The sequence below is a fragment of the Fuscovulum ytuae genome (genome assembly GCF_029953595.1).
In the GTDB taxonomy this organism is placed as follows: Bacteria; Pseudomonadota; Alphaproteobacteria; order Rhodobacterales; family Rhodobacteraceae; genus Paragemmobacter; species Paragemmobacter ytuae.
On the sequence record NZ_CP124536.1, the window covers coordinates 54,998 to 111,134 of the forward strand.

Here is a 56,137-nt window from a genome sequence, read left to right on the forward strand (position 1 = left end):
CACACCAGCTGGAGTATCGGGTGGCAATGCCGGGGACAGCGTCTGATCCCTCTCCCCTTCCCTCTTCCCGGCCAATCCCGCTTCCGCGAGGGGCGAAGTTGGCAGGTCAGGGAGTTGGTCCTCGATGTTCTCCGCTGGCAGCCCCGCCTCCGGCGCTCGCCGTTCGGCGAGAATGCGCGACTGCACCTCGCGCGACGAGCGCAACCGTGCCGCCGAGTTCTGCAAACCAGGCTCTTCCGCTGCCGGAGAGGGTGCGACACGTGCAGGAAGGCGGAAACGGCTCATGCAGGGATCACCTCGTCGATCCCCGTCAGGACGAGTTCCGCGACTTCAAGCTGGCGGGTGATGGCGTCCGCCAGCAACCGACCGCCGGGTGCCTTGGCGTTGGCGCGGGCTGCCGGTCCGAGGGGGCCGTGGTAGCCCAACTGTTCGAGGATCCGCGAATGCGGGACGATCACATCGAGATGGTCGAGACGCAGGATTTCCTGCAGCACGTCTTGGTCACGTTTCGGCAGTTGCGCCATTCCCCCTTCCCGGGTTGCGGCGTCGATGATCTTCGGCCCCGCGTCCATGACGAGGACCCGGACCGCCGGGAAGCGCTCACCTTCAGCAATCGAGGCACGGAGGTCGTCCATCCAGAGGACGGCACGATGGGTCATTTCCCATTCGGCATAGACGGGGCGCGCAGGGATCAGCACCAGGTCGGAGATCAGACAGAAGTCCTCAGTGTCGGTGTGGGTGCCCGGCCGGGTGTCGATCACGACGAGATCGACGCCACGCGATTCCTCAGCCTCGAGGAGCGACAGAAGCCCTTCGACGCTCTCGGGCGGTGACAGGATCGCGAGGCTCTCTGGCCAGTCGGGCTTCGGCGCCCCCTCCCAGGTGGCCAGTTCGAAACTGTCGCGCCAGCGGCCGAGTTGGGCATTCACGTCGCCATCGATCAGGGTGACGCGACGCCCGAGGTTCAGTGCTGCAGATGCGAGAAGCATGGCGGTCGTGGTCTTGCCCGAGCCACCCTTAGTCTGCACGATGGAAATGACTTGCATGAAATGACGCCTCCACAAACGGCACTCGCTACCCCTTGCACCGACGCCCGGCGCTCTTTCATGACGCTGCGGACGGCGATGCACCGCAAGCAGGGCAAGACCGCGCGAAGCCTTTGTAAAGGCGTCACTAATCTGACCGGCATCCGGTGCGCCGTTTAGGCATAAGGTTGCAGAAACGTCAAATCGCTTGTGCTGGAAGTTGTAACACACCGCCGAAGCCTTCATGTTTCTTAAGGATTCCCGCAGCCGTAATGCTGCGGCGCGGCGCCCGAGCAGTCCTGAGGCCTGCCCGTAATCGTGGCTATCTGCCTTCCGGCCCGTATGACGGTTTGCATGTCTGCATGCTTGCATAGATGACAGGCCGCATACCGACGTGGGAACCTGTCCGCACGGCTGATCCGAAGGCAAGGTGACATCAGGCCTCCGTCAGGGGACGATCCCGAATGTGACCCGCCAACCGGCTGCATGCCGGACAATCTGTCTGCTTTCCTGTCGGCCTGCTTGCTAGTTTGCCCAGTGACGAGTTGACGCTGCGCCGATCCAGCTTGTGGCATCATGCCCAAAGCCATTCATAGTCTGCCATTTTCCGTCATGGGCAGGCCTCGGAGCATCCGGAGACCCCTTCCCCCGCCCCTCTTCCCTTCCCTGGCAGCCCTTCCATCAGACTGTCGTGCCCGTCCCAACAATCCCTCGTGGAGGAACCGTACACTTCTGGAAAGCCCAAGCTTTCCAGGCGCTCCACCCGTTTGGTCTCGAGTGAAACGGAGGCCTGGCGGCCGGGGCGCAGGGATCCAGTCGGCGGTCCAGCCGCCGACCCCTGTCGCCATATTGAGTCCTCACCGGCTGTCCGGTTTCCGCAGGCGGGCTCCTCTTCGGAGGAGCGGAAACCGGCCGGTGAGGACGGTTGGCAGGAAAGGTGTTGTGTGGTACATGATGCGCAATGACTGCAAAACACATGTAATGATGCAATGCCACGCTCACGCCTGACCTCTGCCGAGACTACCGCCATCACGGCGCGGCTCCTCGCTGGCGAGAGCGTCGCGGCCGTGGCGAGGTCTATGGGCCGTTCCCGCCAGGCGCTGTCACGGATCAAGGGCAGCCTTGATCGGAAAGAGGTGCGGCGGCTTTCGGTGAAGCTCAACATCCGCATCACGGAAGACGAGCATGCAGCCTTTCAGGCGGTTGCCGAGGCAAGCGGTCTGACGGTCTCCGAGGCAGTCCGGCATCTGGTCAGACAGGCAAGCGATCGTCTGGCCATCCAGGCAGACGAGCTTGATGCCATCGCTGCAGCAAGGCGGGAGTTGTCGGCCGTCGGCAACAACCTCAACCAGATCGCTCGTCTGGGGGCGGTCGGTCGTCTGACCTGGAATGCCCGCGATGCCGCCCTGGTGCGCAAGGTCGGAGCGCGGGTCGATGACCTTGTAGAAGAGGTTGTCCATCTTCTCTCGTCGCTTCGGGCCAAGCAGGGACTTGGTGATCAAGTCTCTACTTTCGCTCCTGCTGCCGACACTTCTGCCGAGGCGCCGAAATGACCCGGTCACCTTCCGTCGAAGATCTGGTTCTCGGTCATGTTCTCGACGATCGGCGTCGGGGGCGCGGCGGTGGTGACGGTGCCGCGTCCCGTCTCGGCACGCGGAAGGAACGTCAGACCCGGGCACTTCTGCGAAACGCTGGTGGACCACGCGGTTGGCAGTCGGTCGTCAAACGTATTGCCGGCGGCAGCGCCCGAACGCCACAGGAGCTGAAGCGCCTTCTCGACTACGTGGCTCGGGAAGAGGGGGTGCAGATCACCTGGTGTAATCTGGCGGGCTACGAGCGCGACTTCGATCCTGAGCGAACGGGCCGCACGGCGGACATCTGGTCTTCGACCTGGACCGGTGCACCGCGCCGGGGACACGCCGATCACATCGTTCTTAGTTTCCCGCGCGGGGTGGACGCCGAGCGCGCCGAGGTCATCGCCCGGGAATGGGGGCAGGCCGTGTTCGGTTCTGGTGAGTATGGGGATGTCTGGCGCTACGTGGCTGCCCTGCACAAGGACACCGACCATCTGCATGCGCATTTCGTGGTCGACAAGCATGGCATCGAGGAAGGTCGCTTCCTGTCGATCTGTCGCCACGCCGCACTGAACTTCGATGTGATGCGCGAGCTTCACGCCGAGATCAGCCAGTCGCATGGGCTGAACATCCTCGCCTCATCGCGCCTGTCGCGTGGCATCATCGAGAACCCACCGCGCCAATCCGAGTTGCGTGCCTCGCGAGAGGGTGGGAAGGCCACACCCCCTCCGCCGCCGCCTCTGTCCGACGGGGAGCGGAGCCGACGGCTTGCAGCGCTACAGGGCTTTGCCCGCGAATATGAAACCCTCGGCGAGCTCGCCGGTCTCGCCGCTGAAACCGGCACCGAGGCGAGCGCTTCTTCCTACTTTTCCCGGCTGGCCCGGGCGCTTGGCGCGTCTGCCGCCGCACTCAGACAAGGAGTTCCTCTTATGCCCGATCACTCGCTTCATGCCGAAGGCGACCCCGCCGCGCGGGTTGAGGCTGCGCGCAGCGAGATGGTCGCTTCGGCCACCGAGGCTTGGGAGGCGATCCGTGCCATGGAACCCTCGGTCGAGCGGGTTGACCTTGAACGAAGCTTTGCCGAGCAGGCGCGCGCCTCCCTGAAGCTCGCGCCAGACAGCATCTTCTTGGCAGAGCATGCGCAACTCGCCGATCGGAACACCGATCCCTACCACAACCCGACCCTCGCCTCGCTTGCGCGGCTGGAGCAGGGTCAGACCGAGGGCGTTTCTCTCGATGAAGGTCTACGCGCGACCCTTGCTCATGTTCGGGAAGAGATCGGCGAACGGCTGACGGCGCTCTTCTCGATCCGGGAAGACGAGCTTCGCATAGCGGGCACGTCCGTCGAGGAAATGGTCGCCCGCTTCAGTTTGGCCGAGCGCAGTGAGGGCCAGCGGGCGAGCTGGATCACTGAGCAGCCGAATACGATGCAAAAGGTGTTCTGGATGGAAACGGAACGCGCGCTCGGTCAGGAGGTTCGGGCAGAAGTCGTCGCCTTCAACTTTGCACCGGAACTGACCGAGGCCTTCGCGCGCGACCAGTTGCTCACCGCCGATCGCAATATGAAGCTCTCGGAGGTGCCCGCGTTGGAAGCCATCGTTGATCGCCTGCACGACACCCTGAAACCCGAAGATCTCGACCGCGTTCGGTCCGGCGATCTCGCCCCGCTCAACGAGCAGGTCCGAGATCCAGCACTTCGGGCCGCCGTCGCGCATGAACTGAAGAACGAAGGTGACCTCGGTCAATCGGGTGAGGTCGGACCTTGGGCAGATCTGGCACGGGCGCAGCATCGTGCCGCCGAACTGGGGCAGCGCGATCGCACCGTCGAACGCGATACCGGTCACGAACTCTGAGGACAGATCCATGCTTTCGAACCTCGAGACCGCCTGGCGGTATCCGCTGGCGCTGCTCCTTGGCCTCCTGACCGGTCTCTACATCGGTGGCATGCTGGCGACGATCTACGTGATCACTGCCTTCCGGGAGAGCCTCGATACGCTTAGCCCGATGGGCCCCTGGTTCCTTCGCTACGCCTGGGCCGACCTCGCCGCGCGGCCTTCGGTCCTGCAGGGTGCACTGATCATCACCGGTGCCGTGACCGTCGCCTTGACGCTTGTCGGACTTGCCGGAGTGCATCGCGGGCGGCTGAACCAATATGACGATGCGCATTTCCAGTCGCGCCGCGAGTTGAAGAGCAACCGCATGGTCGGAACCCTCGATCAGAACGGCTTCATCTTTGGCAAGCTCGGCCTCCCGAAATCCGACGCGCCCTTCGTGATGGCACCGCCCGACCGCTTCCCGCATGCAATGATGATCGCGCCTACGGGCCGAGGGAAAGGCGTGGGCTTCGTCATCCCGAACCTCCTACACTTCTCGGGATCAGCGATCATCCTCGACGTGAAGGGCGAGAACTTCGCCAAGACCTCGATTCATCGCAAGCACGGGCTGAAGAACAGCATCTGGTACTTCTCGCCCTTCGATGAGGACCGTGGTTCGCACCGGTTCAACCCGCTTGCCCGGATCGCCGCCCTGCCCTCTGCCGGGCGTCAGTACACCGCGCTGAACTCGATGGCCGATCTCTTCCTCATCCCGGAAGGCGAAAGCGCCCAGAGCTTCTTCAATGCCGGCAAGCGGCTCTTCATCGCCTCGTGCCTCTACGCCATCGAACAGCGCCGCCCGACCTTGGGCTTTGCCGGTGAAATCATGGCCGGGGGTGGTGACAAGAAGAAGAGCTACACGGCCATCGCCGAGACCACGAACATCCCGATCGTCTCCCGCACCTTCCTCGAGATGGCCGACGTCCCGGAAAAGACCCTCGGGGCCTATGTGTCCGTCATCCAGGGATCCGGTCTGGAACTCTGGAATGACCCGGCCGTGGACCGGGTGACCTCTGCCAGCGACTTCGACTTCTCGACCTTCCGCCGCGATCCCCAAAGCCTCTACATCGTCGTCCAACCCGAGCACCTGAAAACCCTCGCCCCCCTCGTCCGTCTCCTTTTCGCGGATGCCATCGCGTCCCTCCAACGCCGCGAGCCTGGGCCGGACGAATCCCATGCGGTCATGTTCCTGATGGACGAGTTCGACCAGCTCGGCCGCCAGCCTTTGGTGCTCTCTTCCATCAAGACCATCCGCAGTTTCGGCGGCCGGTTCTTCATCATCTCCCAGACCATCCCTGGTCTCGATGACATCTATGGCGAAACTGGACGGAGGTCCCTGCAGGGCGGGGCTGGTGTGCAGATCTACATGACACCGCAGGATGACCGGACGGCCGAGGTGCTGTCGAATGCCTTGGGGCGCTCCACCATCACCGCCGTGACCGAAAGCCAGTCGCGGGTACGGGCGTTGGAGGACAGTGCCAATGTCAGCCGGTGTTCCGAGGAGCGGCCGCTGATCTCGGCGAACGAGGTGCTGCGGTTTCCGTTGGATGAGGTGCTAGTGCTGCCCGAGGGACAGTATCCGATCCGGGCGCGTCACATCCGTTACTACGAGGATCGGCATTTTGGGCCGATTGATCGGGCGCGGAAGGGGAAAGCGTTGCCGACAATACAAGGGGGCGGGGCGGATCGTAGGCTAGCGCCTGTCGGGAAGCTGTCAGGGTTGACTGCGTCCGCTGGACCTGCGGGCACCGAGGTCTTCGTAGAAGCGGCACGGGTGTTTCAGGAAATTGCGAAGAGCGCCAGGCGGACACGGAAAGTGCCGGCTCGGGTCTAACCGGTGCTTGGTCGCTGAACCTTACCGCATGCTCCAACGGGCAGATACGGCCCTTAGCTGCCGTTCACCTTGGTTGTGGTAATCCTTGGATGCTGCTGATTACGTCAGAGAAGACCCTCCTCCCCGAGCACCCTGGGCTCGGCTTTTTCAAAACGATCAAGCAAGAAATGGCCGGCCCATTCGGGGAGTGGGCAGCCATTCAACCAAGACGCCGCCAGCTCTCCGCTGGTGCAGGCGGCCATGGTGCCATGGCCAGAAAGTCCGCAAACCATGAAAGCGTCCGGCGCACCCATGGGACCGATGAGGGGCCAGTTGTCGGAGGTCTTCGTATAGAAGCCACCGTAATGGACCATCTGACGGGGCAATTTGCCGTAATAGACTTTCAACGCAGGATGCAGACGTGCAGCGCCGCGCAGGACGATTTCCGGAAACCGCGGGTCAAGGTTCAGCGACCGGCAAGCCGGCGCGGCGTACGAATTGTATGCCCAGCCCAATTTCACCCAATTGCCGTGATCGCCGCCTTCGGGCCTGCAATGGATGGCCCCTGGCATCCGCGATGCGAAACGTGCCGAGTCGGGATCTGACAACAGCAGATCCCGCTCTTCGTCCGTCCAGTCGATGTGCTGGGGGTCGATGTCGATCGTGAACGGAAGATCGCGGGGAATGGCCCCGGCAGGATCGGGGAACGCGACCTTTTGCTGCGGAACATTCGCAAGCGGCAGGCTGACCCCGACCAGTGACGCGATGTGGCTGGCGAAAGGACCGGCGGCGTTCAGGATCCTTTCCGCCCCGACCTTTATCGTCCCTTCGGCTGTCTCGACGGCGAGATCGTAATGTCGGCCGCTGTCTATTCCTTGGACAGTGCCCCGTTGGAACCGCACGCCTCTGGCCCGGCAATCCTCCAGCATGAACTGGCCCAGTTGCTGCCCCGAAACGTCACCCGCGCGACGTACATGGAGGACGGACCGGACCTCATGGGACAGGGAGGGGAAGTGCTGGCGGATCGCCTGCTGATCGGTCAGGAAGTCGAAGCCGTCGGGTGCGCTTTTCCAGTCGGGAAAGACGGGCGGTTGGTAGCCCGCGCTATCCGGTGTGGTGTGGACCCGGATTGCAGGCCCGCCAGCGGCACCGAAGACAGCCGTCAACTGGCCATGCTGGGCAGAGATGTCGGCGCTGCGCGAGGCCAGAAGATACCCCCTCCGTGTCAGCGCGATCCGGTTGTCGGTTTCCTTGGCGATCCGCTCCATCAGCGTGATCGAGCGGTTCATGAAGCCGACCATCGTCGGCTGCGGCCACCAGTTGCGATAGTTGTTGCCGGACTGCGCCGATGTGAGCGCAAGAGGATCGCCCGCGTCGATGAGGATGATCCGGCAAGAGGGCGTGCTTCGGGCAAGATAGAAGGCCGATGCAATTCCCAGCAGCCCCGCACCGATGATGGCGACATCGAATTTCTGGCTCATCACGAGATCCATATTGTATCCGTTAAAATAAATTCGTATACGAAAATGGCGAAACGGCAAGTGTGACTCAGGATCGGAGATCGCCATGGCAACGACACCCACGCTTCTCTTCATCGGGTGCGGCAATATGGGGGCGGCGATTGCGGCCGGCGCGCTGGATCAGATGCCCGGCGTGCGCGTCGTGGCGCTGGACCCCGATACAGAGCGGGCGCGCAGCCTGTTGCCGCCGGGCGCTGCGGTCGAACTTCATGCCGAGCCTTCGGGCCTTGCAGGGTTGCGTCCCGATCTGGTCATCCTCGGCGTGAAGCCGCAAACCTTGCCCGAGCTTTCTGCCGAAGTGCTCGCTCTTCTACGCGCCGCGCCGGTGGTTTCGATCATGGCGGGCATCGGTCTTGAGCGTCTGAGCGCCGCGCTTGCACCGTCCGCCGTCGTGCGCGTCATGCCCAACCTGCCTTCCATGATCGGTGAGGGGATGAGCCTGGGCTGCACCACCGTCGCGCTGGCAGACAGCGTAAGGTCGATGGTTGAGGCGCTGTTCAACGCCATCGGGCGTTTCGACTGGGTCGCCGACGAGGTCATGTTCGAGAAGGCCAACCCCGTCTTTGCCTGTGGCCCCGGGTTTGTCTTTGCCTTCGCCGAACAGATGATCCTTGCAGCTGTCGCTCAGGGGCTGCCCCGCGATCTGGCTGAACGTCTGGTGCATCAGACGATGCTCGGCTCGGCGCGGATGCTGTCCGAAGATCCGCGCGGGGCAGCGGGCCTGAAGCGCGCGGTCAGCAGTCCCGGCGGGACGACGCTTGCCGGCCTGTCGGTCCTCGAGGCCGAGGCGGGGCTGCCGAAGATTTTGCCGGGCACGCTGGCCGCTGCACATGGAAGGGCGCTTGAATTGGCCCGGATGGCTGGCTGAGGCTGGATCGGCGTAACTGGGGGCAGGGGGGCGGCACATGACGCAACCGGATTACATCATCGTCGGCGCTGGGGCGGCGGGCTGTGTGCTTGCGGCAAGGCTGACCGAGGACGCGGGAACGACCGTTCTTCTGCTCGAGGCAGGCGGGTCTGACCGCAAGCTGACAATCGCCATGCCTGCCGCGATCCCCTTTGTCTACCAGAAAAAATCGCTGGGGTGGAACGAGCAGGCGGGGCCGGAGCCCTACCTTGTAGGCCAGATGATCGACGAGAAGCGCGGCAAGGTGCTGGGTGGATCGACGTCGGTCAACGCCATGATCTTCAACCGCGGCAATCGGCTCGACTTCGATGGATGGGCCGCGCAGGGATTGAAGGGGTGGGGATGGCAGGATGTCCTGCCCTATTTCCGGCGGATGGAAAGCTTCTCCGAGGGGGCAAGCGCCACGCGGGGTGGTAACGGCCCGCTCAAGGTGACCCGCGCGAAGGCCGCGCATCCGCTGTTCGATGTCTACATGCGCTCGGGCGAACAGGCGGGCCATGCCCGCCCCGCCGATCACAATTCCGGCGATCAGGAAGGGATGCATATCGCGCAATGCACCATCGGAAACGGCCGCCGCTGGAACGCGGCGCAGGCTTTCCTGCGTCCCGCGCTGAACCGGCCGAACCTGACCCTGAAAAGCGGGCTGCAGGTCGTGCGGGTGCTGTTCGACGGTCTGCGTGTCTGCGGTGTCCAGCTTTCGGATGGCACGCGGATCGAGGCTGCAAAAGAGGTCATTCTGGCCGCCTCGAATGTGGGCGCGGCGAAGCTTCTGCTTCTGTCCGGTGTAGGTCCCGCTGACGATCTTCGCGCACTCGGCATCCCTGTCGTCCTCGATCAGCCGCATGTCGGGCAGAACCTTGAAAACCACCCGGGCGTGAACCTGCAATACGCGGCCAGACGCGAGGATACGCTGGTCTCGCAGTTGGGGCTGGCCGGTCAGGTGCGGCTCGGTCTTGAATGGTTGCTGTTCCGGCGCGGTCTCGGCGCGTCGAATTTCTTCGAGGCTGGTGCCTTCGTCAAAACCCATGACGGGGCGGATTACGCCAATCTCCAGCTTGAATTCCTGCCTCTGGCGCGGCGTGTGGTGAACGGGAAAGTGACGGTTTTCCCGGGCTTCCAGCTTTGGATGGACCTGTCGCGCCCGCAGTCACGCGGGCATATCCGGTTGCGTTCGGCCAACCCGTCCGACGCCCCCGAGATCGTCTTCAATCACCTGAAGGAACGCGAGGACCAGTTGGACATGATCCGCTCGGTCCGCCTTGCCCGTGACCTGTTCGCACAGCCGGCATGGGACGGCATCCGCGGCGCAGAGGTGAACCCGACAGCCGATATGAAGACCGACGACGACATCCTGACTTGGGTGAGATCGGCGGTCGGCACCAGCTATCACCCGTCGGGGGCGACCCGTATGGCGGTGCGTCCGCAGGATGGTGTCGTCGATGCAGAATGCCGCGTCCACGGCATTTCCGGCCTTCGCGTCGTCGGCCCAGGCGTCATGCCCCGCATTACTACCGGCAACCTGTCAGCCCCCACTTACATGATCGCCGAGAAGATCGCGGACGCGATCCGTGGCCGCAAATCTGTTTGAAGGAAGCCCAATGTCTGTTCCTCTCGTCCCTCTTCTGATCGATGGCGATTACTGCGCCGGATCGACCGGCGTGACGGTCCCCGTGGTCAATCCCGCGACGGAAGAGGTGATTGCCGATCTTGCCCATGCCTCTGTCACCGATCTTGATCGCGCCCTTGCGGCATCCGCCCGCGCCTTTGTCGACTGGCGCGAAACCACCGCAGCGCATCGCAATGCCATTCTGGTCAAGGCTGCCTACCTGATCCGTGAGCGGACCGAGGAGATTGCTGAGATCCTGACCGCGGAGAACGGCAAATCGCTGACCGAGGCGCGGGGCGAGGTGGGCTTTTGCGCCGACGCGACGGACTGGTATGCTGAGGAAGCCAAACGCGCCTATGGCCGCGTGATCCCCGCCCGTGCGTCTGATGTGCGCCAGATCACCCTGCGCGAGCCCGTGGGCGTTGCCCTGGGCTTTGCCGCATGGAACTTCCCCGCTGGTAACGTGGCCTTGAAAATGGCGGCGGCCCTTGCTGCCGGATGCACCATCATCGTCAAGCCGTCCGACGAAACGCCGGCAACGGCAATTGCCATCGGGCGCTGCTTCACCGACGCAGGCCTTCCGGCCGGTGCGCTGAACATCGTCCACGGCGTGCCGACCGAGGTGTCTAAATACCTGATCGCGTCGCCCATTCCGAAGAAGGTCTCGCTCACCGGATCGACGCCCGTGGGCAAACTGCTCCAGCGCCTTGCCTCGGAAACCATGAAGCGTTGCACGATGGAGCTGGGTGGCCATGCACCTGTGCTGGTCTTTGCCGATACCGACATTCCGAATGCGGTAGCGCGGCTGGTGAGCGCGAAATTCCGGAATGCCGGACAGGTCTGCACATCGCCCACCCGCTTTTTCATCGCACGTGAGGTTTATGAGGATTTCGTCGCGGCCTTCATCACGCGAGCGAAACAGGTGCGCGTGGGTAACGGGGCGGAGGAGGGTGCCCAGATGGGCCCGATGATCACCGCCCGTCGTCGTGACACGATCGACGCACTGGTGAAGGACGCCGTGGCCAAAGGGGCTGACCTGCGCCTTGGTGGCCATGCGATCGCGGGGAAGGGCTATTTCTACGCGCCGACCGTTCTGGCCGATGTTCCGGATAATGCGCGCCTGATGACCGAAGAACCCTTCGGTCCGATTGCCGCATTCACCCCCTTCGACAGCTTCGACGAGGTGATTGGCCGCGCCAATGCCCTGCCATACGGTCTTGCGGCCTACGTCTTTTCCCAGAACCCTGGCACCATCGCCCGAGCAGGGTCTGCTCTGGATGCCGGTGTCGTGGGCGTGAACCACACCTCGGTCCACGAGGCCGAGACTCCCTTCGGCGGGGTGAATGAATCCGGCTACGGGGCCGAAAGCGGGATCGAGGGGCTCGACGCCTATCTCCGCACCAAGATGCTGACCGAAAAATACCTGTGAGGACGAACATGAAAACGGATGTCGCCATCATCGGGGGCGGGGCCATCGGGGCTTCGGTCGCCTATTATCTGAAAACGATGGACCCGAGCCTGAAGGTCACCGTGATCGAACGCGATCCGACCTACGAGATCGCCTCGACACCCCGCGCTTCGGGTGGGGTTCGGCGGCTGTTCAGCCTGCCCGAGAACATCTCGCTCTCGAACTATTCCATCCCGTTCTTCGAGACTTTCGCCGAGACGATGGCCGTGAACGGCCAGCGGGCCGAGATCAGCTTCAAGAAGGGCGGGTATATCTTCATTGTTCCGCCGTCTTCGGTGGACATGCTGAAGGCAAACTACGATGCTGAGTTGTCGATGGGCTGCAACGTGGTCTGGCTGACGCCCGACGAGATCAAGCACAAGTTTCCGTCGATGTATGTTGGCGATCTTGGCGCGGCGGTGCATTCGCCCGACGACGGATGGCTCGACCCCTATGCCGTCCTGATGGGCTTCCGCAAGAAAGCGCAGTCCCTCGGCGCCGAGTTCGTGGCCGAAGAGGTGACAGGGATGGAACGTCACGGCGCGCAGGTGACGGCGGCCAACTGTGCCTCCGGCCTGCGGATCGAGGCGGATACCTTCGTCAATGCCGCCGGCGCATGGGCCAAGGAGATCTGCGCGATGCTCGGCTTCAAGGTTCCGATCGAGCCGCTTCGCCGGTTCGAGCATTACTTTGAATGCGAAGAGGAAATCGAACCGCTGCCCTATCTGAAAGACCCCGAGCGGCTTGCCTTCCGGCCCGAAGGCAAAGGCTATTCGGGCGGCGTGCCCACGCTTGCCGAACCGCGCGGCTACAACATGGAAGCCGACCACGACTATTTCGAGAATGTCGTCTGGCCGGCCCTTGCCCACCGCTTCCCGAAATTCGAGCGGACGAAGTGCAAGAACACGCTGCCCGGCCTCTATGACCAGAACGATCTGGACGGAAACGTCATCATCGGGCCGGGCGCGGATGGTCTGGGCAACTTCCAGATGCTTGCGGGCTTTTCGGGCCACGGGCTGATGCACGCGCCGGGCTGCGGCCTTGCCATGGCGGAACTGATCCTGAAGGGACGCTACGAAACGCTCGATCTGACCCGCTTCGGCTGGCAGCGCGTGGCAGATGGCGCACCTTTGCCCGAGCGAGGCATCATCTGATGCCTTGGCCGGTCCCGGGCGGACTCCTTCCCGGGACCGCGGCCTTGCATACGGGCTGGCATCCCGCCGCCGAGACAGTATCTTCCATCTGCATAAGTTCAGGGCGCGCGGCATGAACGAAATGAAGCACGATACGCCGACAGCAGAGCCGATCTACGAGTCTCTCAAGGAAGCGATCCTGTCCGGGCAGCTTGCCCCCGGCGAACCGCTGCGGCAGGACGAGATCGCCCGCCAGCACGGCGTATCGAAAATTCCCGTGCGCGAGGCGCTGCTTCGGCTTGAAGTCGATGGCTTCGTGCTGTTCCGCAAGAACAAGGGTGCGACCGTCCGCGAAATCTCGCCTGCGGAAGTGCTCGACCTGATGGATATCCGCGTCGCGCTGGAATGCCGTGCGCTGGAACTTGCGGTTCCCCAGATGGCCAAGAGCGATCTGGACCGTGCGCGTGCCATCCTGCGGGAATATTCCGAAGATGCGAGCCTTGCCGAATGGAGCAGCCTGAACGTGCGCTTCCATCAGGCGCTTTATGAACCCTGCGGGAATGCCTCGCTTCTGCAGATGATCGCCGATCTGCGCGCGCGGCTCGGTCCTTTCGTCAGGCTGCTTGTGACCGAGACGAGCGGCTTTGAACGACCCGTGCAGGAGCATCAGGATATTCTGGATGCCTGCGCTGCCGGTGACGCCGCAAAGGCGATCCGCCTGCTGCGCGACCATATCGAAACGACCCGAAAAGAGACCGCAGCCCTGATGCGTCGGCGCCGGATGCTGTAGCCGTGATTTACCCCTCCGCGCAGGGCAGAGGGGTGGGCGGCGACGTCAGTGGCCCCGCGCCGGTTTCACCATCGCCGCCGTCAGGTCGCGCAAGCTCACCGTGCCGATGGGCGCGCCCGTCGACTCGGATACGACTGCTTCGTCCGCGGGATGCGCCATGACGATGCGTGCGGCATCCTCGATCGTCGTTTCCGCCGCGATCACGGGCAAATCTGCGGATACGGTCCGGGTATCCAAGGGCGACATCACGGCATCGACGTGGATGAAGCGCCCACGGTTCACTTCCTTGACGAAGTTCGCGACATAATCGTCGGCCGGTCGCAGCACGATGTCCTGACTGCTGCCCTGCTGGATCACCTCGCCATCCCGCAGAATGGCGATCTGGTCACCGAGACGGAGCGCCTCGTCGAGATCGTGGGTGATGAATACGACGGTCTTGTGCAACTCTTTCTGCAGGTCCAGCAGCATCGTCTGCATGTCGGTCCGGATCAGGGGGTCGAGGGCAGAGTAGGCCTCGTCCATCAGCAGGACGGGTGCGTCATTGGCAAGGGCACGGGCCAACCCGACCCTCTGCTGCATGCCGCCCGACAACTGGTTCGGAAACTTCTTCTCGAAGCCACCCAGACCCACGCGATCCAGCCAGCGCATGGCTGTATCCACGCTTTTTGCACGGTCGACGTTTCGCACCTCGAGGCCGTAGAGCGTGTTTTCAAGCACGTTCCGGTGGGGAAGGAGGGCGAATTTTTGGAACACCATCCCCGTCTGGATGCGGCGAAATTCTTGCAGTTCGGGCGGCGTCATCTGCACCACATCGACGCCGTCCACGAGCACTTCGCCCGCTGTCGGGTCTATCAGCCGGTTGATGTGCCGGATCAGGGTGGACTTGCCTGAGCCGGACAGACCCATGATCACCTGAATGGTGCCGGACGGAATTTCGATGTTGATGTCGCGCAGGCCCAGGATATGGCCGTGCTTCTCGTTCAGCTCCGCCTTGGACATGCCCGCCTTGACCGCATCGACATGGGCCTGCGGGTTACTGCCGAAGATCTTGTAGAGATTGCGGATGCGGATTCCGCCAAAGGCCTGGTCAGCCATGGACTACCTCACGGTGCTTCTGGAGGCGGTTGCCGTAGGCTTGGCTCACGCGGTCGAACATGATTGCGATGCCGACGATGGCAAGGCCGTTGAACACGCCAAGCGTGAAATACTGGTTCGCAATGGCCTTGAGGACCGGCTGTCCAAGGCCCTGCACTCCGATCATCGAAGCGACGACGACCATGGCCAAAGCCATCATGATGGTTTGGTTCACGCCGGCCATGATGGTCGGCAGCGCAAGGGGAAGCTGGACCTTCACCAGCTTTTGCCATGATGAACTGCCGAACGCGTCAGCCGCTTCGAGCACGTCCTTATCTACAAGGCGGATGCCCAGATCTGTCAGGCGGATCATCGGTGGGATGGCGTAGATCACAACAGAGATCAGACCGGGCACCTTGCCGATGCCCAGAAGCATGACTACTGGGATCAGATACACGAAGCTCGGCATCGTCTGCATCACGTCAAGCACCGGGTTCGCAACGCTGCGGAACCGAGCTGAGCGGGACATGAGGATTCCGAGCGGAATGCCAATGACGATCGCCAGGATGGTGCAGACAAAAATCATCGACACGGTCCGCATCGTGTCTTCCCACATGTCGAAGAAGCCGATCAGAAGAAGCGTCACCAGACAGCCCAGCACAATGCGCCAGCTTCGGCTGGCAAGCCAGGCAACGCCGAGGATCGCAAGCGTCACGATCGGCCAGGGCGTCTCGATCATCAGCTTTTCAGACTGGATCAGAAAGTATTTGAGCGGCGTGAAGAGCGTTTCTATCTCGTCCCCATAAGCGCGGGTGAAGGAGCGAAAACTTTCGTCGATCGCCTTTTTAAGCCCGCGAAGGACGTCATCGTCCAAATGCGGAAACTCGAAGAACCAGTCCATCAGATTTTCCCCAGGCCCTGCCTGCTGTTGTTTGCAGGTCGTCAATAGAAGGAAGCCCGTGGCGCAGCAGGAGCGCCACGGGCATTGATTATCAGAGCGAGGCTTTGATCTTTTCGGCGGCTTCCGGGCTAACCCACTGAGTCCAGACGTCCGGGTTCTGCTTCAGGAACTCGATCGCGCCTTCTTCACCGGTGGCCTGGTTGTCGGTCATCCACGCCATCAGTGCACCGACGGTCTGGTTGCTCCAGGCGCGTTTGTTGAGATAGTCCATCACGTCTGCCCCGGCGCGCTCCGAGAAGCTGGTCGAGACGAGGGTGTAGACTCGGTCGGTGGGCCATGCGGCCGGCTTCGGATCAGCGCAACCTTCAACCGTGATGCACTTGGACCACATGTCCGGATCCTGCTCGACACCCCAATCCAGCATGACCATCGGATATTTGCCGAGCACGGCGGTCGGAGCCCAATAAAAGCCGAGCCATGCCGACTGCGTCTCGTAGGCTTTGGCGATCGACGCGTCGAGGCCTGCGGCCGAGCCGCTATCGACCAACGTAAAGCCAGCTTCTTCCGCACCATAGGCCTTGAACAAATTGGCCGTGATAACGGTCGCGCCCCAGCCCTGCGGGCCATTATAGACCGCGCCCTTGGACTCGTCTTCCGGAGCAGGGAACAGTTCCGGATGCTTCAGGGCGTCTTGGACGGTTTTGATTTCAGGATGCGCGTCGGCGAAATATTTCGGGATCCACCAGCCGTTCACGCCGCCATCCGGCAGCACGTTCGCGGCTTGGATCAGCTTACCATCATCGACGCCTTTCTTCACGACATCGGGGAGCAGGTCGATCCACGCTTCCGGCGCGATGTCCGGTTCGCCCTTTTCAGCCATGGAGGTGATGGTCGGCACGGTGTCGCCGATGGTGATCTCTGCGTCGCAGCCGTAACCTTCCGCCAGGATGATCTTGTCAACGTTCGACAGAACCTCTGCACTCTGCCAGTTCATGCTGGCGATGGTCACTGATCCGCACTCTTGCGCACTCGCCACAGAGGCAAGGGAAACAAGGCTGAGCGAGAGACAGGAGGATGCGAGTAGCGTTTTCATTTTCGTTCCCTGTTGTTGGGCGGCACTAATGGAAGGGACGGATGCGCCGCGAACATCTGTCCCGATGGGTCAGCTGCTGTCGGTTTCGGGCAGCAGAGTGCGGAGCCGGTCACGCATTGGCGGCCTCCGGCTGATCGAGCGACACGCCGTGCCGCGAGAAAAAGCGCAGCATCTCGCGCGGCTCGGGTTCGACGCCTGTGTAGACCTCGACGTATTCGCTCATCCTGCTCATCCGCAGGGTGATCTCTTCCTTGGTCTGCATCGAGATGTAGCCGATCTGGACGAGATAGATCGTGCGGGCACGGACCGCGGCCGAACGGGGCGTTCGGCCGAAGCGTTCGAACATCGCGGTCAGTGCAGCGATGCGCGCGGTGTCGGCTTCCTGCACCTCGGCAAGAATTCTGTCTGATTGCAGCGCCCAGCTCCGGATCGCGAACTCGAACCGGGAGTCAAAGAGGGACTGGTCGAACCAACAGTCGCAGACGTTCAGGATGGCCTCTGCCAGACTGTCTGCATAGGCATTGGCGCGCTTGATGATGTTGCCGGTGTTTTTCTCGCGCCACTGTATAAGCAAGGCGTCCAGCAGTTCTTCGCGATCCTTGAAGAACCAGTAAAAGCTGGCGCGAGAGAGGTTCAGGTTCTTCGCAAGCACCTGAATCTTCACATTTTCTACCCCGCCATCCAACAGCGCGTCTCGGGCGGCCTGTAGCCAAAGCTCAGGCGATCCGCGCGCTCCAGATTCGGTTTGTGGGTCAGCTGTCATGAGGCGTCTCCTAGCAAGTTATAGACATGGGAGCAAGGATATTAGCCACAACCGGCTATTATCCAGACACCAGTGTTTGTGGGATTGACGCGGATGTCTCTTATCCGATACGTCAACCTCAATCGTGTTCTAGCCCGGAGCCACCACCGTGTCGAACGACCCGCTGCTTCAGCCCTTCAAACTCAAGCACCTGACGCTGCGGAATCGGCTGATGGTGTCGTCCCATGAGCCCGCCTATCCCGAGGACGGAATGCCGAAAGGCCGCTACCGGGCCTACCATGTGGAACGGGCCAAGGCCGGCATCGCGCTGACGATGACCGCAGGTTCCTGCGCCGTGTCCAAGGACAGCCCGCCGGTCTTCAATAACATCCTCGCCTACAAGGACGAAGTGGTGGGCTGGATGAAGCAGCTGGTCGACGAATGCCACGACCACGGCGCCGCCGTGATGATCCAGCTGACCCATCTTGGCCGCCGGACCCGCTGGGACAAGGGCGACTGGCTTCCCGTCGCCGCCCCCACCATGGAGCGTGAGCCGTCGCACCGTGCCTTTCCGAAGTTGATCGAGAAATGGGATATCGACCGGATCAAACGGGACTTCGCCGATGCGGCCGAGCGAATGAAGGCCGCGGGCGTGGACGGGATCGACTTCGAGTCCTTCGGTCACCTGCTGTCGCAGTTCTGGTCGCCGATGAGCAACCACCTGGACAATGAATATGGCGGCAGCCTGGAAAACCGCATGCGCTTCTCTCTCGAAGTGCTGGGCGCGGTGCGGGAACGTGTCGGCAAGGATTTCATCCTCGGCATCCGCTACGTCGCAGACGAGGATACGCCCGAAGGCTATGACAAGTCCGAAGGCATGGAGATCTCGAAGCGCCTGAAGGAGTCGGGCCTGATCGACTTCCTCAACGTGACCAAGGGCCATATCGAAACCGACGCGGGCTTGACGGACAACATCCCGATCATGGGCATGGCCTCGGCCCCCTTCCTCGATCTTGCCGGCGAGGTCCGCGCCGCGACCCGCTTCCCTGTCTTCCATGCGACCCGCATCCAGGATGTGGCCACCGCCCGCCATGCGGTTGCGGCAGGCAAGGTGGACATGATTGGGATGACCCGCGCCCACATGGCCGACCCGCAGATCATGCGGAAGATCCTTGAGAAGCGCGAGGATGACATCCGGCCCTGCGTCGGTGCCAACTACTGCCTCGACCGCATCTATCAGGGCGGCATGGCGCTTTGCATGCACAATGCGGCGACGGGTCGGGAAGAGACGATGCCGCACGACATCCCCAAGGCAGCGACGCGCAAAAAGGTCGTGATCGTCGGCGCGGGACCTGCCGGTCTTGAGGCTGCCCGCGTCGCAGGCGAGCGTGGCCATCAGGTCATCCTGCACGAAGCAGCGCCCGAAGCAGGCGGGCAATTGCGCCTGACGGCACAAAGCAAGCGCCGCCGCGAGATGATCGGTGTGTCCGATTGGCGCGTGGCGCAATGCGAAAAACTTGGCGTCGATATCCGCTACAACAGTTTCGCCGATGCTAACGCGATCCTTGCTGACAATCCCGACGTGGTGATCATCGCGACCGGAGGCCTGCCTCACACCGAGGTGCTGAAGTCCGGGAACGATCTGGTGACGTCCACATGGGACATCATCTCGGGCGATGTGAAGCCGGGTTCGGACGTGCTGATCTATGACGACGCGGGTGACCATGCGGGCATGCAGGCCGCCGAAGTCATTGCCGCCTCGGGGGCGAAGCTCGAGATCATGACCCGCGACCGCGCCTTCGCGCCGGAAGTGATGGCGATGAACCTTGTGCCCTACATGCGCGCGCTCCAGAAGCGGGACGTGAAGTTCACCGTCACCTACCTGCTCGAGGCTGTCCGCCAGGACGGCAACATGCTGGTCGCGTCCATCGGCAGCGACTACGGCGGGATCGCCAAGGAACAGCGGCACGACCAGATCGTCGTTAACCACGGCACGCGGCCGAATGACGATCTTTATCACCAGCTCATTCCGCATTCGGTGAACGAGGGGGCCGTTGACTACGACGATCTGATTGATGGGAAGCCGCAGGTCGTCACGACGAACCCGGCGGGGAAATTCCGACTTTTCCGGATTGGTGACGCGGTTGCCGCCCGCAACACCCACGCCGCCGTCTACGACGCGCTCCGGCTCGTCAAGGATCTCTGATTTCCCGCCTGACCCTTCGCGGGGGCAGGCCTTTCGCCCATTACGGAGAGGAGAAGCGCGATGAAGGTGCTCGTGCCTGTCAAACGGGTGATCGACTACAACGTGAAGGTCCGTGTGAAGGCGGATGGCACGGGTGTCGATCTGGCCAATGTGAAGATGTCGATGAACCCCTTTGACGAAATCGCCGTCGAAGAGGCGATCCGCCTCAAGGAAAAGGGCATCGCGACCGAGGTCGTCGTCGTTTCCATCGGCGTGAAGCAGGCGCAGGAAACGCTGCGCACCGCGCTCGCCATGGGCGCCGACCGCGCCATCCTGATCGAAGCCACCGCCGACGTCCACACCGACATTGAACCGCTCGCCGTGGCCAAGCTGCTGGCAGGCGTGGTCAAGGAAGAAGGCCCCGGCCTCGTCCTCTGCGGCAAGCAGGCCATCGACAATGACATGAACGCCACGGGCCAGATGCTTTCGGCCCTGCTCGGCTGGTCGCAGGCGACCTTCGCCTCCGAAGTCGCCATCGAGCGCGACACGGCGAAGGTCACGCGCGAGGTGGATGGCGGGCTTCAGACCATCTCGGTCAAGCTGCCGACCATCATCAGCGTCGACCTGCGCCTGAACGAGCCGCGCTATGCGTCGCTCCCGAACATCATGAAGGCCAAGACCAAGCCCTTGGCGACCAAGACCCCCGCCGATTACGGCGTGGACGTCAGCCCCCGCCTGTCGGTCGTCAAGACCGTGGAGCCTGCGGGCCGCAAGGCGGGCGTGAAGGTCGGCTCGGTGGACGAGCTGATCGCGAAACTGAAAGACGAAGCGGGAGTGATCTGAGATGGCCGTTCTTCTGCTTGCCAATGTGAATGACGGGCAACTGGCGACCGATGCGGTGGCCAAGGCGCTGAGCGCGGTGAAGGCACTGGGCGAGGTCCATGTCCTCGTCGCCGGCACCTCTGCCGCTGCTGCAGCCGAGGCTGCGAAGCTCGACGGTGCGGCCAAGGTGCTGCATGCCGATGACGCCGCCTTCGATCACGGGATGGCCGAACCCATCGCCGCGCTGATCGTGGGTCTGGCCGGTGGCTACAGCCACATCGCCGCCGCCGCGACCGCGTTCTCCAAGAACGTCCTGCCGCGCGTCGCGGCGCTCTTGGATGTGATGGTGATCTCGGACGTGACCGCCGTGGTCGATGCCGACACTTTCGAGCGGCCCATCTATGCGGGCAATGCCGTGCAGACCGTGAAGTCGGCAGATGGCAAGAAGGTCTTCACCGTCCGCACCGCCTCCTTCGCCGCGGCGGGCAGCACGGGGTCGGCCTCGGTCGAAAAGGTCGCCGCCGCCGCTGACGGGTCGCTGTCCAAGTGGGTCGAGGACAAGGTTGCCGCCTCCGACCGCCCCGAACTGACGAGCGCAGGCATCGTCGTCTCGGGTGGTCGTGGCATCGGCAGCCAGGAAAACTTCGCGATGATCGAAAAGCTGGCCGACAAGCTGGGCGCTGCCGTCGGCGCGTCCCGCGCGGCGGTGGACTCGGGCTACGCGCCGAACGATTGGCAGGTCGGCCAGACCGGCAAGGTCGTGGCACCGACGCTCTACATCGCGGTCGGCATCTCGGGCGCGATCCAGCATCTGGCGGGGATGAAGGATTCGAAGATCATCGTCGCCATCAACAAGGACGAAGAGGCCCCGATCTTCCAGGTCGCGGACTACGGGCTGGTGGGCGATCTGTTCGATGCCGTGCCGCAACTCCTCGCCAAGATCTGAGGACCCAAGATGAGAACCAAAGCCGCCGTTGCCGTCGCCCCCGGCAAGCCGTTGGAAATCATGGAAGTGAACCTCGAAGGTCCGAAGGTCGGCGAAGTTCTGGTGGAAATCAAGGCCACGGGCATCTGCCACACCGACGAATTCACCCTGTCGGGCGCCGACCCCGAAGGACTGTTCCCCGCCATCCTTGGCCATGAAGGCGCGGGCGTCGTGATCGAGGTCGGCCCCGGCGTGACCACGCTGAAACCGGGCGATCACGTCATCCCGCTTTATACGCCGGAATGCCGCCAATGCCCGTCCTGCCTGTCGCAGAAGACGAACCTCTGCACCGCGATCCGCGCGACGCAGGGGCAGGGGCTGCTGCCGGATGGCACCACGCGGTTTTCGATGCTGGATGGCACGCCGATCCATCACTACATGGGCTGCTCGACCTTTGCGAACCACACGGTCGTGCCGGAAATCGCGCTGGCGAAGATCCGCCCCGACGCGCCCTTCGACAAGGTCTGCTACATCGGCTGCGGCGTGACCACGGGCATCGGCGCGGTGATCAACACGGCCAAGGTGGAAATCGGTGCCAAGGCGGTGGTCTTCGGTCTGGGCGGGATCGGCCTGAACGTCATCCAGGGCCTGAAGCTGGCCGGTGCCGACATGATCATCGGCGTCGACATCAACAATGACAAGAAGGCGTGGGGCGAACGCTTCGGCGTGACCCACTTCGTCAACCCCAAGGAAATCGAAGGGTCCGTCGTCCAGCACATCGTCAACATGACCAAGACGCCCTTCGACCAGATCGGCGGGGCGGATTACAGCTTCGACTGCACCGGCAACGTCAAGGTGATGCGGGACGCGCTGGAATGCACCCATCGCGGCTGGGGCCAGTCGATCATCATCGGCGTCGCCCCTGCGGGCGCGGAAATCCAGACCCGCCCCTTCCAGCTTGTCACCGGCCGCGTCTGGAAAGGCACGGCCTTCGGCGGCGCGCGGGGACGGACGGACGTGCCGCAGATCGTCGACTGGTACATGGACGGCAAGATCGAGATCGACCCGATGATCACCCACACGCTGAAGCTGGAAGACATCAACAAGGGCTTCGACCTGATGCATTCGGGCGAGTCGATCCGCTCGGTCGTGGTGTTCTGAAGCCGGGAAACTATTGCTCCCCAACTGCCCCGCCTCGGCTTGCCCGGGGCGGGATTTTTTCAGGTGAACCGGTCGGGGGGGGGAGAACATGCCGGACTGGCGCGCTGATCAGCGTCCACGTTCTGGCAGCCATGGCCGCATCGGGCCATAGACGGGACACTGAAGAATAGCCGCCCCATCCAACGCGCGTCCCGGCAGCAAATTTATGCTTGGCGCGCCGCTGGTCTTTTCGGCACTGGACGCGCTGTCGCGACATCTCGAGGAAGAGAATGCACGTAAAACCAAGAGTTCGGTCGTGCTCTTGTTATAGATTGGAAGAACGGAGCGAACGTCCGCTCCCCGCACTTCGCAACCCTCACAGGCAAAGTATCTCCGCCACCCCGCGCTGCCCGCCCTGCCGAGATAGCTGCACAACCAGATCCACGCTTCCCTCGCAGTACCGCTTCACCTCCTCGAACCCCATGCCCAGCCCGGCGGCCATGACCATGATCGCCAACCGGTCAATAGCCTTTCGCGCGGTGTCGGCATGGATGGTTGTGAACGACCCGCCGTGCCCGGTGTTGATCGCTTCGAGGAAGGTCCGGCTCTCCTCCCCCCGCAGCTCGCCTAGGATAATCCGATCCGGTCTCATCCGGAGCGAAGCTTCCAGTAGCCGCGCAGGGGTGCGTTCGCCTTGGGCACTACGATCCGCCTTGAGTGCCACGGCGTTCTCCTGGCGGGGGAACAGCTCATAGGCATCCTCGATGGTCAGAATCCGCTCCTCCGGATCCACCATCGACAAGAGCGACCGCGCGAACGTCGTCTTGCCGGTGGATGTCCCGCCTGAGATCAGAATATTCATCCGACCTTCGACGCAAAGCCGCATCGCCTCAACGACCTGCCCGGCCTCGGCCAGTCTCATCGCCTCCCCTGCCCTTTCCCGACGCTTGGCATCGAGATCGACGAGGCCTCCATGCAAGAGCTTCGGCTCGATCAGCTGATCGGCGGCGACCTTGAACGGCCGGAAGGTGATCGCCATCCCGCCTTCCACGATGGGCGGTGCCACGACCTGCGCCCGTATTGCCATGTCGCCCCAGACGATCTTTCCGGAGACGGTGGGCTTCTTTTCGGAGAACTGCACGCCAACGGCAGAAGCTATTGCCTGCCCAAGGTTCTTAGACAGAACCCGATCGATAGACAGGTGCGCGACCCGCTCCATATGGGTCGCGCCTTTCCGCTCGATCCAGACCTTTCCGTCCGGGTTGATCGCCACCTCGACCAGATCGTCCCGTAAGAACAGCGGCGCAATTGGCGTCAGGTAGGTTCCGAGGAAACTCGGCCGATCATCCATCACCAGATTTCCAGATCGCGGTCGACCATGACCGTGATCGCAGCCCCTGGGGCGACAGTGATGATCGGCGGCAGGCTCGTATATGCCTCGACTGCTGAACCCATAGCTGCGCTCAGGTCCTCGCCCATGCTCTCGGCAGTGTCAGAGCTGATGTCGTCGGAGTATTTCGCGGCGGCGACGGCAGGGGCGGACCCGAGAAGGGAAATGAGCGCGGCCGACCCGAACCGCGCGCCGAAGCGAGTGTTGACCTTGCCGGTGATGCCGGAGCGACCCTGGGCGTCCCCGCCGAAGGCCTCCATCTGCACGGACTGCCCGTCCGGGGTAACGAGCCGCGTCCAGGCGACAAGGATGCGGCCCTGACCGATGGCGACGTCCGAGGAATAGTCGCCGAAGAGGCGCGAACCGGCGGGGATCAAAATCTGCGCCTGATCGAAGGACCAGACCGGTCGGGTCACGATCGCTGTGATCTGGCCAGGCAGGCTCGAGTCGACCGCATTCTCAAGCGTCGCTTCGATCAACGTGCCTTGCAGGACGGTGTTCGACGGATTGGCAATGACATGGCTCACTTCGGTGGCGGTGGCTTCTCGCCCCGACTGTACGAAATCCCGTCCCGCCGCATCTCTGCCTTCGGCGGGGGCCTCAGGCATCCCCATACCTGCATCCCCTGCCCCACCCCTCTGACCATCGTCGAAGACGACCGAAGGCGAGGCCACGCGGGCCGCCAGCTGCGCCTCGCGCTCGGCACGTTTGGTGGCCAGTTCGGCCTCCCGGGCGGCTTCTGCTGCCCCTGTGGTGTCCGCGCTTGCTTTCAGGACAGCGATCTCCTGATCGAACTGCCGCCGCATGTCCTCCATGAGGGCGAGGTTCTGGGACTGTGCCTCTTCGAGCGCGAGCGCCAGTTCCTTGGCTGTCTGATCCTTCTCGGCATCGGCCCTGTCGGCAAGATCACCCAGTTCGCGCTGCAGCCTCTCGACCTCGGACTGGAGTGTGGCGTTCCGCGCTTCGAGGTCCTCGCGCTGTGAGGCCAGTTCCCCTTCGATGTCGGAGAACCCATACCCGGCGGGTTTCGCGTCCGGGCCGGGTTCGATGGCCCCGAACGGTGAGCCGCCACCCTGATCCTGGAATTCCTCGACGGCGGAGGTTTCCACATCGGGGATGGCGCGGCTGGAGGGCCAGACCGTCCAGAGCGCGGCAAGGCTTGCACCGGCCAAGAGCGCGCCCATGCCAAGCTTTTGCTGCCGGGTCATCTTCGGCTTGGGTCGCTCGATCTTGTAGTCCGGGTCAGTGCCCTTCTGCGGATCGGTCATCTCGGAATCAGCCATGTCAGAACTCCCATCCCTGGAGCTTGGCGAGGAGGGCCGGATCGGTGGTTACGCCGCCATCCACCCGTTCGATGCAAAGCACCTGCGTGCCGATCCGGATCGAATAGGCGGAGCGCAGCCCCGAGACGCGGACGATGCTGCCGCGCGTGCCGGAGTTCAGCGTCACTTCGCGGCCCGTCGCATCGACGCCGAAGATCGAGGGCCGAAGACCAGGTGCGAACGCGAAATAGGTCGCTTGCCCGTCGTTCCAGATATGGACGGGCTTCAGGGTCTCGTCGCCCGACCAGGCATAGCCGATGTCGCGCGATCCTGCGGCAACAGTGCTGCGGGTCGCGCGGACTGTGCCGGTCTCGGGATAGCGTAGGACCAGCCGGTAGGTCGGATTGCGGGAGCGCCCCTCGCTGATCGACAGCGAGATCGTGCGCCGCCCGGTATAGATCGTCATGTTGGTCTCGGCCCCGGCGATCAGGGGTTTCACGGAAACCGTGGTCCGGTTCGAGAGCACCTCGACCTCGAAGGCTTCGCTGTCGCCAAGAAGGACCGAGTCGATCCGCTCGCCCGCGCCTAGTTCGATGGCGGTGTTCACACGCAAATGCGTGTCGAGCCGGATGACATCTACGGGGTTGTAAAGGACCGACCGGACGCGGGCATCGGCGCCCATCGATGCGGGGGCGACTTCGGCGGAGGTAACAGTCGCGCAGCCGAGGGCGCAGGCGAAGGCAAGTCCCAGGAGGAGAAAAGAACGGGTCATGGATTGGTTTCCAGGGTTTCGGCGTCGACGCGGTAGGCCGAGACGGTGAAGCCGAGCGGGTTTTCCCAGACATGGGCAAGGGAGCGTTCGGTCTTTGGCTCGAAGGCGAACTCGACCGTCGCGACGAAGGGCTGGGTCACCGGATCCTGCTTCGTCTTGCGCAGGGTTTTCAGGAAACGGATCTGGGCGACGTTTGGCGAGAGGAACGTGATCCGGCGCACCGTCACCGTGACTTCCGCACCGGGCCCATAGACATCGGGCGGATAGGCAGAATTGCCGCCGCCCTTCGACCAGAGAAGTCGCAGACTTTCCTCCGCGCCTCCTGTCGAGCGGCGCTGGACGCTTTCAAGCCGGGCCTGAATGCCCGCAAGGAAATAGCCCTCGCGATCAGAGACATAGGCCACGAGGAGGCTTTGTTTCAGCGCTTCCTGATCCTCGATCCCGGTCGGGGCGACCTGCAGGATGTTTTCGGCGTCACCGGTCTGGCGATCGACGAGGACGGTGAAGACTTGGGTTTCCCGCAAGGGCAGGACGAAGACCAGTGCGGTTGCAAGGATCAGGCTCAGCCCGCCTGCGGCACTCGCGACGATCCAGGCGCGCCGGGCCGAGAGGCGGGGCTCCAGAACGAGATCGACATCAAATCCATGCGCCTCCATGGGCGGTCCTCCACTTCTCGAATTCTGGGGCATCAGCTCTTGTCCGGTGTCCGGCTGGCGAGCCGCATTGCGGTCTGCACTGCGGACCGCCCGATCTGACCGGCGGTATTGCCGTTCAGGCGCGCGTCCGATGGACGGCGGCCACCGGCATCTAAGCCAGCCGCGCCCCGGCCTGCTCCGATTCCCGAAGCGATGCCGGTGCGTCCGTAACCCTTGACGCTGTCGGCGGTGCGGAAGGTCGAGGCTGCGACGCTGCCGAGACCTGTCGCGGTCGACGCGAGGGATTGCGCGATCGTCGGCACCATGGCCATGAGGCCGGTGCCGAGCATCATTACGACCACGAAGCTCAGGACATCGCCAATGGTCTCGACCGAGGCCAGGGAGGCCGGGGTGAGGTCCTCCGCGATGTAGATCGTGAAGGCCGCCATTCCGGACGTCAGCATGGGATAAAGAGCGAAGCCGAGGGCAAGGTTCACCCATCGGTCAAAGAGCGGGGCGGTGACCTTGAAGAGTGTGCAGGCAATCGCGACGGGTGCGAAGATGACGAGGACCCCGATCATGATTTTCGCGGCCGAGATCACGATGATCGACACGGTCGCCATGAGGGCTGCCACCAGGAACATCAGGAGGCCCGCAAGGGCACCGGTGATGTAGCTGCCGTTCTGGCTGATCGCCTGACCCACATCCAGCGCTTGCAGGTAAAGCGCATCCAGACCCTCATAAAGATTGCCTGATCCGTCTCCAAACGCGTTCATCACCACCGCGCCAATTTCGCTCGGGGCATTGGTCAGAACGCCGTAAACAGAATTGAAGTTGGTCCAGGACGATAAGAAGGCCGACGCGACTGCGATCCGCACCATCAGACCGAGCCCGTTGCGCAGTGTCATTGGCACGGCTTGTGCCATCAGGTTGATCCCGATCAGAGCCACCACTAGGACCGATCCGACCCGGAAGACCGGCACGATCTCGGCGGCCACGGCATCAAATGCAGTGGCACCAACCGCTGTTGCAGCGGCATCAACCTGGGTCAGAATGTCGGCGATGATGGCCATGGATCACTTGGCCCGGCAGCTTTGCTCGAGTTCTCGAAACCGCGCCTCGGTCGCACGCCGATCTTCATTGCGGATACCTTCCAGCGCCGGACGGTCTGCATCGGTCAGTTCCGCCGTCGACTTGCCCAACGCGGTCTTTATGAAGGCGTCGAAGGTGAAGCCCTCGAAGAGGCAAGCGCAGGAGCCTTTTTCAAGCCGCCGCGACATCGCCACGCGGAAATAGGCTTGGCGAGCCACTGCGCGGAACTTCCAATCGGTGATCCCATCGGGCAGATCGATCACCTCTTCGCAGGCAGGCCTGTCTGCGGCGGCAAAGATCCCGGTCCCGCGCCGCTGCATTTCGGTCAGGAGATCCAGCGCGGCCTCCGCATCTTGCGCGCCTACCGCTTCCCGGGTCTCTTCGATTAGCTGAACGTCGCTGAAAGTGGCGATGTCTTGCGCCGTAGCGAAGCTGGCAAAGCAGACCAGGACAGCAACCACCGCGACGTGGTGAGAAGCCCGCCGCATCATTCGGCCCCCGAATAGTCGAAGAAGCTCTTTTCCTTGGCCTGCTCTGCGGCCCAGTTCACACCCGTCTGCCCGGCAGCGAGTCCCGCAGCCGCATTCAGCCGCCACATCTGGCCGAGCATGTAGTTGGTCTCGGCGGCCATCCGGGTGTTGAGGTCGATGCTTTCCTTCAGGCCCTCCTGATTGGCGATTTCAGCCACCAAACCGTCGATCCGCGCGAGGCTTTGGGCGGCTTCCTCGTAGGAAAGCTGCGCCACGCCCATGGCCGTGGCACTCGTCGCTGCGGTCGTCGCGATGAGCTTGTCCTGCGGGTTCTCCGATGACGACAGCCCGGCGAGGGTTTCCGAGGTCAGCCCGGCCCCTTCCAGCGTGTCGCGCATATATTCGGCGGCCATCTTGTCGCCCATGGTCACGTCGCCATCGAGCAAGCTGTCCAGAAGCCCATCGAAATCCCCGATGGTCAGCGCATCCTGGAAACCGGAGAGATCGGTGATCTTGGCCGCCCGTGAGCGCAGGTCCCCCACCGAATTGTAAAGGCTCGCGATCTCGTTCAGGCCCGAGATCGACCCGAGGATGCCTTCGAGGTTGGTCAACTGCTCGAGACCGGTCTCGACCTGCTTCTTCAGCTCTTCGATCTGCGCGATCTGGTTTTCTGCATCGCGAAGTGTTGCTTGAAGCTGCTCGATGTTCTTGGCGAGGTTGGTGCCGTCGATGACGGGCACGCCTTGTGCCAGAAGAGGTGATGCCAGAAGCGATGCACAGACGGCGAGCGCGAGACGCGCCCTTGTTCGAAGGACGGCAGGTCTCACGGAGTGTACTCCCAGAAGGTGGTGTATTGCAGGGATTGTGCGGCGTCCGAGAGCCCACGGGCCGCCTCGACCTTGACGGCGCCCGCGCGCAGCCGAAGCGTCAGGGCCATGAGGCGGGCGCGCTCGGCGAGCATGTAGGTGTTCTGGTCGACCGCCTGTTTCGGGGTCTGGGGCTTGGCCTCTTTTAGGAACCCCTTGATCCGGGCCATCGCCGCCTCGATCTGCCCCGACTGCTGGCCGGAATAGCCGATGAAGGCCGAGGACATGTTGCCCCATTCGGCACTGGCACCCTCCACCCCCGCCAAAGTGCCGGTTACGTCCGCGCCAGTGATCACCGAGAGGTAGGCGTCGTAGTAGCCCGAGATCCTGCGGACGTAGTTCTGGGTTTCCTCGAAGGGTGGGATGCCACCGTATTTCTGGACGTTGCCGGGCCCTGCGTTATAGGCCGCGAGGGCGAAGTCGATCCGGCCGAAGCTGTTGAGCTGGGTCGCAAGATAGCGTGCGCCACCATCGAGGTTCTGCAGCGGATCGGTCGGATCAACGCCGAGATCGGCGGCGGTGCCGGGCATCAACTGGCAGAACCCCATGGCTCCAACCGGGCTGATCGCCGCGTTGGAAAACCCGCTTTCCTGCTTCACCAGAGACTGGAAAAGAATGCGCCAGGTCGTGGGCGTGAGCCCGACCTTCACGACGCCGGGGTGCGTCTCGTAGCGCGCCGCCGTGGCGATGATCATCGCCTCGACCGTCTCACCTTCCCCGAAGAGCCGCTGGCTTTCGGGGCTGGTCTCCTCAAGAGGATAGACTTCATCGGCAGGTGGAAAGGAGCCCGTCCCCATCTCGAAGCCGCTGAGGTCGGTCACGCCGGTCGTATCCGCGAGGAAACGCTCATAGGCCGCCAGCTGGTCGTATTCGATCTCGCTGAGCTCGGAGCGTGTGCTGAGTTTCTCACCCTGCTTCACGGCGTCTTCAGCCTGTTCGGCAAGTCGCGAGATGAAGTTCGAGAGCCGCGAGCCGTCGATGATTGGCACGCCCTGGGCCAGGAGGCCCATGGGCACGGCAGTGCCCAGGAGAAGTCCGAGAAGGAGCGGAGCGCGACGCATGCGGTGGCTCAGTCTGCACAAGGCGCGTCGGGGGCGTTCATCGTGGAGACGACGACCGTCGTGCCGGCGCTTTGCTCGCGCGCCGAGAAGTACTTGCCCTCGGCCCGGAACTGGCCGTGGCAGGGGGAGACGGCACCGGTTTCGACGCCAGCGCAGGCAGAGAGGAGGGTGATCCCGAGAAGGGAAAGGGGGATCAGGCAGTTGCGTCTGGTCACGTCATGTCCTTCCAGAAGTCGGTGGTGTCGCGCCAGCCAAAGGGCGCGCGGTCTTCGCCGGATCGGCCGCCGCCAAGAACGGTGAGCGCCGGCCCAAGGGCCGCGAGATCCATGTTCACGAAGACCGAGTCACCGGCCGAGCGCAGGAGGGCGAGGCGCAGGCCGCCCGTTGGCGTGCAGAGGAACTCGGCCTCTTTCTCGTTCAGCCGCAGGATCCGGTAATCCTCAGGGTTGGCCCGCGGGTTCGGGTAGAGCAGTTGCGTCACCACGCTTTCCGCGATGATCTGGCCGACCTTTACCCGGGTCAGGTGCGTCGGCGTCTGGGTCAGCATCATCACCACGGCGTTCTTCTTCCGCATAGTGACAAGCCAGTCATGCAGGCGCTTTTCGAAGATCGGATCGTCGAGCATCTTCCAGGCTTCATCGATGACGATGAGCGTGGGCCGACGATCCTCGATCACCCGCTCGATGCGACGGAAGAGATAGGCCAGCAGCGCCGAGCGTTCGGTCCCGAGATCGAGGATCTCCGACATGTCGATGCCGACCACATCCTCGGAAAGGCTGATCAGGGATGTGGCCCCGGGCCCAAAGAGCCAGCCATGTCGGCCTCCCTGCCCCCATTCCCGGACCCGGCCCACCAGATCGCCCTCGTCGTCGGTCGAGGCGACGAGAGTTGCGAGGCCATCAAACGTCCGAAGCCGGGGATCGGCCGAAACGATCTGACGGACAGCGGCGTTGAGGCTGACAGTTTGGGCGGTCTCGAAGGGCCGTGAACCTGCGAGGATGTCACCGAGCCAGTCGGTAAGCCAGGCCGCCCCGCGCTCATCGACCTCGGTCTGGAACGGATTGAGGCCCGTCGCCTCGCCGATCCGGATCGCAGAATAGCTGCCGCCCAGGGCCCGCACGGCCATCTCGAGGCCCCGGTCCTTGTCAATGACGAGGACGCGGGCATGAACCCGCCGCGCCTGCGCCATCAGGAAAGCCGTGCCAAGGGTCTTGCCCGACCCCGTGCGGCCCAACACCAGCGTGTGGCCGGCGCTAGGCTCGGCGCCCCGCTCGCCCTTGTCGTGGAAATTGAAGCGGTAGAGGCTCGAGGTAACCGTTGGAAGCGCCGTGATCGTCTCGCCCCAGGGCGACTGGACTTTCGGGCGGCCTTCGGTCACCCGATGCAGCGCCGCGAGATGCGCGAAGTTCTGGGCCGACAGAAGCGCGGTCCGTGGACGGTAGGCCCAGTTGCCCGGGGCTTGTGCAAACCAGGCCGCGCGCGCAGCGAAACTCTCGCGCACCAAAGTCGCCCCGCAATCCTGTCCTGCGCGCCAGACCTCGGAGGCGGCCTCCTCCAACTGTTCCGGCGTCTCGGCCGTGACCATGACCGTCAGGTGATGTTTGCCGAAGACCTGACGGCCCGAGGCGACATTGTCCGCCGCCTCGTACAGTTCCTGGCGCAGGGTTTCGGCGGCATCCTCGGAAGCGCGCATCTGGCGTGCCGTGCGCTTGATGCGCTCTTCGATCTCGTTGTTACGGGCGGGCGTGAAGCTATTGGTGATGACGATGTCGTAGGGCAGTTCCAGCGCGTCGAGCATCCGCGCCCAGGTGCGGGCTGGATAGGATTTCACGCCGAAGATCGTCCCGAAGCGCAGCCCGGCGCCAGTTTCGATTTCCACCCGCTTTCCGGCAAAGGTCATCTGCGACGAAGCGATGGCCTCGCTGAGAAACTGGCCGCGCATCGGCAAGACCTTGGCCATCGGCTGCCCGAGAAGGACACCCAATAACCCAAGCCATTCCCCGGAAGAGATGCTCAGGCGCCGGAAGCCCAGACCTTGGCAGGCCCCGGCCAAAAGCCCCATCGCTTCGTTCAGGCGTTCGATCCTCTGGCCAAGATCGCCGGTGAACGCCGCCTTGAAGAGTGCACCGATCAGAGGGGCACGTTTCAGCGCAGTGGGGCGCAGGATGAGCGACACCATCAGCACTCGCCGCTTCAGGGTGCGGGCGCGAAGATGTCCCTGCCAGCGGGCATCGACCATGGCCGCGAATTCGGCCCCGGTGCCTTCACCATCGAAGGGCTTCAGCTGGGGTGCGTCCGGCAGGGTCAGCTTGGAGACATGGAACCCGAAGCCTTCGCCCAACTGGCCGATCAGCCGCGCAAGCGAAGTGGTCGCGAGTGAGAGGTCCCCTTCTTCCGTCGTGAGACTGTCCTGCCCCTCGACCACGGCAGAGGCGATCAGGTCTCCCTGCCGGGTCAGGATCAGATTGTCCGCAGGTGCGGAGAGCCAGGGCAAGTGCCTAGCGAGGCTCTCGGCTGCGAGATCCTCAGGCCGCAAGACAGATCGAAGTGCCGGTGTTGCCGGGAAGAGGGATTTGAGGTCAGCTGACATGGCGATCTCCGCCAGAGGCTGACTTGCCCCGTGTGCGCGGCGTCCGGGAAAAGACCACGGCAGCTGTCTCGAAGAGGTTCGGGTTGCGATCCGCGACGAACCAAAGGACCGGATAGCCGATGACGCCGATCAGCAGGAACCGCCAGTCGTTCGCCCCAACGAAGGGAATGACCGAGCCCAACATCAGGCTCACGAAGTAGCCGATGGGCAGGCCGAAGATCTTCGGCGGCCGGGTGAGGCCGAGAAACAGGGGCGCGTCATGCATGGGAAAGTGTCCGGATCAGGCCGCAGGGCAAAAGGTGTGAATGATCCGTTTGCCCTGCTGGCATCAGCCTCAGGGGGCTGCGAAGCCGTCGATGATCGTCGCGGCCGAGAAGACCAGGACCACGCCGAAGAAGATGGCGAGGAACAGAGGCCAGTTCAGGCGGCCAGTGAACATCATGTATCCCGCGGCCACGACAGCAAGGATGGCGATCAGCCGGCCGATCGGGCCGGTCAGCGCATCGACCACGGTCTGAAGCATGTTCTCCAAGGGGTCGAGATTCTGTGCGAGGGCGGGCTCAGCGAGGATCGCCGCGAAGGGCAGCGCCAGCAAAAGGGTGTGCAAAGCCAGGCGCGGCAATCGCGCACTGAGGAGATTGCGGAACATGGGAGTTACTCCGAACTGAGGGTTGCGTTGGTCAGCCGCAGAACCTTGGCCACATGGCCCTCGGTTTCGGCATAAGGGGGAATGCCGCCGTAATCGCGGACCGCTTGGGGTCCGGCGTTGTAGGCAGCGAGTGCAAGATCGGCAGCGCCGAAGTCCTCGAGTTGGGCGAGGAGATAGCGGGCCGAGCCGTGCAGATTGTCTTCCGGATTATGGGGATCGACACCGAGGAGATCGGCGGTTCCGGGCATCAGCTGACCCAAGCCGATGGCACCGACCGATGAGCGCGCATCCGGATTGAAGGCGGATTCCACGGCGATGTTGGCCCGGAAGAGCGCCAGCCATTCCGTACCGGAAAGTCCCGCCGCTTTCAGCGCCGGATGGCGGAGGTAGTCGTCACCAACGTCGAGTACGAGGTCCTCGATCTCGGCCGTGCCACGCGGACCCCTCCCTTTCTGGGTTGTGCCATAGGACGCAAGCACAACGAGACCTTCGTTATCTGCATCAGTCTCAACATCATCTGTGAACTTAGCGCCGTTCAGATCGCGGCGTTTGGGAAGCGCTTTGCCAAAATCGAGAAGGCTGGCCCGAACGCGCAGGTCCTCTGATCCTGCCCCTAGGTCAATGACCTCGGCGACTGCGCCTTGTGCGGCAAAAAGCCAGAGCGCCAGCCCGCCGCAGAGGGTCAGATCACGAGTTAGGGTCCGCCTCCGTGTCATGGGTCCAGGTCGCCTTCTCGCCCTTCTTCAAAGGAACGGGGACCGTGGTCAGACCCAACTCGACCGCGAAAGAGATCAGACCGGTGACGGTCTTGAACTCCCGGGGTTCGAGCCCGCGCGAGATCACCAGAAGGGCTGTCTGGTCGCCAAGGCGCAACTGGATGCGCCAGGTGCCTTGCCAGACATTGAGAACCTTCTTTGCGTCCTCGACACAGAGGGCTTCGACGATGCCGCCTTCGGTCAGGGCCTCCTTAAGTCCGGCCTGCAAGATCACCGGGGTCAAGTTCCTCATGGGTTGGCACCTTCCGAAGCAACACGCTCTCGGCAGAACATAGTGCATGTTGCGCTGATGAGAAACATGTCGTCGCACAACATGGCGCTCACCTATCGATAGAATCCTGTTGCGTCAATAGCGGTGTTTTGCAATTCATGCACATGTTTTGAAACCCCGGACTGTGCATGCCCCTTCCCCGCTACAGACGCGCTTGCCTCGTCGCCGCCGCCCTGTTCGTGATGCCTGTCTGCGGTGTCGCTCAGGGTGCGACGGCGTTGGACTGCCTGCCACCGGTCCCGCCTGCACCGGTGAACGATGCTGCCATGCGTGCGGAATATCGCAAGGAGATCGGGCAGGAGTTTTCGGCCTATTTCGATGAGGCACAGGCCTATCTGCGCTGTCTCGATGCTGCGCGCGCCGAGGTGTCCGAAGAGATCAACCGCGCGATCCACGACTACCAGGCTCTTGGCGCCGAGCCTGACGGTTGATCGTGCCAGTTACTGTCTTCCTGCCCCATCCCCTCCCGGCATCTTCACAAGGAAACTCCCATGACAAGACTACGAGCTGCGGCCTCCCTCGCAGCCACCGCCCTGTCCCTTTCTCTTGCTGCTCCGGCAAAAGCCTACCCCGTCGACTGCGCGATCCTTCTTTGCCTCGCAGGCGGCTGGCCAGCCTCGGCAGAATGCGCCCATGCCCGTACCGTCTTCATTGCCCGGATCACCCCATGGCCAGTCGAGCCGCCGCTGCAGATCTGGAACTGTCCGATGCGGGCGAATTTCCGTGGCGAGGCGAAACCGATCGAGCGCCTGTTCGACATCGCGGTTCGCGGTGAACCGGTGCCGCTCGTCTCGATCTCGGAAACGCCGCTGACGCTTCAGCTTGTCCAGGATCGGGCGGATGTCGATATCTCCGATCCGGCGTTCGATTTCGTCCGCTCGATCCGCGTGTTCGAAATCACCTACCAGCAGCGGCGCAGCTCTGATGGCGACTGCAACAGCTGGGGCGCGGTGTACATGGGCACCTATGGACCTCAAGGCGACTACCGCCGTCGTCGGAGCAGTGTCTCTGCAGTTCCCACCGCCTCAGACCTCGCCGTGCCGGCGGACTGTCGCAGCTATTGGCACCGGTCAGTCTTCGTCGAGTGGCGGGACTATGAAGGCAGCTACGGACACGAAGAGGTTCACTACTGACAACCTGAACGACCGCCCTCTCCCGAAACGACCAGAAGACGCAAACCCTAGAAACAGAAACGACGCCAGACCATAGGCCCGACGCCGCACTGATTTCCTCGTGGTAGTGGGAATCTAGCGTGAGCTTTGGGACCGTTCAACCGGCAAATGCCTTTGCTGGAACGAAATTTTGCACGCCTCGCGGTTTGGTGTCGCCCCTTGAAGGAACGACACGACATGGAACTCACGACCGGTGCCATCCTGCGCCGCATCACCGAAACTCCGCTCTCCACGGCGGCGCACAAGCTCGCGACGATCATCCTCGACGGGATTGCTTGGAAAGATGGATACAACGGATTGGAACGCGGGACGGCCGCCTTCACGCTGGCGCACCTCGCCGGGAAGATGGGCGTGTCGCGGCAGCATCTGACGGCGCTGCTGGTCGAACTTGCTGCGTCCGGATTGGCGTTGGTCCGGTGGAAGCCAAATGGCAAATACGCACCTTGGCTGTTCCGGTTCGGGGGGCGAGAGGCTGCCGTTGCGCCGCCAGATGTCGTGTCATCCCCATGCGACACATCACTATCTAGAGAGTCTAAGAACAAAACTATCTTTGCAGGGAGGATCGAGATTGGTGCCGGAACCAACGTCTATCGGACACCCTGGGCGGATCTGATCAAGGCCGCGAAAACGTCGCTCGCCTGCTGGAACGTCGATACGCAGGTCATCTGGGAGCGCTTCCTTGCGTTCAACAGGGCGCGAGGAAATGCAGCGGTGCCGGCGGGGTTTCTCCTGGGCTTCATGCGGCGGTGGCGGACTTCGCCGGGTGCTGCTTTGAAACCAAATTTGCTTGTGGTACCGAAGCGGTCATCGACGCCGGAAGAACTGGAACTGCATCGACTTATTGCCGCTGCACCCAGCAAGAACTGGCAATTCCATGCCGGAGATCTTAGAAAGAGAATTGGCCAAGTTGCGTACGACTCTCGTGTCATGAACGTCGCCAAGAAATTCGGCTGTCCTCGATTTGCAGCGATCCTGGCTGTACACGGGCTGGCCGTACTGGCCGACGAGATTGCGAAATGAAACTTTTCTGTGCCTTCATTTCCCATCGATAGGAATTGGGCTCCAGCACTGTGTACCGCTGAAATCGCTTGTTTGTGTGCGGTAAGGAAATGAGCTGTGTCGATACCTTGGGACAGGTCCGGCTGTTCGCTCTGCGTTTGGCAACATCGCGGACGTGACATCTACGGCGGCTCATGCCGTGGTTAGGTTTGATCCGGTCATCTGAATGGCCCAACTCTCCAAGGCATTCGGTTCAGGCGCCAAGGGTACTGCGAGGCCACCTGCGAACTCTTCGAAAGCAGACAGGTTGAGCGAGTTGACGCCTACCAAGACTGGTATTCCGTTGGACAGCGCTTCCGCTACCACCATCCGGAATCCGCGCCCTTCGGCTTCGTGTTTGCCAAACTTGTTTATGATCAGCAGGTCTGCACCTTGCACCATACTGGCTGATACAAGGCCAACTGCTTTTTCCAAGGCCGCCGGGTCAAGCCTGCAACCGCGCGATGCACGGCCGAGGTCCTGGCTGATCCGTAGAATTGGACCATTGGGTAAGACTTGCACATCCATGTCACACGACCCTGCATCGGAGCGCCCGGAGTTTATCTGGACCGTACCGCAGCAGCGAAACCCACGCGAAGCCATCGCTCTTGAGAGATTAAAGAGGATGAGATCGGTGTCGCCGCGGCCCGGCGCCATAGTGTAAGCGAGGTTCATCTTCGGCCTTCTCAGTTTCGACAAAAGGGTTGGAATTCGACGAGGGCGCCTTCGGGCATGAAATCACAGTCGGCGGGCAAAAAGATCAACCCGTCTGCTGAGGGTAGCCCGCGGACATGGCCGGAATGGGTTTCGGCATCAAATGTCACGACCTCACGACCTTGGCCGTCAAAGCCTACGCCTGTCGCGGGTCGTAACTCGCAGCGACCGGGCTTCCTGGAAATCGCCGCTCCGGTAACGACATGGCGCCGGGTAACTCGCTCCGTTTCACCGGTCAGTCGGGCGACAATCGCCGTTCCGAAAAGCTGCCAGGTGACGAAGGCTGACAAGGGATTGCCTGGCAAACCCAGCCACCATGCGCGCCGAATACGACCGAAGGATACCGGCTTGCCCGGCTTGATCGCAACGCCACTGAAATGAATGTCCCCGCCAAGAGCTGACAGCGCAGGTTTGATGTGGTCTTCCTCACCGACCGAAATTCCGCCTGTGGTGACGACAAGATCGGCATTGGCAGCCAGTTCCGCAATCTGCAGGAACAACCCGTCTCGACTGTCAATGCCCTGTTCCACAGCGACAATATCGATCTGGGGCTGCGTCAGAACGCCGGTCAGCATGGGAGTGTTTACGTCCCAGATCTGAGCCTCGGCACGCAGAGTACCGGCCGTGCGAATTTCGTTGCCGGTCACCAGAAGCGCCACGCGCAATCGCCTGCGCACCGTTATAGAGCCCGCCCCGGCTGCAGCACAGGCGGCAATCGCGCGCGCGTCAAGCCGGCGTCCCGTCTCAAGCACCGTGACCCCTGCCTCCATTTCACTACCGGCTCGGCGGATGTTGAGCCCGGGCGTTGGTCGCGTGGCTACCCGGATCGTCTTTCCCATCCGCTTGACTTCTTCTTGCATCATGACCACGTCCGCGCCTTCGGGAACTTTTGCCCCAGTGAATATTTGCGCGGCTTGCAGGTCGGCCAGAGGCATGGCTGAGGACTGCCCCGCCTGGATACGCGCTGCAACGTCCAGTACCCACGGTCCATCACCTCGCAGCGCCGCCGAGGAAAAGGCAAATCCGTCCATTGCAGCGTTGTCGAACGGAGGAGACATGCTGCGTGAACTGACAGGGTCGGCAAGCACGCGGCCCAAAGCCTTGCCCAGACAGATGTCTTCCATTCCGTCGACGATGGTCACGCAATGCCCAATCAGGTCGAGAGCGGCATCGATCGTCATCAGCTTCTTGCTTGCATCGTGACCCTCACAGCCACAGCCGGTCCGTGTCACTGGCTGAAGGATACTCATAGTGCTGCTCCTTCCTTGAAATGTCCTGGACCCACGCTGCAGTCGAGGTCGCGCAACAGGCCGTCCTTCAAACCGTAGATCAGCCCATGCACCCGGACTTTCGCGCCGCGCGTCCAGGCTCGCTGCAGGATAGGCGTCTCGCAGACTCGGCGGACGCCTTCGACCACGTTGAACTCGGCCAACCGGTCGCGCTGCGCCTCAAGGTCAGGCTGGCGGCTCAGATCGACCGCATAGGCGCGGGAAAGGCGCCGGATCGGCTCCAGCCAGTGGTCGGCAAGACCGTGAGGAAGATCCTCGGTTGCTGCCTTGACCCCGCCGCAGCCGTAATGGCCGCAGACGATGATCTCGCGCACCTTCAACGCTTCGACCGCGAATTCCAGCGCGGACAGCATGTTCATATCAGAGGAATGAATGATGTTCGCCACGTTGCGATGGACAAAGACCTCGCCTGGGTCGAGCCCCGCCACGACGTTGGCCGGAACACGGCTGTCCGAACATCCGATCCAGAAGAATTCCGGGGCTTGCAGGGCCGCGAGACGGGTAAAATATCCAGGTTCCTGCGCCTGTCTTTTGGCCGACCAGTCGCGGTTGCGGGCAAGGATATCACTCAGCACTGGTCACCCCCTGGCTGGTGGGAAGCCCGCGCCGCAACCGCATGTGATTGGCCAGACGGCGCAAGTCGCCCCGCGTCAACCGGGCGCGGGCTATGGGCAGGAGGATAGCGTTCTCCGCCACCAGATGGCGGCGGACATGCGCGGCGAAACGCGCAAGAACCTCGCGGTCTTCGCTGGAAAGGTCGGCCCCAGCGTCGAGGCAGTTGGCGATGGCCCCACGCACTGAAGGCAGCAGGGACAGGGCCTGCTCCTGATCGTGGCGGATGCGGCCCAAGACGGAGGCGATGGAATCTTCATCGGTGCAGCGCCGCGCAAGGGTGGGGAACAGGTCTTCCACCTCATCCCGCAGATGCACGCCAAGCTCTTCGTTCAGAAAACGCAGGATGGTGACGCCTGCCGGGCGGTCGAAGGTCTCGGCGGCGACGAGGCGGTCTATCTCAGCGCAGATCTGGCGTTCGCGCAGATGGTCCTCGCTGATGAAGTCCAGCGGCCGGGCCAAAAGGCCCGGATCGGTGGGGCCTTGGCCGCTGCCACGTCGCGCTGGTTCTGACCGCTTCATGGGACGCTCCTGACCGTGGATCAGATCGGGGCCAGGCTTGCGCCGGTGATCGTAGCCTTCTGGCCAAGCCTGTTCACGAAGTCGCGCGAGGCACGGGCCCAGGCGGCCTTTTCGAGTGCCTCGGCGATCCTTGGCCGCACCGTTTCGAACGGCAGTACCTGCCCTGGGGCGAGTGCATTCAAGCGGATGATGTGCCAGCCATGCCGCGACAGGACCGGGGCCGGGGTCGTCTGGCCTTCGGACAAGCAGCGCAGAGCGGCTTCGAACTCGGGCACTGTATCGCCGGGGCCGATCTGGCCCAGATGGCCCCCTTGTGCCTTTGACCCGCAGTCGCTTTTGCGGGCGGCGTGGGCGAAGTCCTTGGGCCCCTCTCCGAGTCGGGCCAGAAGTGCCTGTGCACGCGCCTCGGCAGCGGCCGTCTCAGTCTGATCGCGGGGGTCGCATGCGCACAGGATATGCGAGACGTCCCAAAGAGGGGCCGAGCGATAACGCGAGGGGTCTCGCGCCCATTCGGCACGGATCGCGTCATCGGTCACCGGATCGGGCAAGACCGCCTCTTCCAGCAAGACGCGGATCAGGGCTTCGTCTTCCGTTTCCCACCGCCCGGGGGCAAGTGCGAGCGGTTCAGCAGCCAGCCCGCGCGCCCGGGCCTCTTGCAGCAGCAGCGCCCGGATCGCCATGGCCTGCGCCGCCTTGCGCCAGGCGATGCCCGGCTTGTCCTTCGGTGCGCTGTGGTTCTGGGCCTCGGCGGCGATTGCCGCCGAGGGGATGGTTTCGCCGTTCACCACGACATCGGGGAAAAGGGACATGTTCATCGCACTCACTCCGCCGGGGTATGGGCTTTGGGACCATCAACGCCCTGCCGCCTGTCAAAGGCGCGGCGGCGTTCTTCCAGCGGGCGGCGGCGACGGGACCGCACGATCTGATAGCCGGAGCGGGCCACAAGATAGCGGAAGGGCGCCGCGAAGCCCGACCAGATGTGCACCAGCCGCGTGAACGGAAACAGCATGGTGATGATCAGGCCGAGGAAGATGTGCAGCTTGAACAGCCAGTGCACGTCCACCACTGTGACCCAGGCGTTGATGTTCCATGTCACCACGCTTTGCGACCATTCCATGAAGCGGATCATCTCTGCCCCGTCCATGTGCTGAAGGGACTGCGTGATGGTCAGCAGGCCAATGGCAAGCTGAAGCCAGATCAGGATCATGATCAGGATGTCGAGGGTGGTTGAAGTGGCGCGGATGCGCGGATCGGTTAGTCGCCGATGGATCAGCATGGTGCCACCGATTAGCGCCGCAAGACCCGCAGGCCCGCCGATCAGAACTGCCATCCACTGCTTCAGACCATAAGGCACACCCAGGGCATCGAGCACCCAGACAGGTGTGAACAAGCCGACAAGGTGGCCGAAGAACACCGTCAGGATGCCGACATGGAACAGGATCGACCCCCAGATCAGCTGCTTGCGCCGCAAGAGTTGGCTGGACGAGGATTTCCAGGTGAAGGGATCGCGCTCATAGCGGGCGATGGAGCCCACCAGAAACACGGTCAGCGCGACATAGGGCATGACCCCGAAGATGACGAAGTTGATGTCGAAGCTCTCGAACATGTCATGCACTCCTGTGCTGCGGGGCGGGTTGGTCCATCAGGGCCAGCATGTCGCGGACCTGTGGACAGCCTGCATTGGGGTCGGGGCCGAAGGTAACTTCGGTTTCCTCCCAGACCGCATCCAGCGCCGCCAGATCGGTCGGGTCATCGTCGGGCTGGCCCAGCATTCCGGCCACGGCATCGGCATCTGCATTGCCCCCGGCCAGTGCGGAAAGGGCGGCGAACGCAGCGGCATACCCGCTCTCGCGCCGCTTGAGGCGACCCGAGAGGGCGTCGAGGATATGCGCCGCGTCCGCCAAGGTTTCCTGCGCTTCGCGTGTGGGGCGCGTCGCCAGGAATTCCAGAAGCACCGGAAGGTGGTCGGGCAGTTCGGAGGTGGCGGGTTCGAACCCGCCATCGCGGTAGGTCTCGATCAGACTGACCATCGCGCCGCCGCGCTCGCGGCTTTCGCCGTGGACGTGTTCAAAAAGGTTGAGCGACAGTGTCCGCGACCGGTCGAACAGCATCACATACCGCTCTTGCAGGTCATAGAGGTCGCCTTGCGCCAGATCTGCGGTCAGCTTCCACAGCGCGGTCTGGGTAGCAGGCGCAATGCGCGGATCAGCAGCCAGGACGGCGCCGATATCGGGCATGGCCTCCTGCAGCTCAGCCGAGGGATAGCTCAGGATCAGCGACAAGGATTTGAGGGTGCGGTCCATCAGAACGACTCCAGCGGAAGGGCGAAGGACTTTTTCTTGCCGCCGAACAGGCTGGTCTTGCCGCTCTCGCCGTCAGAACAGCCGTTGCCGTCGGTGAAGCCGCAGCCGCCACGAATGTCTGCGCCGGCCTCGTTCTGTTCGCGGTGCGCGGTGGGGATTGCGAAACGGTCCTCGTAATCCGCAATCGCCATGATCTTGTACATGTCCTCGATCATCCGGCCCGACATTCCCACGCGGGCGGCGATGCCCTCGTCGCGCACGCCATCCACCGTCAGTGCGCGCATGTAGAGGCGCATCGCCGACATGCGTTCCAGCGCCGAAACGATCGGTTCCTCATCCCCCGCCGTCAGCATGTTGGCGAGGTATTTCACCGGAATGCGCAGGGACCGCACGTCGGGCATCTGGTCGCTCATCGCGATCTGCCCCGCCTGTGCGGCGTTCTGGATCGGTGACAGCGGCGGGATGTACCAGACCATCGGCAGGGTCCGGTATTCCGGGTGCAGCGGGAAGGCCACCTTCCAGTCCATCGCCATCTTCCAGACCGGGCTGATCTTGGCGGCCTCGATCCAATCCTCCGGCACGCCATCGCGGCGGGCGGCGGCGATCACCTCGGGGTCGTTCGGGTCGAGGAACACGTCCAGCTGCGCGCCGTAAAGGTCGGTCTCGCGCTCGGCGCTCGCGGCCGCCTCGATCTTGTCGGCGTCATAGAGGATGACGCCCAGATAGCGGATGCGCCCCACGCAGGTTTCCGAACAGACCGTCGGCTGGCCGCTTTCGATACGCGGATAACAGAAGGTGCATTTCTCGGACTTGCCGGTGTCCCAGTTGTAATAGACCTTCTTGTAGGGGCAGCCAGAGATGCACATCCGCCAGCCCCGGCATTTCTCCTGGTCGATCAGGACGATGCCATCCTCCTCGCGCTTGTAGATCGCGCCCGAGGGGCAGGAGGCCGAGCAGGTCGGGTTGAGGCAGTGTTCGCACAGCCTCGGCAGATACATCATGAAGGTGTTTTCATATTCGCCGTAGATGTCCTTCTGCACCTTGTCGAAGTTGTAATCCGCCGACCGCTTCGAGAACTCGCCGCCGAGGATTTCTTCCCAGTTCGGCCCCTTCTCGATCTTCTCCATCCGTTCGCCGGTGATCTTTGACCGGGGGCGCGCGGTGGGGAAGGCCTGCATGTCGGGGGCGGATTTCAGGTGGTCATAGTCGAAATCGAACGGCTCGTAGTAGTCGTCGATTTCCGGCATCGAGGGGTTCGCGAAGATATTCGCCAGAATCCGCCATTTGGCCCCCTGCTTCGGCTGAAGCTTGCCCGAGGCGCTGCGGACCCATCCGCCATTCCAGCGCTTCTGGTTCTCCCAGTCGGTGGGATAGCCGGTGCCGGGCTTGGTTTCGACGTTGTTGAACCAGGCGTATTCAACGCCTTCCCGCGTCGTCCAGACGTTCTTGCAGGTGACCGAGCAGGTATGACAGCCGATGCATTTGTCCAGATTCAGGACCTTGCCGATTTGCGCACGAACTTTCATTCCGCTGCCTCCAGACCTTTGGTTGCGGGACGGTCGAGCCAATCGACCTTCTTCATCTTGCGGACGATCACGAATTCGTCTCGGTTACTGCCCACGGTGCCGTAGTAGTTGAACCCGTAGGAAAGTTGCGCGTAGCCGCCGATCATGTGGGTAGGCTTCAGCGTGGCGCGGGTGACCGAATTGTGGATGCCGCCCCGGTTGCCGGTCTTTTCCGACCCGGGCGTGTTCACGATCTTTTCCTGCGCGTGATACATGAACAGCGTGCCCTGCTTGATCCGCTGGGACACCACCACCCGCGCGGTCAGTGCACCGTTCACGTTGTAGGCCTCGACCCAGTCGTTATCGACAAGGCCTGCCTTCTTCGCGTCCACCTCGGACATCCAGACGACAGGCCCGCCGCGGTTCAGCGTAAGCATCAGGAGGTTGTCGGTGTAGGTGGAATGGATGCCCCATTTCTGGTGCGGCGTGATGAAGTTCAGCACGACATGCGGGTTGCCCTCGGCCGCGTCGTTGTTGACGGCCTTGGTAATGGTCTTCAGGTCCACCGGCGGGCGATAGCTGACGAAACCTTCACCGAAGGCCCGCATCCAGAGGTGATCCTGATAGAGCTGCTGCCGTCCCGTCAGCGTCCGCCACGGGATCAGCTCGTGGACGTTGGTGTAGCCCGCATTGTAGCAGACCGTTTCCGACTCAATCCCGGACCAGGTGGGCGAAGAGATGATCTTGCGCGGTTGCGCCGCGATGTCGCGGAAGCGGATCTTGGTGTGATGCGCGCCCTCGGCGAGATGGGTGTGGTGCTGGCCTGTAGGCTTCTCCAGTTCCTCCCAGGCCTTGACCGCGACCTCACCATTGGTCTCAGGCGCCAGCATCAGGATCATTTCTGCCGCGTCGATGGCGGTGTTCAGTCTGGCAAGGCCCTTAGACACGCCCTCGTCCTGCACTACCCCGTTCAGGTCGCGCAGATGCCCGACCTCGACCTTGGTATCCCAGTTGATCCCCTTGCCACCGTTGCCGAGCTTTTCCAGCAGTGGACCGACCGAGGTGAACTTCTTGTAGAGGTTGGGATAGTCCCGCTCGACCGCGATGTAGTTCGGCGCGGTCTTGCCGGGGATCAGGTCGCATTCGCCCTTTTTCCAGTCCTTCACATGCGCCTGAGCCAGTTCGGCGGCGGTGTCGTGGAGGAGCGGCAGCTGAACGATGTCGGTTTCGACCCCCAACACTTCAGGGGCCACTTCGCTGAACTTCTTCGCGATGGATTTGAAGATTTCCCAGTCCGACTTCGATTCATAGGCCGGGTCCACCGCCGCCTGCAGCGGATGGATGAAGGGGTGCATGTCGGACGTGTTCAGGTCGTCCTTTTCATACCAGGACGCGGTGGGCAGCACGATGTCGGAATAGACCGCCGTCGTCGACATGCGGAAGTCGATGCAGACCAGCAGGTCCAGCTTGCCCTTCGGTGCCTCGTCATGCCAGACGGCCTCCACGGGCTTGGCATGGCCTTCCTCGCCCAGATCCTTGCCCATGACGCCGTGGTCGGTTCCCAGAAGGTGCTTGAGGAAATACTCATGCCCCTTGCCCGAAGACCCAAGCAGGTTGGACCGCCAGACAAACAGGTTGCGCGGCCAGTTTTCCGGCGCATCCGGGTCCTGGCAGGACATTTCCAGATTGCCGGATTTCAGTTCAGCGGCAACGAACTCCTTGATGTCCTTGCCCGCTGCCTTGGCGGCCTTCGACACCTCCAGCGGGTTGGTCTTCAGCTGCGGGGCCGATGGCAGCCAGCCCATCCGTTCCGCCCGGATGTTGTAGTCAATGAGGCTGATGTCCCAGTCGCCCTTGGGCGCCGTGGGCGACAGGATTTCACCCGCGCGCAACGTCTCATACCGCCACTGGTCGGTATGGGCGTACCAGGCGCTGGTCGAGTTCATGTGCCGCGGCGGGCGGTTCCAGTCCAGCGCGAAGGCGAGGGGTGCCCAACCGGTCTGCGGCCGCAGTTTTTCCTGCCCCACATAGTGCGACCAGCCGCCGCCTTCCTGGCCGATGCAACCGCACATCACCAGCATGTTGATAATGCCGCGGTAGTTCATGTCCATGTGGTACCAGTGGTTCAGACCGGCCCCGAGGATGACCATGGACTTGCCCCGGGTCTTTTCTGCGTTGCCCGCGAATTCACGGGCCACCGCGATGATCTTTTCGCGCGCGACACCCGTGATCTTCTCCGCCCATGCCGGGGTGTAGGGTGTATCGTCGTCAAAGTTTTTCGACACCCACTCACCACCCAAGCCCCGGTCCAGCCCGTAGTTGGCGCAGAAAAGGTCAAAGACTGTGGCAACCAGCGCCTCACGCCCATCGGCCAATTTCACTTTCCGTGCGGGGATATTCCGGGCCAGCACCTCCGGCGCGTCGCATTTGACGAAGTCGCCCGTCGCGGCACCGCCGAAATAGGGAAAGTCCACACCGACGATGCTGTCGTGGTGTTCATCAAGGATCTGGCTCAGGCGCAACCGCGTCTCGGCATTGCCAGCTTCTTCGACCAGATTCCACTTGCCCTCCTCACCCCAGCGGAAGCCGATGGAGCCGTTGGGGGCAACGAAGCGACCCGTCGCCTCATCGAAGGCGACGGTCTTCCAGTCGGGGTTGTTCGCCTCGCCCAGCTTGTCGTCGAAATCCTCGGCCCGCAGCATCCGTCCTGGAACAAGGCGGCCGTCCTGTTCGTCCAGCACCACCAGCATCGGCATGTCGGTGTATTTGCGGGCGTAATCCTCGAAATACTCGGCCTGCCGGTCGAGGTGGAATTCACGCAGGATCACATGGCCCATGGCCATCGCCAGCGCCGCATCGGTGCCCGCCTGCGGGTTCAGCCAGATGTCGCCGAACTTCGCGGCTTCGGAATAGTCGGGGCTGACCACGGCGGACTTGGTGCCGCGATAGCGGACCTCGGTATAGAAGTGCGCGTCGGGCGTGCGCGTCTGCGGCACGTTCGACCCCCAAAGCATCAGGAAGCCCGCGTTGTACCAGTCGGCCGATTCCGGCACGTCGGTCTGTTCGCCCCAGGTTTGCGGCGAGGCGGGCGGCAGGTCGCAGTACCAGTCGTAGAACGACATGCAGGTGCCGCCCAGAAGCGACAGGTAGCGTGACCCCGCCGCATAGCTGACCATCGACATCGCGGGGATGGGCGAAAAGCCGAACACCCGGTCCGGTCCCCAGACCTTGGCGGTATGGGCGTTGGCGGCGGCGACGATCTCGGTCGCCTCGTCCCAGGTGGCGCGGACGAAACCGCCCTTGCCGCGCGTCTTGGTATAGCTGGCGCGCAAGGCGGGATCGGCCTGGATCGCGGCCCAGGCGGCCACAGGCGTCATCGTCGCCCGCAGCTTGCGCCATGCGCGCATCAGGCTGCCGCGGATCAGCGGGTTCTTCACACGGTTCGCGGAATACAGATACCAGCTGTAGGACGCCCCCCGCGCACAGCCGCGCGGTTCGTGGTTGGGCAGGCCCGCCCGGGTGCGCGGATAGTCGGTCTGCTGCGTCTCCCAGGTCACGATGCCGGACTTGACGTAGATCTTCCACGAACAGGATCCGGTGCAGTTCACCCCGTGGGTTGACCGCACGATCTTGTCGTGCCGCCAGCGGTTCCGATAGGTGTCCTCCCACCCCCGATCCTCGCGCGTGGTTTCACCCCAGCCGTCCGAGAAGGTTTCCAGCGTCTTCTTCTGGAGGAAGTTCAGTCTGTCGAGCAGGTGGCTCATCTTGGCGTCCTTTCGTTATTCGGCAGGGTGGGGGGCCGCAAAAGCGCGACCACGCTCGATGTCATGAAGAAGTCCGCCGGGCCGGGTGTAGACGACCCAGGTCAGGACCAGGCAGATCACGTAGAAGGCAAGGAACAGCCACAGTGCGCCGACGGGTGAGCCGGTCATCGCGATGGAAGAGCCATAGGCCTTGGGGATGAAGAAGCCGCCATAGGCGCCGATGGCGCTGGTGAAGGCGACGATGCCGCTCGACTCCATCGCGATCTGGCGGGCGCGGTCGGCGCCGGTAAGCTGCGGCATCAGGCGCGGCACTTCCTTGCCCATGATGACCGGGATCATCTGGAAGGTGGACGCATTGCCGACCCCGGTGAAGAAGAACAGCGCGATGAAGCCTGCGAAGAACCCAGGGAAACTGCCGGCCTGCAGCGAGAAGATCACGGCCAGAACGGATGCGATCATCCCCGCGAAGACCCAAAAGGTGACGCGGCCGCCGCCGAACCGATCCGCGACCCAGCCCGTGCCGGCACGGCTCAGCGCGCCGACCAGCGGCCCGAGGAAGACGTATTGCAGCGCGTTCACATCCGGGAAAGCGATCTTGGACAGCAGCGGGAAGCCTGCCGAATAGCCGATGAAGCTGCCGAAGGTGCCGATGTAGAGGACGCACATCAGCCAATTCTGCGTGCGGCCAAAGATCACTGATTGCTGGGCAAAACTTGCCTTGGCATCGGCTATGTCGTTCATCCCCAACCACGCCGCGATGGTCGAGGCCAGGATGAACGGCACCCAGATAAAGCCTGCGTTTTGCAGCCACAGCGTGCCGCCATCCTGCAGAGCCACGCCCTCGCCGCCCACGGCACCAAAGACACCGGCGGTGATGACCAGCGGCACCAGGAACTGCATGACGCTGACGCCGAGGTTGCCAAGGCCTGCGTTCAGAGCGAGCGCATTGCCCTTTTCCGCCTTCGGGAAGAAGTAGCCGATGTTGGCCATCGAAGAGGCGAAGTTGGCCCCGCCAAGCCCGCAAAGAAGCGCCAGAACCAGGAAGATGAAGTAGGGGGTTTCCGGGTTCTGCACGGCATAGCCGATGCCGATGGCGGGCAGCAGCAGCGAGGCGGTGGAAAGCGTCGTCCAGAGCCGCCCACCAAAGATCGGCACCATGAAGCCGTAGAAGATGCGCAGCGTTGCCCCGGAAAGCGCAGGCAGTGCGGCCAGCCAAAACAGCTGTTCCGGCGTGAAGGCAAATCCGATCAGCGGAAGCTTCGCCACGACCATCGACCAGACCATCCAGACCGAGAAGGCTAGGAGCAGGGCAGGGATCGAGAGCCACAGGTTGCGGCGTGCGACGGCACGGCCCTTGTCAGCCCAGAAGGTCGCATCCTCGGGCCGCCAATCCTCGATCACACGCGGCATGGCGGTGCGTTCGGGGTGGTGGATCGGCTGCATCTCAGGCAGCTGCGGCAGGCGGTCCAGAACCTCGCCATGCGCGGCGCGCTCCATGGCGCGGATCGACAGGTGCATCCAGGTCAGCGCGATCCCGACCAGCACGAACAGCAGCGCAAAGCACGAGGTATAGATGCCCGTCAGGTCCAAAAGGGCTCCAAAGGCGATGGGCAGGACGAACCCGCCAAGCCCGCCGATCATGCCGACAAGGCCACCGACTGCGCCGACGTTGTTGGGGTAGTAGACCGGGATGTGCTTGAACACCGCCGCCTTGCCGAGGCTCATGAAGAAGCCAAGCGCGAAGAGCGTGGCGATGAAGGGCCACAGCCCCATGCTGGTTGAAAAGGCGATGACGCCATCCTTGCCCTGGATGACATAGTCGGTCGGCGGGTACGACAGCATGAACAGGAACAGCATCGAAAAGCCGAAGGTCCAGTACATGACCGACCGCGCGCCGAACTTGTCGGAAAGGTGCCCGCCATAGGCGCGGAACAGGCTAGCCGACAGGCTGAACGAGGCGGCCGCCATGCCTGCAGTGCGCACATCGACGCCGTAGACGTCGATCAGGTAGTGCGGCAACCACAGCGCCAGCGCGACGAAGGCGCCGAAGACGAAGAAGTAGTAGAGCGAGAAGCGCCAGACCTGCAGGTTCTTCAGGGGCGCGAACTGCTGGGCGAAACTCGGCGGCTTTGCCCCGGTCCGGCGACGTTCAACGAGCGAGGGATCGTCCTTGGCGAAAACAAAGAAGATCACCGCCATCAGTGCCAGGCCTGCGGCCCAGACATTCGCTACCCCTTGCCACCCAAAGCCCACCATCACGAAGGGCGCGACGAACTTGGTCACCGCTGCCCCGATATTCCCCGCGCCAAAGATGCCAAGCGCGGTGCCCTGATGGCCCGCATCATACCAGCGGCTGACATAGGCGACGCCGATGATGAAAGATCCGCCCGCTAGGCCAACGCCTAATGCGGCCAACAGATACATCGGATAGCTGTCGGCAAAGGTCAGCGCCCAGGTCGCCAAGGCCGCCAGCAGCATTTGCGTCGAGAACACCAGCCGCCCGCCATACTTCTCGGTCCAGACCCCAAGGAAGATGCGTGTCAACGAACCGGTCAGGATCGGGGTGGCGACCAAGAGGCCAAACTGCGTATCGTTCAGCCCCAGCTCGCCCTTGATGGCGACGCCGATGATCGAAAAGATCGTCCAGACGGCGAAACAGGCGGTGAAGGCGATCGTGCTCAGCGTCAGGGCGCGGGTCTGGTCGGCGCGTGAGGCTGTCGTTGCGGTCTGCATGGCGGGATCTCCGGCAAGAGGGAGGCAGTTTCCCCAGTGGGGTTGATGCCAGTCCTGAGATCCACGCAGGCCAAAGAGGTTGATCTAGATCATCTGTTGCGGATTTCTTATTGAAATAAATGGCTTAGTGAAAAATGTCAGGTTCGCTTGCAGGGTCAGTCAAGGCTCCTCCTGCGATGATCAATTGTTGGCTTGACAATTATCAATCGTGGGATTGGACTCTGCCAAAGCACTTCTAAGGACGACAGGATGCCCGATTCATCGTTCAGGGAGATTCGCGACCTCGCGCTGTTTTCACAGATGGCGGACGAGAATTTCTCGGCCTTGATGCGCGGTGCTTATGTCCAGAACTTCCCGGCGCAGATCGAACTGATCACTGAAGGCGACCCGAGCGACTTCCTGCATGTTGTGCTTTCCGGTTCGGTTGACCTCTTCTCGGCCTGGAATGACCGTGAGACCAGCCTTGCGACCGTTCGGCCCATCTCGACCTTCATCCTGGCCGCTACGATCAAGGATGCGCCTTACCTCATGTCAGCCCGCACATTGGAGAAGAGCCGGATCGCGCTGATCCCCAGTCAGGATGTGCGCGCCGTTTTCGACATTGACGGCAACTTTGCCCGCGCCATCGTGACGGAACTGGCGCAGTGCTACCGCTCGGTCATCAAGGCGCAGAAAGACCTGAAGCTGCGGACATCGTTGGAACGGCTGGCGAACTATTTGCTGCGCCAGCAGAGGCGCGCCGGTGGGGCAGCATCGTTCGACCTTGATTTCGAGAAGCGCCGCCTCGCTTCGGTGCTTGGGATGACCGCCGAAAACCTGAGCCGCGCCTTCAAGGGGTTGCAGCCCTATGGGCTAGAGGTGGACGGAACACGTATCACAATCACCAACCAGGCAGAGTTCGAGCGGTTTGCCAAGCCGAACCCGCTGATCGACGACGGGTCCACCTGAGGCGTCAGACCCGAGGGTCCACTCCGATCACCAGGGGATGCAGCCAGATCAACCCCGCATAGAGCATGAGCCCGGCAGCCAAGCGCAAAAGGGTGTCGGTGGTCAGGGATAGCGATGCGGGGCATTCCGATAGGGCTGCGCGCAGGTCGTGCCATCTCTGCCCCATCTCTCGCTGTCGCCGCCGGTCGACAAGGCGGCCGCCAAGCATCGCGAAACCGGCGAAGGTGCCGAACAGTATCACATGCGCCAAGTCGCCGTTTGGCAGGATATGCGCCGCCGACCATATCCCGAGCGCCAGAAGCAGGGGATGCCGCGTCAGGCGGACGATTCCGGGGCTCGCCGGGTCGAACCGGTCATTTTGCGCGCCGCCGAAGGAAAAGGGGTTCGGTCGTGCAATTGCCAGCGACAGGATCACGCAGACCGGCAGCATCACGGCCAGCACGACATGGTTCTGCCACGGCGCCCAGTCCCAAAGCGGCACATAGGGCGCTCGACCCGCTGCCGCGATCAACCATGCCAGCACGCCAAGTGAGAGAGCCGAATAGGCGATGCCAAAGCCTGCATGCCCCAGCCTTGCCACCGCCCAGGGCCGCAACGGCGGGCGGATCGGAATGGAGTGGGTCAGGAAGAAGGCCCCGAAGGCAAAGGCGAATTCGTTCCAGCCCATGCCCAGTCAGATCCGTTTCGCAGGCGGCAGGCGCAGCAGAAACCGCCCGTACAGAACGGCATAGCCGCCAAAGGCCCCTATCCAAGCCACTCCGGCCAGGCTGTGCATCGCCATCGCCTCATCGGTCCAGACCCCCGCGGCCACGCGCGCCAGGACAGCGGTGACCAGCGCCAGATAGATCGCCACCGTGCCGGGGCCTGCGTGCAACTCTTGCCCAGTATGGCCCAGGGTTGCACGCGTCATCACCGCGAGTGTCATCAACCCGACAGCGCCGCCCATCCAGAGATGCTGTGCTGCAGCCATCCCGAAGACGCCCGGCATCAGGATCTCGGCCGCCAGCGCGATGGCCCCGAGCGGCAGGAACGCATAGCCGGCATGCAGCACCAGGACGAGCGGCTCCGCCACCGTGCGGTGACCCGCCCATCGCGCCAGTCGGATGGCGTGCAGTGCCCCGGCCAGCCCCAGCAGGATGCCTGTCACCAAGGACAGCGGCAGTGCGACCCAGGCCATCAAAGCCGCCAGCAGGGACAGCAGGGCCACCTTGTCGAGCCCCTGCATCGGCGCGGCGGGCAGTTTCCCCGGCCCGCGCCGCACCAGCCAGTTCCGGGTGAATGAAGGTACGATCCGCCCGCCGATGACCGCGATCATCATGACACCCGCCGCCAACCCAAGTCGCAGGCCATAACCTTGGGCGGCATAATCCCCCCGCGCCGCCTCCCAGTGGTACAGTCCGTTGCCAAGGGCAAAGACCGCCAGCATCGCCAGCACGATCAGATTGCGCCAGTTCTTGCCCGCCACGATCTCACGCCCAATGGCCGCGGCCAGAACCAGCGGAAAGGACAGATCGACCGTCGCCGCCACCCCGGCAGGCAGGGCGCCCGACATGGCAACTGCCACGCGCCCGGCCAGCCACAGGAAGAACAGCCCGCCAAGCGGCCAGCCCACGATGGGCAACCGGCCTGTCCAGTTTGGCACAGCGGTCAAGAGAAACCCCGCGATCACCGCGCCGAGGTAGCCGAACAGGAATTCGTGCGCGTGCCAGCTGACTGGGTCAAAGGCTGTGGGCAGCGTAAGATGACCCGACAGCATCGGCACCCATAGCGTCATCGCCAGCGCAGCCCAGATCGCGGCCCAGAAGAAGAATGGCCGGAACCCGTAGGTCAGGATCGCAGGGCCGGTCCAGGCGCGCATCTGTTCGGCAGTGGTGGTCATCATGCGTCCTTCTGTTCGTACTGGACCCCGGCCTCGGTCAGGATGACGTCCAGTGCGATGTCGTGGGGTTGGGGAAAGATGGTGGCAAGCCGGGCAGATTGCAGACCGATACCGATTGTCATCGGGCGAGGCGACAGCACGGCGAGCGTGCGGTCAAAGTACCCCCCGCCGTAGCCCAGCCGAAACCCTGCCGGGTCCCAGCCCACCAAGGGGGCAAGAGTCAGGTCAGGCACCACCTCTGGCCCGTCAGCCGGGACCGGGATCTTCCAGAAGCCCTGCACCATCCTGCAATCCGGCGTCCATAGGCGGAACGCCAGTGGTGCAGAGGGCGCTGTGACCACGGGCAATGTGACGTTCGCGCCGCGTGCGAGCAGGCTTTCCAGCCAGGGCCGCAAGTTCAGTTCCGCCTTGATCGGCCACCAAGCCGAGAGCGTCAGCCCGTCAATATTCGGGAAACGTTCAGCAAGGAGGGTATCGACACGCGCGGCAATCATGTCTGCCGCTGCACGACGCTGCGACACGGACAGGGCCTGACGGTCTGCGAGCAATCGCGCGCGCTCGGCCTTGCGCCAGCGGGCGACGTCGCGCGCCTGCTCTTGGTCCACAGCCAACGGATCGAAGTAGTCCGGGGCGATCTCGCAAGCCATGCAGGGGGACGAGGCGAATGGGCCCGGCTCAGACATCGGCGCGCCGCTCCGCCTCGAACTGCGGGAACAGCACGTCGTTCTCCAGACGCATGTGCTCGGTCAGGTCACGGGCGAACTCATCCAGTCCACGGTAAAGCCCGGTCCAGGTGCCGCAGGCCCCGCCGGGCAAGGTCAGGTTTGCGGTCAGTCGGAGGATCTCGGCCAGCTCGCGGTCATGCCCGGCATGATCGGCGCGCATCACCGCGATCGGAGTCTCGATGCCGGGCATCCCGCCCTTGCGGATCGCGGGAAACAGGATCAGTTCCTCCTTCTTCATATGTACCTCCAATTCGCCGAGCATCTCGTGCAGCAGGGCCGACAGTCCGTCAGGCACGCCCACGTCGCCGAAGTGCACGTCCTCGACACGCTCCGCCATTGCCACCAGTTGCGGAAGCTGCTCCCTGTGGCGGGCATGGTAGCGCTCCTCGATGTGCCGGGTCAGGGCGGTCGGCTCGGACGGCGCTGCAGCTTCGGTCATGTGAGGTCTCCTGTCAGAAGAACAGTTTGGGTGGGGCGACGGGGTCGCTTTGGGCTGACTGAACGGCGATGTGCAGGGAATAGGCGATCCGCTCGGCGCGCTCGATCAGGTGCAAGGCTCCCGCGGGCGTGCAGGTATCAACAGCTGTCGCGCGGAACAGCGCAAGCCAGCGGTCAAAATGTGCCGCATTGATCGGCAACGGAGTATGCGCGGGCACCGGCCGGCCATGATACTGCCCGGTCATCAAGGCGATCGAAGACCAGAACGTCACCATCCGCTCAAGATGCACGGCCCAATCGGTGATGCGGGCCGCAAAGATCGGCCCCAGAACGGCATCTGCACGGACACAGCCGTAAAAGCGGTGTACCAGATCGCGCAGAACATCGGGGCTAAGACCCGTCTCTACCATAAGGGCGGCCGTCACTTCCGGCCTGGTTGTCGGGATGGACAAGCTGACAGTTGCGCTGGACATCTGAGTCTCCGTCTTGCGCTTTGGCTTAGGCCTGCTAATTGGTATTGTAAATACCTATTCAAGGAAACCGACCTCATGCGGCTGACCTCCTTCACCGACTTCGGGCTACGGATGCTGATGCGGATGGCCGCCGATCCGTCGCGCGCCAACTCCACGGCCGAACTGGCCGAAGCCCTGGGCCTGTCCCGCAATCATCTGGCCAAGATCATCCAGCATCTGGCGCGCGCAGGCCTGATCGAAACCCGGCGCGGCGGCGGCGGTGGCGCCGTGCTGGCCCGACCGGCGTCCGAGATCCGGCTTGGCCAGGTCATCCGGTTGTTGGAAGAAGGGCAGCCCTTGGTCGAGTGTTTCGGGGCCGATGGGGGTGCCTGTTCGATAGACACGCGCTGTCGGCTCAAGGCGCGTCTGCGTTCTGCGGAAGCAGCTTTTCTCACGGATCTCGACCGATCGACACTGGCCGATATCGCCCTGCCCCCGCTCGTGGTGTCGCAATGACGCAGGTGGAACGTGACGGTGCAGGCTTTGTCGTCCCGGCAATCTTGCTCGCCGAAGCATTCGGACTGACCGAGTCCGACGTTCGCGAGTCGATGCGCACCGGCGCCCTGACATCGATCTGCGAGGCCGGGGTGGGGACGGACGCGGGACGCTGGCGCCTGACGTTCCGTTACATTAATCGCGCCCTCCGGTTCACGGTCGACGAGGTAGGAACGATCCTGTCGAGTTCTCGCTTTCCGGTGCGGGACCGATCGTCTGACTTGGAACGTTGACTCCTTCATCCGATTATGTAAGTGATTAATCACTTACTTTCTTGGATGAGTCGATGCGCAAGACGTCAGATCTCCGCAAGGCCGAAATCGTGGCAACGATCCTAGCCTTGGCCGACCAGATCGGCCCGGACCGGGTGACGACAGGCGCCGTCGCCAACGAAGTCGGCGTGACGCAGGCTGCCCTGTTCAGGCATTTTCCAACAAAGGCTGCAATGTGGAGTGCCGTGGCCGACCAGGTGGCCGAAACGCTGACCCATGCCTGGAATGCGGCTGTGGCACTGAGTGAGCTGCCGGTTGACAGGATCAGGGCCCTGATCCGGGCGCAACTGGACCAGATCGCAGCAACACCCGCGATGCCCATGCTGCTGTTTTCCCGCGAACTGAATGTCGAGAACGCGGCCCTGCGCACGGCATTCCACGGGCGGCTGACCGCTTTCCATGGCCATCTTATGCGCGAAGTCGAGCTGGGCCAGCAGTCCCATACCCTGCGCGATGACGTTGCAGCGGCGGATGTGGCGGTCTTGCTGACTTCCCTGGTGCAGGGGGTGGCGATCCGCTGGTCACTGGGCGCGCGCGACTTTGGCCTGCAGGCCGAAGGGCTGCGCCTTCTGGATGTCCAGCTGCACCTGCTTGGGGTGGAAGGAGGCTGACCGATGCGGACCATCTGGATCATCGCGGTGGTGGCGACCCTGAGCATCGGTGCAGGAGCGATGTACCTGACCGAGCGTCCGTTGACGGTGGCGGTCGTGCAGCCCGAAACCGATGTGGCCCTTCGCATCTACGGGCTCGGAACCGTCGAGGCGAGGGTACTGGCGCGCGTAGGATTTGAGTCCAGCGGAACACTGATGTC

Annotated in this window: 56 protein-coding genes (2 of these 56 cut by a window edge); 20 read left to right on the forward strand and 36 right to left on the reverse strand. The window is 63.1% G+C overall.

What is annotated here, in order from left to right; all coding sequences use genetic code 11:
* Together QF092_RS18920 and QF092_RS18925 are read right to left on the reverse strand one after the other, a co-directional pair.
* A protein-coding gene (locus QF092_RS18920) for a hypothetical protein (RefSeq protein ID WP_281470367.1) crosses the window boundary here: on the reverse strand, positions 1–285 show its start. The gene continues 390 nt to the left of window position 1, outside the view; the window shows 285 of its 675 coding nt (coding positions 1–285); it begins with the start codon at positions 283–285; the stop codon falls past the left edge of the window.
* On the reverse strand, positions 282–1,046 hold the full coding sequence (locus QF092_RS18925; RefSeq protein ID WP_281470369.1) for an AAA family ATPase: 765 nt from the start codon (positions 1,044–1,046) through the stop codon (positions 282–284). The genes QF092_RS18920 and QF092_RS18925 overlap by 4 nt, the downstream gene beginning before the upstream one ends.
* A gap of 968 nt (positions 1,047–2,014) precedes the next feature.
* Here QF092_RS18925 and QF092_RS18930 point away from each other — a divergent pair.
* From QF092_RS18930 to QF092_RS18940, 3 genes are read left to right on the forward strand one after another with little or no spacing between them, the layout of a single operon-like run.
* On the forward strand, positions 2,015–2,578 hold the full coding sequence (locus QF092_RS18930; RefSeq protein WP_281470371.1) for a plasmid mobilization protein: 564 nt from the start codon (positions 2,015–2,017) through the stop codon (positions 2,576–2,578).
* Positions 2,575–4,452: a relaxase/mobilization nuclease domain-containing protein gene (locus QF092_RS18935; RefSeq protein WP_281470373.1), complete on the forward strand. Its 1,878-nt coding sequence runs from the start codon at positions 2,575–2,577 to the stop codon at positions 4,450–4,452. Before QF092_RS18930 ends, QF092_RS18935 begins: the two co-directional genes overlap by 4 nt.
* Positions 4,453–4,462: 10 nt before the next feature.
* Positions 4,463–6,307 carry a type IV secretory system conjugative DNA transfer family protein gene (locus QF092_RS18940; protein ID WP_281470375.1) on the forward strand — a complete coding sequence of 615 codons (1,845 nt, stop codon included), beginning with the start codon at positions 4,463–4,465 and terminating at the stop codon, positions 6,305–6,307.
* Between the two features lie 104 nt (positions 6,308–6,411).
* Here the strand turns inward: QF092_RS18940 and QF092_RS18945 are convergent, their stop codons facing one another.
* Complete coding sequence (locus QF092_RS18945; protein ID WP_281470149.1) at positions 6,412–7,854, reverse strand: NAD(P)/FAD-dependent oxidoreductase; 1,443 nt, start codon at positions 7,852–7,854, stop codon at positions 6,412–6,414.
* Between QF092_RS18945 and QF092_RS18950 the strand changes: the two genes are divergently transcribed.
* The 5 genes from QF092_RS18950 (at position 7,853) to QF092_RS18970 (ending at position 13,689) form a co-directional block, all read left to right on the forward strand.
* Entirely contained in the window at positions 7,853–8,674 is an 822-nt protein-coding gene (locus QF092_RS18950; protein ID WP_281470151.1) for a pyrroline-5-carboxylate reductase family protein, read from the forward strand. The genes QF092_RS18945 and QF092_RS18950 overlap by 2 nt on opposite strands.
* Positions 8,675–8,711: 37 nt before the next feature.
* A complete protein-coding gene (locus tag QF092_RS18955; protein ID WP_281470153.1) occupies positions 8,712–10,301 on the forward strand; it encodes a GMC family oxidoreductase N-terminal domain-containing protein in 1,590 nt (529 codons plus the stop codon).
* A 10-nt stretch (positions 10,302–10,311) separates the two neighbouring features.
* On the forward strand, positions 10,312–11,748 hold the full coding sequence (locus tag QF092_RS18960; RefSeq protein WP_281470155.1) for an NAD-dependent succinate-semialdehyde dehydrogenase: 1,437 nt from the start codon (positions 10,312–10,314) through the stop codon (positions 11,746–11,748).
* Positions 11,749–11,756: 8 nt separating this feature from the next.
* Complete coding sequence (locus QF092_RS18965) at positions 11,757–12,920, forward strand: NAD(P)/FAD-dependent oxidoreductase (protein ID WP_281470157.1); 1,164 nt, start codon at positions 11,757–11,759, stop codon at positions 12,918–12,920.
* Positions 12,921–13,032: 112 nt separating this feature from the next.
* Positions 13,033–13,689, forward strand: a complete 657-nt coding sequence (locus QF092_RS18970) for a GntR family transcriptional regulator (protein WP_281470159.1) — start codon at positions 13,033–13,035, stop codon at positions 13,687–13,689.
* Positions 13,690–13,734: 45 nt separating this feature from the next.
* On the opposite strand, the gene QF092_RS18975 is transcribed toward QF092_RS18970, so the two are convergent.
* The 4 genes from QF092_RS18975 to QF092_RS18990 form a co-directional block, all read right to left on the reverse strand.
* A complete protein-coding gene (locus QF092_RS18975; RefSeq protein WP_281470160.1) occupies positions 13,735–14,784 on the reverse strand; it encodes a quaternary amine ABC transporter ATP-binding protein in 1,050 nt (349 codons plus the stop codon).
* Positions 14,777–15,664, reverse strand: a complete 888-nt coding sequence (locus QF092_RS18980; protein WP_281470162.1) for an ABC transporter permease — start codon at positions 15,662–15,664, stop codon at positions 14,777–14,779. The genes QF092_RS18975 and QF092_RS18980 overlap by 8 nt, the downstream gene beginning before the upstream one ends.
* Before the next feature lie 91 nt (positions 15,665–15,755).
* Positions 15,756–16,757 (reverse strand): glycine betaine ABC transporter substrate-binding protein, encoded by a 1,002-nt coding sequence (locus QF092_RS18985; protein WP_281470164.1) that lies wholly within the window; start codon positions 16,755–16,757, stop codon positions 15,756–15,758.
* A gap of 109 nt (positions 16,758–16,866) precedes the next feature.
* Entirely contained in the window at positions 16,867–17,520 is a 654-nt protein-coding gene (locus tag QF092_RS18990; RefSeq protein WP_281470166.1) for a TetR/AcrR family transcriptional regulator, read from the reverse strand.
* Between the two features lie 148 nt (positions 17,521–17,668).
* On the opposite strand from QF092_RS18990, the gene QF092_RS18995 reads away from it, so the two are divergent.
* Genes QF092_RS18995 through QF092_RS19010 form a run of 4 tightly spaced genes read left to right on the forward strand, consistent with a single transcriptional unit; the run spans position 17,669 to position 22,592 of the window.
* A complete protein-coding gene (locus QF092_RS18995) occupies positions 17,669–19,705 on the forward strand; it encodes an oxidoreductase (protein ID WP_281470168.1) in 2,037 nt (678 codons plus the stop codon).
* A 60-nt stretch (positions 19,706–19,765) separates the two neighbouring features.
* On the forward strand, positions 19,766–20,527 hold the full coding sequence (locus tag QF092_RS19000; protein ID WP_281470170.1) for an electron transfer flavoprotein subunit beta/FixA family protein: 762 nt from the start codon (positions 19,766–19,768) through the stop codon (positions 20,525–20,527).
* 1 nt (position 20,528) lies between these two features.
* A complete protein-coding gene (locus QF092_RS19005) occupies positions 20,529–21,452 on the forward strand; it encodes an electron transfer flavoprotein subunit alpha/FixB family protein (RefSeq protein ID WP_281470172.1) in 924 nt (307 codons plus the stop codon).
* A gap of 9 nt (positions 21,453–21,461) precedes the next feature.
* Positions 21,462–22,592 (forward strand): S-(hydroxymethyl)glutathione dehydrogenase/class III alcohol dehydrogenase, encoded by a 1,131-nt coding sequence (locus QF092_RS19010; RefSeq protein WP_281470174.1) that lies wholly within the window; start codon positions 21,462–21,464, stop codon positions 22,590–22,592.
* A 355-nt stretch (positions 22,593–22,947) separates the two neighbouring features.
* On the opposite strand, the gene QF092_RS19015 is transcribed toward QF092_RS19010, so the two are convergent.
* From QF092_RS19015 to QF092_RS19080, 14 genes are all read right to left on the reverse strand, one after another.
* Entirely contained in the window at positions 22,948–23,922 is a 975-nt protein-coding gene (locus QF092_RS19015) for an ATPase, T2SS/T4P/T4SS family (protein WP_281470177.1), read from the reverse strand.
* Positions 23,922–25,244: a TrbI/VirB10 family protein gene (locus QF092_RS19020; protein ID WP_281470179.1), complete on the reverse strand. Its 1,323-nt coding sequence runs from the start codon at positions 25,242–25,244 to the stop codon at positions 23,922–23,924. Before QF092_RS19020 ends, QF092_RS19015 begins: the two co-directional genes overlap by 1 nt.
* Position 25,245: 1 nt before the next feature.
* A complete protein-coding gene (locus tag QF092_RS19025) occupies positions 25,246–25,995 on the reverse strand; it encodes a TrbG/VirB9 family P-type conjugative transfer protein (protein ID WP_281470181.1) in 750 nt (249 codons plus the stop codon).
* On the reverse strand, positions 25,992–26,651 hold the full coding sequence (locus QF092_RS19030) for a VirB8 family type IV secretion system protein (RefSeq protein ID WP_281470183.1): 660 nt from the start codon (positions 26,649–26,651) through the stop codon (positions 25,992–25,994). The genes QF092_RS19025 and QF092_RS19030 overlap by 4 nt, the downstream gene beginning before the upstream one ends.
* Before the next feature lie 32 nt (positions 26,652–26,683).
* Complete coding sequence (locus QF092_RS19035; RefSeq protein ID WP_281470185.1) at positions 26,684–27,703, reverse strand: TrbL/VirB6 family protein; 1,020 nt, start codon at positions 27,701–27,703, stop codon at positions 26,684–26,686.
* Positions 27,704–27,706: 3 nt separating this feature from the next.
* Positions 27,707–28,213, reverse strand: a complete 507-nt coding sequence (locus tag QF092_RS19040; protein WP_281470187.1) for a hypothetical protein — start codon at positions 28,211–28,213, stop codon at positions 27,707–27,709.
* The gene (locus QF092_RS19045; RefSeq protein WP_281470189.1) at positions 28,210–29,019 is read right to left on the reverse strand and encodes a type IV secretion system protein; all 810 of its coding nucleotides are present in this window, start codon (positions 29,017–29,019) and stop codon (positions 28,210–28,212) included. Before QF092_RS19045 ends, QF092_RS19040 begins: the two co-directional genes overlap by 4 nt.
* Entirely contained in the window at positions 29,016–30,068 is a 1,053-nt protein-coding gene (locus QF092_RS19050; protein WP_281470191.1) for a lytic transglycosylase domain-containing protein, read from the reverse strand. The genes QF092_RS19045 and QF092_RS19050 overlap by 4 nt, the downstream gene beginning before the upstream one ends.
* A gap of 59 nt (positions 30,069–30,127) precedes the next feature.
* Positions 30,128–30,334, reverse strand: a complete 207-nt coding sequence (locus QF092_RS19055) for a hypothetical protein (RefSeq protein WP_281470193.1) — start codon at positions 30,332–30,334, stop codon at positions 30,128–30,130.
* Entirely contained in the window at positions 30,331–32,709 is a 2,379-nt protein-coding gene (locus QF092_RS19060) for a VirB4 family type IV secretion/conjugal transfer ATPase (RefSeq protein ID WP_281470195.1), read from the reverse strand. Before QF092_RS19060 ends, QF092_RS19055 begins: the two co-directional genes overlap by 4 nt.
* Positions 32,699–32,974: a VirB3 family type IV secretion system protein gene (locus tag QF092_RS19065; RefSeq protein WP_281470197.1), complete on the reverse strand. Its 276-nt coding sequence runs from the start codon at positions 32,972–32,974 to the stop codon at positions 32,699–32,701. Before QF092_RS19065 ends, QF092_RS19060 begins: the two co-directional genes overlap by 11 nt.
* A gap of 69 nt (positions 32,975–33,043) precedes the next feature.
* A complete protein-coding gene (locus QF092_RS19070; RefSeq protein WP_281470200.1) occupies positions 33,044–33,358 on the reverse strand; it encodes a TrbC/VirB2 family protein in 315 nt (104 codons plus the stop codon).
* Between the two features lie 5 nt (positions 33,359–33,363).
* On the reverse strand, positions 33,364–34,074 hold the full coding sequence (locus tag QF092_RS19075; protein WP_281470201.1) for a lytic transglycosylase domain-containing protein: 711 nt from the start codon (positions 34,072–34,074) through the stop codon (positions 33,364–33,366).
* Entirely contained in the window at positions 34,046–34,366 is a 321-nt protein-coding gene (locus QF092_RS19080; protein ID WP_168776665.1) for a hypothetical protein, read from the reverse strand. The genes QF092_RS19075 and QF092_RS19080 overlap by 29 nt, the downstream gene beginning before the upstream one ends.
* A gap of 167 nt (positions 34,367–34,533) precedes the next feature.
* Between QF092_RS19080 and QF092_RS19085 the strand changes: the two genes are divergently transcribed.
* The 3 genes from QF092_RS19085 (at position 34,534) to QF092_RS19095 (ending at position 36,597) form a co-directional block, all read left to right on the forward strand.
* Entirely contained in the window at positions 34,534–34,836 is a 303-nt protein-coding gene (locus QF092_RS19085) for a hypothetical protein (RefSeq protein ID WP_281470207.1), read from the forward strand.
* A 60-nt stretch (positions 34,837–34,896) separates the two neighbouring features.
* Positions 34,897–35,538: a hypothetical protein gene (locus QF092_RS19090; RefSeq protein WP_281470208.1), complete on the forward strand. Its 642-nt coding sequence runs from the start codon at positions 34,897–34,899 to the stop codon at positions 35,536–35,538.
* A gap of 216 nt (positions 35,539–35,754) precedes the next feature.
* On the forward strand, positions 35,755–36,597 hold the full coding sequence (locus QF092_RS19095) for a hypothetical protein (RefSeq protein WP_281470210.1): 843 nt from the start codon (positions 35,755–35,757) through the stop codon (positions 36,595–36,597).
* Between the two features lie 171 nt (positions 36,598–36,768).
* On the opposite strand, the gene QF092_RS19100 is transcribed toward QF092_RS19095, so the two are convergent.
* The 10 genes from QF092_RS19100 to QF092_RS19145 form a co-directional block, all read right to left on the reverse strand.
* Positions 36,769–37,290, reverse strand: coding sequence for a DUF2478 domain-containing protein (locus QF092_RS19100; protein ID WP_281470212.1), 522 nt, complete (start codon positions 37,288–37,290; stop codon positions 36,769–36,771).
* 11 nt (positions 37,291–37,301) lie between these two features.
* Positions 37,302–38,510 (reverse strand): molybdopterin molybdotransferase MoeA, encoded by a 1,209-nt coding sequence (locus QF092_RS19105; RefSeq protein WP_281470214.1) that lies wholly within the window; start codon positions 38,508–38,510, stop codon positions 37,302–37,304.
* A gap of 65 nt (positions 38,511–38,575) precedes the next feature.
* Positions 38,576–39,193, reverse strand: coding sequence for a carbonic anhydrase (locus QF092_RS19110; RefSeq protein WP_134078534.1), 618 nt, complete (start codon positions 39,191–39,193; stop codon positions 38,576–38,578).
* Complete coding sequence (locus QF092_RS19115; RefSeq protein ID WP_133618473.1) at positions 39,183–39,752, reverse strand: hemerythrin domain-containing protein; 570 nt, start codon at positions 39,750–39,752, stop codon at positions 39,183–39,185. The genes QF092_RS19110 and QF092_RS19115 overlap by 11 nt, the downstream gene beginning before the upstream one ends.
* A 20-nt stretch (positions 39,753–39,772) precedes the next feature.
* Complete coding sequence (locus QF092_RS19120; protein WP_107326210.1) at positions 39,773–40,567, reverse strand: peptidylprolyl isomerase; 795 nt, start codon at positions 40,565–40,567, stop codon at positions 39,773–39,775.
* A gap of 5 nt (positions 40,568–40,572) precedes the next feature.
* Positions 40,573–41,358, reverse strand: coding sequence for a respiratory nitrate reductase subunit gamma (gene narI, locus QF092_RS19125; protein WP_281470221.1), 786 nt, complete (start codon positions 41,356–41,358; stop codon positions 40,573–40,575).
* Between the two features lies 1 nt (position 41,359).
* Positions 41,360–42,055, reverse strand: a complete 696-nt coding sequence (gene narJ / locus QF092_RS19130; protein ID WP_281470222.1) for a nitrate reductase molybdenum cofactor assembly chaperone — start codon at positions 42,053–42,055, stop codon at positions 41,360–41,362.
* A complete protein-coding gene (gene narH / locus QF092_RS19135) occupies positions 42,055–43,581 on the reverse strand; it encodes a nitrate reductase subunit beta (RefSeq protein ID WP_281470224.1) in 1,527 nt (508 codons plus the stop codon). Before narH ends, narJ begins: the two co-directional genes overlap by 1 nt.
* Positions 43,578–47,324 carry a nitrate reductase subunit alpha gene (locus QF092_RS19140; protein ID WP_281470226.1) on the reverse strand — a complete coding sequence of 1,249 codons (3,747 nt, stop codon included), beginning with the start codon at positions 47,322–47,324 and terminating at the stop codon, positions 43,578–43,580. The genes narH and QF092_RS19140 overlap by 4 nt, the downstream gene beginning before the upstream one ends.
* A 15-nt stretch (positions 47,325–47,339) precedes the next feature.
* Entirely contained in the window at positions 47,340–50,057 is a 2,718-nt protein-coding gene (locus QF092_RS19145; protein ID WP_281470228.1) for a nitrate/nitrite transporter, read from the reverse strand.
* Between the two features lie 249 nt (positions 50,058–50,306).
* Between QF092_RS19145 and QF092_RS19150 the strand changes: the two genes are divergently transcribed.
* Positions 50,307–51,005, forward strand: a complete 699-nt coding sequence (locus QF092_RS19150) for a cyclic nucleotide-binding domain-containing protein (RefSeq protein WP_281470230.1) — start codon at positions 50,307–50,309, stop codon at positions 51,003–51,005.
* 4 nt (positions 51,006–51,009) lie between these two features.
* Here QF092_RS19150 and QF092_RS19155 read toward each other — a convergent pair whose 3' ends face one another.
* The 5 genes from QF092_RS19155 to QF092_RS19175 are packed head-to-tail and all read right to left on the reverse strand — an operon-like array spanning position 51,010 to position 54,520.
* Positions 51,010–51,672: an NnrU family protein gene (locus tag QF092_RS19155; protein WP_281470232.1), complete on the reverse strand. Its 663-nt coding sequence runs from the start codon at positions 51,670–51,672 to the stop codon at positions 51,010–51,012.
* Positions 51,673–51,678: 6 nt separating this feature from the next.
* The gene (locus tag QF092_RS19160; RefSeq protein ID WP_281470383.1) at positions 51,679–52,884 is read right to left on the reverse strand and encodes an NnrS family protein; all 1,206 of its coding nucleotides are present in this window, start codon (positions 52,882–52,884) and stop codon (positions 51,679–51,681) included.
* A complete protein-coding gene (locus QF092_RS19165) occupies positions 52,884–53,531 on the reverse strand; it encodes a 5-formyltetrahydrofolate cyclo-ligase (RefSeq protein WP_281470234.1) in 648 nt (215 codons plus the stop codon). Before QF092_RS19165 ends, QF092_RS19160 begins: the two co-directional genes overlap by 1 nt.
* A gap of 28 nt (positions 53,532–53,559) precedes the next feature.
* Positions 53,560–54,048 carry a hemerythrin domain-containing protein gene (locus tag QF092_RS19170; protein WP_281470235.1) on the reverse strand — a complete coding sequence of 163 codons (489 nt, stop codon included), beginning with the start codon at positions 54,046–54,048 and terminating at the stop codon, positions 53,560–53,562.
* A 13-nt stretch (positions 54,049–54,061) separates the two neighbouring features.
* A complete protein-coding gene (locus tag QF092_RS19175) occupies positions 54,062–54,520 on the reverse strand; it encodes a group III truncated hemoglobin (RefSeq protein ID WP_281470237.1) in 459 nt (152 codons plus the stop codon).
* Between the two features lie 75 nt (positions 54,521–54,595).
* Here QF092_RS19175 and QF092_RS19180 point away from each other — a divergent pair, with 75 nt between their 5' ends.
* The 4 genes in view from QF092_RS19180 to QF092_RS19195 are tightly spaced (at most 53 nt apart) and all read left to right on the forward strand, a layout consistent with a single transcriptional unit that may run on beyond the window.
* Entirely contained in the window at positions 54,596–55,015 is a 420-nt protein-coding gene (locus tag QF092_RS19180) for an Rrf2 family transcriptional regulator (RefSeq protein ID WP_281470239.1), read from the forward strand.
* Complete coding sequence (locus QF092_RS19185; RefSeq protein WP_281470241.1) at positions 55,012–55,287, forward strand: DUF6522 family protein; 276 nt, start codon at positions 55,012–55,014, stop codon at positions 55,285–55,287. The genes QF092_RS19180 and QF092_RS19185 overlap by 4 nt, the downstream gene beginning before the upstream one ends.
* A 53-nt stretch (positions 55,288–55,340) precedes the next feature.
* Positions 55,341–55,937, forward strand: coding sequence for a TetR/AcrR family transcriptional regulator (locus QF092_RS19190; protein WP_107326294.1), 597 nt, complete (start codon positions 55,341–55,343; stop codon positions 55,935–55,937).
* Between the two features lie 3 nt (positions 55,938–55,940).
* A protein-coding gene (locus tag QF092_RS19195; RefSeq protein ID WP_281470243.1) for an efflux RND transporter periplasmic adaptor subunit crosses the window boundary here: on the forward strand, positions 55,941–56,137 show its 5' portion. It continues 949 nt past the right edge of the window; 197 of the gene's 1,146 nt are visible here — the first part of the coding sequence; it begins with the start codon at positions 55,941–55,943; the stop codon falls past the right edge of the window.

Bases quoted from the DNA above. Each gene is read 5' to 3' on its own strand.
- QF092_RS18985 (WP_281470164.1), bottom strand. From the start codon at position 16,757: ATGAAAACGCTACTCGCATCCTCCTGTCTCTCGCTCAGCCTTGTTTCC.
- QF092_RS19025 (WP_281470181.1), bottom strand. From the start codon at position 25,995: ATGACCCGTTCTTTTCTCCTCCTGGGACTTGCCTTCGCCTGCGCCCTC.
- QF092_RS19085 (WP_281470207.1), top strand. From the start codon at position 34,534: ATGCCCCTTCCCCGCTACAGACGCGCTTGCCTCGTCGCCGCCGCCCTG.
- QF092_RS19100 (WP_281470212.1), bottom strand. From the start codon at position 37,290: ATGAACCTCGCTTACACTATGGCGCCGGGCCGCGGCGACACCGATCTC.
- QF092_RS19185 (WP_281470241.1), top strand. From the start codon at position 55,012: ATGACGCAGGTGGAACGTGACGGTGCAGGCTTTGTCGTCCCGGCAATC.
- QF092_RS19090 (WP_281470208.1), top strand. From the start codon at position 34,897: ATGACAAGACTACGAGCTGCGGCCTCCCTCGCAGCCACCGCCCTGTCC.
- QF092_RS19015 (WP_281470177.1), bottom strand. From the start codon at position 23,922: ATGGATGATCGGCCGAGTTTCCTCGGAACCTACCTGACGCCAATTGCG.
- QF092_RS18930 (WP_281470371.1), top strand. From the start codon at position 2,015: ATGCCACGCTCACGCCTGACCTCTGCCGAGACTACCGCCATCACGGCG.
- QF092_RS18955 (WP_281470153.1), top strand. From the start codon at position 8,712: ATGACGCAACCGGATTACATCATCGTCGGCGCTGGGGCGGCGGGCTGT.
- QF092_RS18960 (WP_281470155.1), top strand. From the start codon at position 10,312: ATGTCTGTTCCTCTCGTCCCTCTTCTGATCGATGGCGATTACTGCGCC.
- QF092_RS19010 (WP_281470174.1), top strand. From the start codon at position 21,462: ATGAGAACCAAAGCCGCCGTTGCCGTCGCCCCCGGCAAGCCGTTGGAA.
- QF092_RS19050 (WP_281470191.1), bottom strand. From the start codon at position 30,068: ATGGGCCTCCTGGCCCAGGGCGTGCCAATCATCGACGGCTCGCGGCTC.
- QF092_RS19065 (WP_281470197.1), bottom strand. From the start codon at position 32,974: ATGCATGACGCGCCCCTGTTTCTCGGCCTCACCCGGCCGCCGAAGATC.
- QF092_RS19005 (WP_281470172.1), top strand. From the start codon at position 20,529: ATGGCCGTTCTTCTGCTTGCCAATGTGAATGACGGGCAACTGGCGACC.
- QF092_RS19115 (WP_133618473.1), bottom strand. From the start codon at position 39,752: ATGAAGCGGTCAGAACCAGCGCGACGTGGCAGCGGCCAAGGCCCCACC.
- QF092_RS19035 (WP_281470185.1), bottom strand. From the start codon at position 27,703: ATGGCCATCATCGCCGACATTCTGACCCAGGTTGATGCCGCTGCAACA.
- QF092_RS19020 (WP_281470179.1), bottom strand. From the start codon at position 25,244: ATGGCTGATTCCGAGATGACCGATCCGCAGAAGGGCACTGACCCGGAC.
- QF092_RS19150 (WP_281470230.1), top strand. From the start codon at position 50,307: ATGCCCGATTCATCGTTCAGGGAGATTCGCGACCTCGCGCTGTTTTCA.
- QF092_RS19095 (WP_281470210.1), top strand. From the start codon at position 35,755: ATGGAACTCACGACCGGTGCCATCCTGCGCCGCATCACCGAAACTCCG.
- QF092_RS19145 (WP_281470228.1), bottom strand. From the start codon at position 50,057: ATGCAGACCGCAACGACAGCCTCACGCGCCGACCAGACCCGCGCCCTG.
- QF092_RS18965 (WP_281470157.1), top strand. From the start codon at position 11,757: ATGAAAACGGATGTCGCCATCATCGGGGGCGGGGCCATCGGGGCTTCG.
- narH (WP_281470224.1), bottom strand. From the start codon at position 43,581: ATGAAAGTTCGTGCGCAAATCGGCAAGGTCCTGAATCTGGACAAATGC.
- QF092_RS18945 (WP_281470149.1), bottom strand. From the start codon at position 7,854: ATGGCGATCTCCGATCCTGAGTCACACTTGCCGTTTCGCCATTTTCGT.
- QF092_RS19030 (WP_281470183.1), bottom strand. From the start codon at position 26,651: ATGGAGGCGCATGGATTTGATGTCGATCTCGTTCTGGAGCCCCGCCTC.
- narJ (WP_281470222.1), bottom strand. From the start codon at position 42,055: ATGGACCGCACCCTCAAATCCTTGTCGCTGATCCTGAGCTATCCCTCG.
- QF092_RS19040 (WP_281470187.1), bottom strand. From the start codon at position 28,213: ATGATGCGGCGGGCTTCTCACCACGTCGCGGTGGTTGCTGTCCTGGTC.
- QF092_RS18950 (WP_281470151.1), top strand. From the start codon at position 7,853: ATGGCAACGACACCCACGCTTCTCTTCATCGGGTGCGGCAATATGGGG.
- QF092_RS19140 (WP_281470226.1), bottom strand. From the start codon at position 47,324: ATGAGCCACCTGCTCGACAGACTGAACTTCCTCCAGAAGAAGACGCTG.
- QF092_RS19190 (WP_107326294.1), top strand. From the start codon at position 55,341: ATGCGCAAGACGTCAGATCTCCGCAAGGCCGAAATCGTGGCAACGATC.
- QF092_RS19075 (WP_281470201.1), bottom strand. From the start codon at position 34,074: ATGACACGGAGGCGGACCCTAACTCGTGATCTGACCCTCTGCGGCGGG.
- QF092_RS18970 (WP_281470159.1), top strand. From the start codon at position 13,033: ATGAACGAAATGAAGCACGATACGCCGACAGCAGAGCCGATCTACGAG.
- QF092_RS19070 (WP_281470200.1), bottom strand. From the start codon at position 33,358: ATGTTCCGCAATCTCCTCAGTGCGCGATTGCCGCGCCTGGCTTTGCAC.
- QF092_RS19175 (WP_281470237.1), bottom strand. From the start codon at position 54,520: ATGTCCAGCGCAACTGTCAGCTTGTCCATCCCGACAACCAGGCCGGAA.
- QF092_RS19080 (WP_168776665.1), bottom strand. From the start codon at position 34,366: ATGAGGAACTTGACCCCGGTGATCTTGCAGGCCGGACTTAAGGAGGCC.
- QF092_RS18990 (WP_281470166.1), bottom strand. From the start codon at position 17,520: ATGACAGCTGACCCACAAACCGAATCTGGAGCGCGCGGATCGCCTGAG.
- QF092_RS18940 (WP_281470375.1), top strand. From the start codon at position 4,463: ATGCTTTCGAACCTCGAGACCGCCTGGCGGTATCCGCTGGCGCTGCTC.
- QF092_RS18975 (WP_281470160.1), bottom strand. From the start codon at position 14,784: ATGGCTGACCAGGCCTTTGGCGGAATCCGCATCCGCAATCTCTACAAG.
- QF092_RS19155 (WP_281470232.1), bottom strand. From the start codon at position 51,672: ATGGGCTGGAACGAATTCGCCTTTGCCTTCGGGGCCTTCTTCCTGACC.
- QF092_RS19160 (WP_281470383.1), bottom strand. From the start codon at position 52,884: ATGACCACCACTGCCGAACAGATGCGCGCCTGGACCGGCCCTGCGATC.
- QF092_RS19105 (WP_281470214.1), bottom strand. From the start codon at position 38,510: ATGACGATCGATGCCGCTCTCGACCTGATTGGGCATTGCGTGACCATC.
- QF092_RS19060 (WP_281470195.1), bottom strand. From the start codon at position 32,709: ATGTCAGCTGACCTCAAATCCCTCTTCCCGGCAACACCGGCACTTCGA.
- QF092_RS18935 (WP_281470373.1), top strand. From the start codon at position 2,575: ATGACCCGGTCACCTTCCGTCGAAGATCTGGTTCTCGGTCATGTTCTC.
- QF092_RS19120 (WP_107326210.1), bottom strand. From the start codon at position 40,567: ATGAACATGTCCCTTTTCCCCGATGTCGTGGTGAACGGCGAAACCATC.
- QF092_RS18980 (WP_281470162.1), bottom strand. From the start codon at position 15,664: ATGGACTGGTTCTTCGAGTTTCCGCATTTGGACGATGACGTCCTTCGC.
- QF092_RS19000 (WP_281470170.1), top strand. From the start codon at position 19,766: ATGAAGGTGCTCGTGCCTGTCAAACGGGTGATCGACTACAACGTGAAG.
- narI (WP_281470221.1), bottom strand. From the start codon at position 41,358: ATGTTCGAGAGCTTCGACATCAACTTCGTCATCTTCGGGGTCATGCCC.
- QF092_RS19180 (WP_281470239.1), top strand. From the start codon at position 54,596: ATGCGGCTGACCTCCTTCACCGACTTCGGGCTACGGATGCTGATGCGG.
- QF092_RS19170 (WP_281470235.1), bottom strand. From the start codon at position 54,048: ATGACCGAAGCTGCAGCGCCGTCCGAGCCGACCGCCCTGACCCGGCAC.
- QF092_RS19165 (WP_281470234.1), bottom strand. From the start codon at position 53,531: ATGGCTTGCGAGATCGCCCCGGACTACTTCGATCCGTTGGCTGTGGAC.
- QF092_RS18925 (WP_281470369.1), bottom strand. From the start codon at position 1,046: ATGCAAGTCATTTCCATCGTGCAGACTAAGGGTGGCTCGGGCAAGACC.